The 57671-nt window shown below is 55.2% G+C and carries 50 protein-coding genes and 2 tRNA genes (1 of these 52 running past the window's edge); 36 read left to right on the forward strand and 16 right to left on the reverse strand.

The window, feature by feature from the left end:
* Positions 1–575: 575 nt before the first annotated feature.
* Complete coding sequence (locus tag CGZ80_RS15780; protein ID WP_143543961.1) at positions 576–824, reverse strand: type I restriction-modification system subunit M; 249 nt, start codon at positions 822–824, stop codon at positions 576–578.
* Positions 825–1260: 436 nt separating this feature from the next.
* Between CGZ80_RS15780 and CGZ80_RS15785 the strand changes: the two genes are divergently transcribed.
* Positions 1261–2034, forward strand: a complete 774-nt coding sequence (locus tag CGZ80_RS15785) for a PEP_CTERM-anchored TLD domain-containing protein (RefSeq protein WP_094416148.1) — start codon at positions 1261–1263, stop codon at positions 2032–2034.
* Between the two features lie 752 nt (positions 2035–2786).
* Complete coding sequence (locus CGZ80_RS15795) at positions 2787–5399, forward strand: S9 family peptidase (protein ID WP_158222718.1); 2613 nt, start codon at positions 2787–2789, stop codon at positions 5397–5399.
* 50 nt (positions 5400–5449) lie between these two features.
* Here the strand turns inward: CGZ80_RS15795 and CGZ80_RS15800 are convergent, their stop codons facing one another.
* Positions 5450–6361 (reverse strand): hypothetical protein, encoded by a 912-nt coding sequence (locus CGZ80_RS15800; protein ID WP_094416154.1) that lies wholly within the window; start codon positions 6359–6361, stop codon positions 5450–5452.
* Positions 6354–7346 carry a hypothetical protein gene (locus CGZ80_RS15805; protein WP_143543962.1) on the reverse strand — a complete coding sequence of 331 codons (993 nt, stop codon included), beginning with the start codon at positions 7344–7346 and terminating at the stop codon, positions 6354–6356. Before CGZ80_RS15805 ends, CGZ80_RS15800 begins: the two co-directional genes overlap by 8 nt.
* A 308-nt stretch (positions 7347–7654) precedes the next feature.
* Here CGZ80_RS15805 and CGZ80_RS15810 point away from each other — a divergent pair, with 308 nt between their 5' ends.
* Both CGZ80_RS15810 and CGZ80_RS15815 read left to right on the forward strand, forming a co-directional pair.
* Entirely contained in the window at positions 7655–8797 is a 1143-nt protein-coding gene (locus tag CGZ80_RS15810) for a glycoside hydrolase family 76 protein (protein ID WP_158222719.1), read from the forward strand.
* A gap of 129 nt (positions 8798–8926) precedes the next feature.
* Positions 8927–12241, forward strand: a complete 3315-nt coding sequence (locus CGZ80_RS15815) for a PQQ-dependent sugar dehydrogenase (RefSeq protein ID WP_158222720.1) — start codon at positions 8927–8929, stop codon at positions 12239–12241.
* A 1035-nt stretch (positions 12242–13276) separates the two neighbouring features.
* Here CGZ80_RS15815 and CGZ80_RS15820 read toward each other — a convergent pair.
* On the reverse strand, positions 13277–14347 hold the full coding sequence (locus CGZ80_RS15820) for a WD40/YVTN/BNR-like repeat-containing protein (RefSeq protein WP_094416162.1): 1071 nt from the start codon (positions 14345–14347) through the stop codon (positions 13277–13279).
* A 328-nt stretch (positions 14348–14675) separates the two neighbouring features.
* Between CGZ80_RS15820 and CGZ80_RS15830 the strand changes: the two genes are divergently transcribed.
* On the forward strand, positions 14676–15494 hold the full coding sequence (locus tag CGZ80_RS15830) for a hypothetical protein (protein ID WP_094416166.1): 819 nt from the start codon (positions 14676–14678) through the stop codon (positions 15492–15494).
* A 3-nt stretch (positions 15495–15497) separates the two neighbouring features.
* Here CGZ80_RS15830 and CGZ80_RS15835 read toward each other — a convergent pair whose 3' ends face one another.
* A complete protein-coding gene (locus CGZ80_RS15835) occupies positions 15498–16109 on the reverse strand; it encodes a MarC family protein (RefSeq protein ID WP_094416168.1) in 612 nt (203 codons plus the stop codon).
* Between the two features lie 264 nt (positions 16110–16373).
* Here CGZ80_RS15835 and CGZ80_RS15840 point away from each other — a divergent pair, with 264 nt between their 5' ends.
* Entirely contained in the window at positions 16374–17231 is an 858-nt protein-coding gene (locus CGZ80_RS15840) for an SHOCT domain-containing protein (RefSeq protein WP_094416294.1), read from the forward strand.
* 16 nt (positions 17232–17247) lie between these two features.
* Here the strand turns inward: CGZ80_RS15840 and CGZ80_RS15845 are convergent, their stop codons facing one another.
* Positions 17248–17982, reverse strand: a complete 735-nt coding sequence (locus CGZ80_RS15845) for a transglutaminase-like domain-containing protein (RefSeq protein ID WP_198953709.1) — start codon at positions 17980–17982, stop codon at positions 17248–17250.
* An 848-nt stretch (positions 17983–18830) separates the two neighbouring features.
* On the opposite strand from CGZ80_RS15845, the gene CGZ80_RS28010 reads away from it, so the two are divergent.
* The 11 genes from CGZ80_RS28010 to CGZ80_RS15895 all read left to right on the forward strand — a co-directional run bounded on the left by CGZ80_RS28010 (position 18831) and on the right by CGZ80_RS15895 (position 28709).
* Positions 18831–19043: a helix-turn-helix domain-containing protein gene (locus CGZ80_RS28010; RefSeq protein ID WP_158222721.1), complete on the forward strand. Its 213-nt coding sequence runs from the start codon at positions 18831–18833 to the stop codon at positions 19041–19043.
* 80 nt (positions 19044–19123) lie between these two features.
* The gene (locus tag CGZ80_RS15855; protein WP_094416174.1) at positions 19124–20356 is read left to right on the forward strand and encodes a DnaB-like helicase C-terminal domain-containing protein; all 1233 of its coding nucleotides are present in this window, start codon (positions 19124–19126) and stop codon (positions 20354–20356) included.
* Positions 20357–20872: 516 nt separating this feature from the next.
* Positions 20873–21040, forward strand: coding sequence for a hypothetical protein (locus tag CGZ80_RS28015; protein ID WP_158222722.1), 168 nt, complete (start codon positions 20873–20875; stop codon positions 21038–21040).
* Between the two features lie 81 nt (positions 21041–21121).
* Positions 21122–21559 carry a hypothetical protein gene (locus tag CGZ80_RS28020; protein ID WP_158222723.1) on the forward strand — a complete coding sequence of 146 codons (438 nt, stop codon included), beginning with the start codon at positions 21122–21124 and terminating at the stop codon, positions 21557–21559.
* Entirely contained in the window at positions 21552–21770 is a 219-nt protein-coding gene (locus tag CGZ80_RS28025; protein ID WP_158222724.1) for a helix-turn-helix transcriptional regulator, read from the forward strand. The genes CGZ80_RS28020 and CGZ80_RS28025 overlap by 8 nt, the downstream gene beginning before the upstream one ends.
* 3 nt (positions 21771–21773) lie before the next feature.
* Positions 21774–22232 carry a hypothetical protein gene (locus tag CGZ80_RS15870; protein ID WP_094416180.1) on the forward strand — a complete coding sequence of 153 codons (459 nt, stop codon included), beginning with the start codon at positions 21774–21776 and terminating at the stop codon, positions 22230–22232.
* A 14-nt stretch (positions 22233–22246) separates the two neighbouring features.
* Complete coding sequence (locus CGZ80_RS15875; protein WP_094416182.1) at positions 22247–23551, forward strand: phage major capsid protein; 1305 nt, start codon at positions 22247–22249, stop codon at positions 23549–23551.
* Between the two features lie 66 nt (positions 23552–23617).
* Entirely contained in the window at positions 23618–23905 is a 288-nt protein-coding gene (locus tag CGZ80_RS15880) for a hypothetical protein (RefSeq protein WP_143543963.1), read from the forward strand.
* Between the two features lie 116 nt (positions 23906–24021).
* Positions 24022–26544, forward strand: coding sequence for a tape measure protein (locus CGZ80_RS15885; protein ID WP_094416186.1), 2523 nt, complete (start codon positions 24022–24024; stop codon positions 26542–26544).
* 337 nt (positions 26545–26881) lie between these two features.
* Positions 26882–27400: a hypothetical protein gene (locus CGZ80_RS15890; RefSeq protein ID WP_143543964.1), complete on the forward strand. Its 519-nt coding sequence runs from the start codon at positions 26882–26884 to the stop codon at positions 27398–27400.
* Positions 27401–27539: 139 nt separating this feature from the next.
* Complete coding sequence (locus tag CGZ80_RS15895; protein ID WP_094416190.1) at positions 27540–28709, forward strand: tyrosine-type recombinase/integrase; 1170 nt, start codon at positions 27540–27542, stop codon at positions 28707–28709.
* Between the two features lie 86 nt (positions 28710–28795).
* Here CGZ80_RS15895 and CGZ80_RS15900 read toward each other — a convergent pair.
* Together CGZ80_RS15900 and CGZ80_RS15905 are read right to left on the reverse strand one after the other, a co-directional pair.
* Positions 28796–28867 (reverse strand) — tRNA-Gln (locus CGZ80_RS15900).
* Between the two features lie 187 nt (positions 28868–29054).
* On the reverse strand, positions 29055–30092 hold the full coding sequence (locus CGZ80_RS15905; RefSeq protein WP_094416192.1) for a helix-turn-helix transcriptional regulator: 1038 nt from the start codon (positions 30090–30092) through the stop codon (positions 29055–29057).
* A gap of 482 nt (positions 30093–30574) precedes the next feature.
* Between CGZ80_RS15905 and rsmG the strand changes: the two genes are divergently transcribed.
* Complete coding sequence (gene rsmG, locus CGZ80_RS15910; RefSeq protein WP_094416194.1) at positions 30575–31252, forward strand: 16S rRNA (guanine(527)-N(7))-methyltransferase RsmG; 678 nt, start codon at positions 30575–30577, stop codon at positions 31250–31252.
* A 107-nt stretch (positions 31253–31359) separates the two neighbouring features.
* Here rsmG and CGZ80_RS15915 read toward each other — a convergent pair whose 3' ends face one another.
* The 5 genes from CGZ80_RS15915 to CGZ80_RS28295 all read right to left on the reverse strand — a co-directional run bounded on the left by CGZ80_RS15915 (position 31360) and on the right by CGZ80_RS28295 (position 37078).
* On the reverse strand, positions 31360–32328 hold the full coding sequence (locus CGZ80_RS15915; protein ID WP_094416196.1) for a UDP-glucuronic acid decarboxylase family protein: 969 nt from the start codon (positions 32326–32328) through the stop codon (positions 31360–31362).
* Positions 32329–32375: 47 nt separating this feature from the next.
* Positions 32376–33236, reverse strand: a complete 861-nt coding sequence (gene panC / locus CGZ80_RS15920; RefSeq protein ID WP_094416198.1) for a pantoate--beta-alanine ligase — start codon at positions 33234–33236, stop codon at positions 32376–32378.
* Between the two features lie 105 nt (positions 33237–33341).
* Entirely contained in the window at positions 33342–33761 is a 420-nt protein-coding gene (locus tag CGZ80_RS15925) for a bifunctional nuclease family protein (RefSeq protein ID WP_094416200.1), read from the reverse strand.
* Between the two features lie 285 nt (positions 33762–34046).
* Positions 34047–36302, reverse strand: a complete 2256-nt coding sequence (gene glgB, locus CGZ80_RS15930; RefSeq protein WP_094416202.1) for a 1,4-alpha-glucan branching protein GlgB — start codon at positions 36300–36302, stop codon at positions 34047–34049.
* Between the two features lie 68 nt (positions 36303–36370).
* A complete protein-coding gene (locus tag CGZ80_RS28295) occupies positions 36371–37078 on the reverse strand; it encodes a ribonuclease HI (protein ID WP_198953710.1) in 708 nt (235 codons plus the stop codon).
* A gap of 551 nt (positions 37079–37629) precedes the next feature.
* Between CGZ80_RS28295 and CGZ80_RS15940 the strand changes: the two genes are divergently transcribed.
* From CGZ80_RS15940 to CGZ80_RS16005, 13 genes are all read left to right on the forward strand, one after another.
* Complete coding sequence (locus CGZ80_RS15940) at positions 37630–38103, forward strand: YkgJ family cysteine cluster protein (protein WP_094416204.1); 474 nt, start codon at positions 37630–37632, stop codon at positions 38101–38103.
* A gap of 434 nt (positions 38104–38537) precedes the next feature.
* Entirely contained in the window at positions 38538–40034 is a 1497-nt protein-coding gene (glpK, locus tag CGZ80_RS15945) for a glycerol kinase GlpK (protein WP_094416206.1), read from the forward strand.
* Positions 40031–41623 (forward strand): glycerol-3-phosphate dehydrogenase/oxidase, encoded by a 1593-nt coding sequence (locus tag CGZ80_RS15950; RefSeq protein WP_233148456.1) that lies wholly within the window; start codon positions 40031–40033, stop codon positions 41621–41623. Before glpK ends, CGZ80_RS15950 begins: the two co-directional genes overlap by 4 nt.
* Positions 41624–41659: 36 nt before the next feature.
* Positions 41660–43204, forward strand: coding sequence for a Re/Si-specific NAD(P)(+) transhydrogenase subunit alpha (locus CGZ80_RS15955; protein ID WP_094416208.1), 1545 nt, complete (start codon positions 41660–41662; stop codon positions 43202–43204).
* 63 nt (positions 43205–43267) lie between these two features.
* Positions 43268–44692 carry an NAD(P)(+) transhydrogenase (Re/Si-specific) subunit beta gene (locus CGZ80_RS15960; protein ID WP_233148457.1) on the forward strand — a complete coding sequence of 475 codons (1425 nt, stop codon included), beginning with the start codon at positions 43268–43270 and terminating at the stop codon, positions 44690–44692.
* Between the two features lie 289 nt (positions 44693–44981).
* Positions 44982–45055: transfer RNA gene (locus CGZ80_RS15965), tRNA-Met, on the forward strand.
* A 265-nt stretch (positions 45056–45320) separates the two neighbouring features.
* Complete coding sequence (locus CGZ80_RS15970) at positions 45321–47327, forward strand: DUF5060 domain-containing protein (RefSeq protein WP_094416210.1); 2007 nt, start codon at positions 45321–45323, stop codon at positions 47325–47327.
* 207 nt (positions 47328–47534) lie between these two features.
* Positions 47535–48467: a methyltransferase family protein gene (locus CGZ80_RS15980; RefSeq protein ID WP_094416214.1), complete on the forward strand. Its 933-nt coding sequence runs from the start codon at positions 47535–47537 to the stop codon at positions 48465–48467.
* Positions 48468–48595: 128 nt separating this feature from the next.
* On the forward strand, positions 48596–48997 hold the full coding sequence (locus tag CGZ80_RS15985; RefSeq protein WP_143543965.1) for a hypothetical protein: 402 nt from the start codon (positions 48596–48598) through the stop codon (positions 48995–48997).
* Between the two features lie 75 nt (positions 48998–49072).
* Positions 49073–49633 (forward strand): hypothetical protein, encoded by a 561-nt coding sequence (locus CGZ80_RS15990; RefSeq protein ID WP_094416218.1) that lies wholly within the window; start codon positions 49073–49075, stop codon positions 49631–49633.
* A 32-nt stretch (positions 49634–49665) separates the two neighbouring features.
* On the forward strand, positions 49666–50238 hold the full coding sequence (locus tag CGZ80_RS15995) for an RNA 2'-phosphotransferase (RefSeq protein WP_233148458.1): 573 nt from the start codon (positions 49666–49668) through the stop codon (positions 50236–50238).
* On the forward strand, positions 50229–51353 hold the full coding sequence (locus CGZ80_RS16000; RefSeq protein WP_233148459.1) for an AAA family ATPase: 1125 nt from the start codon (positions 50229–50231) through the stop codon (positions 51351–51353). The genes CGZ80_RS15995 and CGZ80_RS16000 overlap by 10 nt, the downstream gene beginning before the upstream one ends.
* Positions 51354–51410: 57 nt before the next feature.
* Complete coding sequence (locus tag CGZ80_RS16005; protein WP_094416222.1) at positions 51411–52043, forward strand: hypothetical protein; 633 nt, start codon at positions 51411–51413, stop codon at positions 52041–52043.
* Between the two features lie 26 nt (positions 52044–52069).
* Here CGZ80_RS16005 and CGZ80_RS16010 read toward each other — a convergent pair whose 3' ends face one another.
* On the reverse strand, positions 52070–52546 hold the full coding sequence (locus CGZ80_RS16010) for a GNAT family N-acetyltransferase (RefSeq protein ID WP_094416224.1): 477 nt from the start codon (positions 52544–52546) through the stop codon (positions 52070–52072).
* 113 nt (positions 52547–52659) lie between these two features.
* Between CGZ80_RS16010 and CGZ80_RS28030 the strand changes: the two genes are divergently transcribed.
* From CGZ80_RS28030 to CGZ80_RS16030, 5 genes are all read left to right on the forward strand, one after another.
* Positions 52660–52812, forward strand: a complete 153-nt coding sequence (locus CGZ80_RS28030) for a hypothetical protein (protein WP_158249845.1) — start codon at positions 52660–52662, stop codon at positions 52810–52812.
* Between the two features lie 19 nt (positions 52813–52831).
* Positions 52832–53197, forward strand: coding sequence for a hypothetical protein (locus CGZ80_RS16015; RefSeq protein ID WP_094416226.1), 366 nt, complete (start codon positions 52832–52834; stop codon positions 53195–53197).
* Positions 53198–53338: 141 nt separating this feature from the next.
* Entirely contained in the window at positions 53339–53752 is a 414-nt protein-coding gene (locus CGZ80_RS16020) for a hypothetical protein (protein WP_094416228.1), read from the forward strand.
* A gap of 33 nt (positions 53753–53785) precedes the next feature.
* The gene (locus tag CGZ80_RS16025) at positions 53786–54874 is read left to right on the forward strand and encodes an ADP-ribosylglycohydrolase family protein (protein ID WP_233148461.1); all 1089 of its coding nucleotides are present in this window, start codon (positions 53786–53788) and stop codon (positions 54872–54874) included.
* An 18-nt stretch (positions 54875–54892) separates the two neighbouring features.
* The gene (locus CGZ80_RS16030) at positions 54893–55783 is read left to right on the forward strand and encodes a M28 family peptidase (RefSeq protein WP_094416231.1); all 891 of its coding nucleotides are present in this window, start codon (positions 54893–54895) and stop codon (positions 55781–55783) included.
* Between the two features lie 2 nt (positions 55784–55785).
* On the opposite strand, the gene CGZ80_RS16035 is transcribed toward CGZ80_RS16030, so the two are convergent.
* Both CGZ80_RS16035 and CGZ80_RS16040 read right to left on the reverse strand, forming a co-directional pair.
* Positions 55786–56901, reverse strand: coding sequence for a hypothetical protein (locus CGZ80_RS16035; protein WP_143543966.1), 1116 nt, complete (start codon positions 56899–56901; stop codon positions 55786–55788).
* A gap of 134 nt (positions 56902–57035) precedes the next feature.
* Positions 57036–57671: the 3' portion of a hypothetical protein gene (locus tag CGZ80_RS16040; RefSeq protein WP_094416236.1), read on the reverse strand. It continues 384 nt past the right edge of the window; only the last 636 of its 1020 coding nucleotides appear in the window; the start codon falls outside the window, past its right edge — the gene reads right to left on this strand; the stop codon is at positions 57036–57038.

The raw sequence follows: 57671 nt of genomic DNA on the forward strand, positions 1-57671 counted from the left end.
CGATGTTTGGAGACGAAGGGTCGATAGTGGGTGTTGCCGTGTTTTCACCGGTTGGTTGTTTGCCAAATCGTTGGGCTGTTCGGCGCGGTAATGGACCGGACCTTTGGTCCTCAGCGATTGAGGGTTCGGATGGGATTCCCAGCCCGTTGGGCTGGGCTAGGTAATTGGCTGGACCTTCGGCCCAACGTTGCGGGCTGCGGTTCGATTGATGGGGAGTGGCGTGCGATGTTGGCGAGCAGGGCTGAGTTGCGTTTGGGGTTGAACATCGTGGGGTTGTGCTTGAGGGTGAGAGTTTTCTGGATGGCAGGTCTGGTGTGGTCAGGCGGTGTTGGGGAACTCGTGTCGTTGTTGAACGCAGTGGCACTGAGATGCAAAATGCGGTGATCATTTTGAGTCCTGTGCAAACCACTTGGCTCTCAGGCTGACGATTTCGTCGAATGCGTGGTTTGGCGCATGTTGAGCCGAAATGAAGTCGCTTCAGCGACGAGTAATTCCTCGGTCGGAAAACTCATTGCATTCTGAATGCGAAGACTGAGTAGACCGATGCACTTTGGGAGATTGGCAGAATCGGGTCGTTACGCTCCATAACCAAGCGTCTCCAGTTTGTTGAGGATCACTCGGGCAAGCTTCTCGGCCTCGTCCATCTGCTGGTACAGCTTGGTGGTCAAGTCGGCCAACTGGGGCTCAAGCGGAATGCCGTCGTTTTCCAGCAGTGCCGTGCCGTCGTATCGTACCGGTGTGAGCACGTAGTTGATGGCTTTGACGTCTTCCAGCGTCGATCCTTTGCAGAAGCCGCGAACGTCCCGGTAGCCAGTGTCGCTCAACTCTCCGAGTCGATTGCGCTTTCGACTCGGAGAGTCGAGCAACGTAGATGCACCACGCAACTGTGCTCGAATTCCTCAGGCTTGTGGATTGGCCGGACTATACCGACCATGCGAAGCCCCCCGATGATCATGTCCAGCACCTGTCCGTCTAGGTCTCGGGATGTGTGCAGTGGCGACGAGGTCTCGCAGATTGTGCGGTGTCGAGTACTGGGGCCAATGCAGCAGACCACGGGGGAGGTTCTCGTCTCTACATCGAAAGCGACGAAGAGGCGGACCGTTCGATGACAACGATCCTGTTGAAGGACGGGCTTCGCGATTCCGCTCGTTTCGTTTCCAGCTCCGTTCGGGTTTGTCCGTGTCGTCTTTAATTGATTGATCGACCTGTTCACCCTGTGTACACTGGCCAGATGTACCCCACACCTTCATTAGAGACGACATGAGATTTTTAGCATCATTGCTCGTGCTGGCGTTTGCTTCGCAGGCAAACGCGGGCCTTCTAACATCGGCTTTCGAGTCCAGGCTTGAGTCCTGGCTGGGGCAAGGAGACCTGGATTTCACGAACGTCTTCACGAAGGCTCCGGCTTCTAATTCGTACGCTTTTCACGCTGCTGTGGATGGTATCGGGCCGACGATTACCCTGATGCGGATTTCGCGAGTGGAGAACAACGCGAAAGACCGAGCGGTCGGGCAGATTCTCGGCGGCTACAACCCGCAGAGTTGGAATAGGTCTGGCAATTTCAATCTCACGTCGAGCAACGCGGACCGGACGGGGTTTATCTTCAACTTGTCGACGGACACCAAGTTTGACCAGCGGTTGAGTGCTACAGCCTCTGATCCGAACGAACAGGGGCGGGGCCGATATCAGACGTACAACCGTCTAAACTCTGGGCCGAGTTTCGGTGCCGGTAGCGACCTTTTTCTAGACTACTCGCTGAGTGATGGCTACATGAGACAGTACTCGTACGGCGTGGCGGGGCCGGGGGCTTTTTCGAGCGGTTACGCCGGCAAGAATTTGCTTGGCGATAGTCGCTACATCGTGACGCGACCAGGCATACAGAATGGCTTCACCGATTTTCGGGTAAGCGATGTCGAGGTTTACACGTTCGCTCCCGCTGTGGTGTCGCCTCCGGTTGCGTCTGTTCCTGAGCCCGCGAGCGTTGCCCTATTCGGCTTACTCAGCTTGGGGGCGATCGCCCGACGTCGTCGATAAACACTAGTCCAACTGGTCTAATTTCGAATCATCACAAGAGGCTGACGGGAGAAATCCTGGTCAGCCTCTCGTCGTATTGTCACGGTCAGGTTATTGGAGATTCCCAGCTCGTTGGGCTGGGCTAGGTAATTGGCTGGGCCTTCGGCCCAAGTTGTGCGGCGTGGCTGGAGCGTCGGCCCAAGTTGTGCGGTGCGGCTGGACCTTCGGCTCAAGTTGCGTTGTGTGGTTTGGTTGTTTGGAAGTAGCGTCAGCCGACGTTGTTGATCTTGGAGGACGACGGCACAGCTTGGGGCAGTGCGCGTCGTTGATGTTCTTTACGCACCACCCGCTGTCTCTGTGATTTGGTGGTTTGTTGAAAGTCGAAAGTGGTGCTTCATTCTGTGAATGTGGTTGCCCTTCTCGTTGTGATTGTGGAGGTGGTGGCAACAGTCGAGGTCTTTTCGATCCGATTTAGGGTGTTCGTGGCTGAGTGGTTCGCAGCGGTGCTGATTCAAGTGTGGCGTCTGGCTGATAGGGTGCGATTGACTGGCGTTCGGTGCTGCTAGTGTCCACTACTTAGGCCTTGAGCTCTCGCAGTGGCTCTTGGATGTCGGTGTGGTCGTTGCGATTTTGGCTGGATTCGCCGCGTTTTTCGTGGTTTATCGCTGCAGTGGGCAGGGTGGGGTGAGTGTTGCGACGTCAGCGCTGCGGACTACACTGCGCGGTCTGGAATGAACGAAGACACCTTCCCTTTGGACGGACCAAACGACTCCATGAAGAACGATTCTCTGCGTACTGTGTGTCTCTCGATGCTTGTCATCGGTTCGCTCATCAGTCCGGCCGTTGCCGCTGATTCAAAGAAAGACAAAGACAAGGACGAGTTGCGGCTCGAAGACCTCTACCCCGAAAAAGGCTTGTTCGGGCCCTCTGCCAGCAACGCAGAATTCTCGCATGACGGACGCTACGCCGCGTATCTGTATCGCCCCTACAACGAACGTCGGCATGGCAGCGACTTGTGGGTCTACGACTTCAAAAAGTCCGAAGCGCGACGCATCACTTCCATCGACATGCTGTCCGAGTTCCAACGCTCCGCACGCATTGTGATTGATGACCGTCTGGAGAAGCATCGCAAGAAAGCGAAGAGCGAGAAGAAGGATGACGACAAAGACGAAAAAGAAGACGGTGATGACGAGGAGAAGTCGGACGACGAAAACGACTCCGATGACAAAGAAAAAGACGAGCTGACCGAAAAGGAACGCGAGGAGCAACGTGAGATCTACATGACGGTGTCGGAAGATGACGCCGACGCCGAATACAGTCCCGTGTATTCCGGAATCGCTTCGTTCCGCTGGCACCCCAAAGAGAACAAGCTGCTGTTGATTTCCGAAGGCGATATTTATTTGCTTGAAGATCTGAACAAGCCAAAGCTGGCACGTCTGACCAAAACCGATCAGCGTGAATCGCAGGTCGAGTTCCTGCCAGACGGAAGCGGATACACCGTCCGCCGCGACGACACCGTGATTCAAACCAAGTTTGGCGAACACCTCGTCCGTCAGCTAACACCAAGCTTGCCATCGGGAGAAAACCTCAGCCGATACTCGCTTAGCCACGACGGAAAACGCATCACGCTGATCACGCGTACCAACAGCCGTGGTGGATCACGGAAAGTCGACATCATCCGATACCGCGATCGATTCGCACAATCCGACTCGATCTCCCGCACCGTTTCGGATGACAAGGTCGAGCCGGAAACCGTGCGTGTCTACATGTTCGAATTCGATGGCGCCGATACCGAAGAAGCTCCTTTGTTGAAGGTCTTCGAAGAGAAAATCGACGAGCCGCGCGACATCATCTCCGAACCGCGTTGGTCGCTCGACAATCAGCAAGTGACGTTTTGCTTCTTTGACCAAAAGAACTCCGACGTGCAGATTCGATTGGCCACCTGGCCTACCGAAGAAGAGCTCGAGAAAGGGCTGAAAGAAGCGGTCAAGGAACGCGAGAAAGACTTTCAAAAGGAGATGCGTGAAGCTAGGGAGAAAGACGAAGAAGACGTTACTCCGGGCCGACGTGGGCCTCGCGGTGGTCGCACTGAAGATCCGGAGTTGGTCGAGCATCTCGCCAAGATCGCTTACCAATTCAAACACTACGGCGGACCCAATACGCCTTCGATGGTCTCGCCCGACTTTGCCGACGATAGCCGACACATCGTGTTCGTCAGCGAACTGAGCGGGTTCCGTCATATCCATGTATTGGATCCGCTTTATGAAAGCGTTCGTCAGTTGACGGAAGGACGATTCGAAGTCTATCCGATTCGTTTTTCAGAGGACCACAAAAGGCTGTTCGTGACAGCGACCAAAGACTCACCCGCGCGTCAGATGGTGTATGTGCTGGAGATGGAATCGGGTGAGCTGACGCGTCTGAATGATCAAGAAGGCACGTTCTCGGACGTGGCGGTCAGTAACGACGGCAAGCGTATGTTGGCCAACTTCGTTCGCTACGGGGACCTCACCGAATTGGTGGCCCAGAACGAAAAGAACCAGGTCAAGCAAGTCACCGATTCACATCCCGAAGACGCTTCGCGGCTGACGAAGATCGAGCCGGAATTCTTTGAATATGAAAACCGCCACGGTCACACGATCTCGGGAATGATGTTCAAACCCGAGGGCTGGAAGAAATCGAAGAAGCACCCGCTGTTGATCTATGTCTACGGTGGCCCGCTCGGCAACCGCCACTTTGTCAACGATGGCGGCTACAGTGCCGACGCGTACTTCTTTCAGATGTACATGGCACAGAAACACGGCTACATCACGATCGTTGTCGATCCACGTGGACAATCTGGATACGGTGGGTTGTTCGAGAAGTCGAACTACGAGCAGGTCGGCAAGCCACAGGTGGAAGACTTGGTTGACGGTGTCCAGTACATGGCGGACAACTTCAACATCGACCAGAAACGCGTTGCGATCTCCGGCTGGAGCTTCGGCGGTTTCCAGACGCAAATGTGTCTCTACACCGAACCGGAAGTTTTCCAAGTGGGGATCGCCGGTGCCGGGCCGACGCAGTGGGAAAACTACAACTCGTGGTACTCCACCGGAACGATTGGCCCGTCACGCACGGGTGAGCCGGACCAAGAAAAGTACTCGTTGATTCCGCTTGCCAAAAAGCTTGAGGGGCAACTGTTGTTGGTCCATGGGATCGAAGACACCAACGTGCTGTTTCAAGACACGGTTGCGGTCTATCGGGCGTTGCTGAAGGCCGGTAAGGAAACTCATGTTGAGCTGTTCCTTGATCCGACCGGTGGACACGGACTTGGTGGCGATGTCAAACGGATCGGGCGGATGCGAAAGTATGAGCAGTTCTTGCTGCGTACGATCGGCAAAGGTCCCTGATTAAGACTCCGACGTTCCAAGCCACGGAAACAGCGAGTGAGAGTCGCTCGCTATTGCAGCACTTCGTAACGTCCTTTGCCGATGTACTTCATTTCTTTTTTGTTAACGCCATAACGAAAGAGCGATTGGTTTTCGGCGGGGACGATTCGCGGTCCATCGCTTTCAAGTCGCATGGTAAAGGTCAGCGTGAACGCCTCCGCATCAGGCGGTTTAAACGACCAGGACATACGATTGATCAAGACGCCGTCGGTTTCGTCTTCGTGATCGTTCGGCATCTGGTTTGGAAAGAACACCGGGATACGTCCTTCGATCATCGAAGTGCTGGACGTTGTCGGCGGTGGAAGGCGTTCTGGGAATAGGGAGCGCTCGATTGACTGAAACTCGGGGTACGAGGAAGTTACTCGAAGCTTTAACTCGCGTGGATCTCTGTAATCTGCACCGTCTGCTCGTTCGTGGACGAGTGCGATCTCATAAGCGTGGGTACCGTGTAGGTCATAGGTGAGCTGCGTCGTCTGCTTTGGTGCATCGGAATCCTTTACGCTTCGCTCGATTTCGATTTGCAGTTTGTGGACGCCGCTGGGCAGCAACAGGCGAACTAGGTCATTCATGTTGCCTTTCTGTTCCAGGGTGAAGACGCCCAAGGCCGCGTCGTTTTGCCAAAAGTCGTCGACGTCGGATGCGTACTGGAAAACTGTTTTCAGCTGATCACCTTGCTGTTTGGCGTCATTGATGGCCTTGTCGAGTTCACGTTCCTTGTCACGCAGTTGTTCGCGTTTCGACGACACCAATTTCGTTTCATCACGTTGTGCTGCGACCTGGCGATCAAGCAGACCTTTCGCCGATCGGTCGTTGACGAAGACTGTGATCAGACAAACGCAGGTGATCGAAAAGATTACCAACCGCAAGGCGGAGAATGGCGTCCAGCGGCGGATTGGTGTTGGATCGGTGTTTGGTTCAGTCATCGTGAGACTCCGATCCGAAGGCTGATTGATCGACACTGTCTTGATCGGTACTGTATTGATCGACACTGAACGGTGCGAACGTTTCAGGCATCGGAGTGCTCGAAAGCCAAAGCCAAATCGTATAGTCGACTGGAAATACCAGGTCTGTCTCGCCAGACGTTTCTAAGTTGGTGCTCACCAAAGTCGACGACAACCGGCCACGCTTGTTTGCTGGGGCTAGATTGTTCGCTGGGGCTAGACGGAGGTCGTATTGCTGCTTGGGGGCCGTGCTAGACGAAGAGCGGAATCGATAGCTGGAATGAGTTGAGGTCGTTTTAAAACACGTTTGTTGGTCGACTTTGAGTGAGAGGGTAACAAACCCACTCTCCTGCCGAACATTGGACTGGGTCAGGACAATGTCGTGGATCCCCGGCGAGAGTTGAATTTCACCGGGCAACGCGTCAAATGGCGACTGATCGAGCCATTGCTGATGATCTAAGTCCGAGCGTCCTTCCCTGGGAAAGGAATCTTTCACGGAGACCGCCGTACGCAGGAACACCGGGGGTTCTTCGGGAACGGAAATTCGATACGACCAAACGTGAGAATTCGGATCTTCCTTTAGAACCGGAAACAGGCGGAGGCCGATCGAATCTGGTTTTGGCACCACTTCGTGATAGCGGGATTGGATTTTCTCGAAAGCGGTGACCGCGTTCCTGTGGACCTCTGCGACTTCATGGAAGTAGTCCATGCGACCATCCGCATCAGCGAGCAAGCCGGTGGCTTGGTCTAGGTCAAGTTTGGCGAGCTTGAGATGTTGCGCGGCGGAAAGCAATGCCGCACGTGATCGTTGCAATTCCTGTTTGCCGCGGATGACAAGCATCGCCAAGGCAACCAAAAAGGTGATTCCCAGCAGGTCCCGAATACCGAATTTCAATTGCTTCCCCACCCGTTGGCGTTTGCGTCGCGAAATCGTGTTTTGGGAATTGTAGCCCTGATGATTGATCACCGCGAACGGAGGGGATCGCAATGCTAGTGCTGTGATGAAATCCGGACGGGGCTGTTAACGTGCGTTAACGCAACGATGTGTTTGGGGCAAAGTGATTTCATGTTTTTTTAAGCAGCGAGTCAGTTCTTCGTGCGGTCTCCACGTCCGATTTCCGGGGGGAGCCACGTTCGCCAAGAAACCCCACATCATGTCCGAATTTCGCAAAGATGCGGCAATTTATTACAAGACGGATTTGCCCAAACAGCTTACAACCTCCAGCATGTCACGTGCCCGGTGAACGGGCCCTACCTACACTTCTTCAGTTGACGATGACAAAAACAATCACATGCATCGCCCTTGCCTGGCTTTGCAGCTTCACCTTGGTTCCGGCCTTTGCACAGCAACCCGCCGAAAACACTAGCGACGTCTACAAACAAGAGATGGAGTCGCTGAACGCGGCGATCCAAAAGCATCTTTATGACGAAGCGTCTGGCAACTATTTGCTGGTCGTTGATCCCGATAAACGCGAGCGGAAAGACGGGTACCTTCGTGAGTACACGTACATTTGGTCCTTGTGCGCGCTGTTCCAGGCGGCCAACGAGATCGAGAAAGTCGATCCGGAAAGCAAGATGGTCGATCAGTTGATCGAAAGCATGAAACCGTACTGGGATCCTGCTCCGCCAATCGCCGGCTATTCCGATTACTTGATGGACTTGAAGCCTGGCGAGCGATATTACGACGACAACCAATGGATCGGTATCACCGCATTGGACGCGTACGAGCGTACCGGTAAAAAGTCGTACTTGGAACTCGGGAAGTCGATGTATGACTTCATGATGGGCGGATACGATGATGTGCTCGGCGGCGGGATTTACTGGAAAGACACTTCCAAGGACACCAAGAATACCTGTTCGAACGGTCCCGGCGTGTTGGTCGCGTTGCAGATGTACTTGGCCACCAAGGATCAAAAGTACCTCGATTCGGCCCTGAAGATTTACGACTGGACCAACGAGAAGTTGCAGACGCCATCGAAGTTGTACTACGACAACATCAACACCAAAGACGGTGGCATCAACAAAGCGATCTTTTCGTACAACACGGGTACAATGTTGCAAGCGAACGTGTACCTGTACGAAATCACTGGCGAGAAGAAGTACCTCGATGAAGCGAACGCGATCGCGGAAAGCTCGCTGGATCACTTCTATGGCCGTGGACGTTTTCGGGACGACTACTGGTTCAACGCTGTTTTGCTTCGTGCGTACCAGCACCTGCTGAAACACAATCCGGACATGAAGTACATTCGCGGGTTCCAACGTTGCCTCGATAACTCGCTTCGCTACGCCAAGAACGAGCAAGGCTTGGTTCAACGACGCGGTGAAGTCCGCAACCTTGTCGATCAAGGCGGGCTGTTGGAAATCCTGGCCCGTTTCGCTTGGTTGGAAAAACACTACGATCTGACGACCAAGCAATAGTCTGCTCTCGTTGCGTTTCATTGCCAAACTGGACAGGGTGCGAGTTTCAACTCGCACCCTGTTTGCTTGCTGGCCCAACGCTTGTCGCCGCTCTCTCCTATGAACCCTGCCCCACCTCTTGATGCCGCCATGCGACATTTCTCTGCTTCCGACGTTGATTCGCACGTTACGCTTCGCGAGCCATTGGGTTCGCGGATGAACGCGCTGGTGCGCGCTTGGCTACTTGTTGTTTGCGGATTGCTTGGGACTTGCACGATGCTGACTCGGGCATCGGATGCGGCCGAGTTGCCAGCCGGATTTAGCGAGACCAAGGTTGCTGAAGGTTTAAACCCAACAACGATGGCGTTTGCACCTGACGGACGACTGTTTCTTTGCGAGAAACAGGGGCGGATCCTGATCATCGAAGATGGCAAGGTGTTGGAGACACCACTGATCGACTTTTCGGAGCAGGTCGACGGTTGGAACGAACGTGGACTTGGCGGTCTGTGCTTTGATCCCGAGTTTTCCAGCAACGGATACATCTACCTTTACTACACCGCTAAAGCACCGTCGCACAATCGCGTCAGTCGATTCACCGTTGTTGGGAACACCGCTGCAAAAGCCAGCGAGCAGGTGATTTTTGAGATCGACAATTTGTCCAAAATCGGCTGGCATAACGGTGGTGGGATCTGCTTCGGCAAAGACGGCAAGCTCTACATCGCGACGGGTGAAAACGCCAACGGCGACAACGCACAGAACCCAAGCAATCTGCTTGGAAAGTTGCTACGCATCAATCGCGACGGTTCGATCCCCAGCGACAATCCGAATAACGGCAAATTCCGCGATCGCAATCAAGCCATCGTCGCTCTCGGATTTCGTAACCCGTTTGCGATGACGGCGCATCCGGAGAACGGGACGATCTTTATCTGCAATGTGGGTGCGAAGTACGAAGAGATCGAACGCTATGACAGCGACGTCACGCCACAGCATGTGAACTATGGTTGGCCCAATTTGGACGGACCACGCGGCGGGCAGTATGGCCCAGAAGGGTATCGCGACCCGGCGTACGCTTATGACCATGGCAGTGGTCAAGGAACGGCGTTGTGCGGCGGCGACTTTTATGTCGTGGACGGTGACACGCCGCCGGCATTCCCGGCAGAGTACCACGGGGCGTATTTTTTCAGCGACTATGGTGGCTGGATCAAGTACATCGATCCGTTTTTGCCCGAGGTCCGACACGACTTTGCAACCAAGATTGCTCGTCCGATCGATGTCGAAATCGCCCCGGACGGATCTCTGTGGTATCTCGCTCGAGCCGGGAAAGGCGGCGGATCTGATGAAGACAATACCGCGACAACAAACGGTTCGCTTTGGCGAGTGGAATGGACCGGGCGTGGCGCTGCGACGCAGTTGAAGTTCCTTTCCCAGCGAGCTTCGGCGAACGTCGGTGGCTTGATCGGTCCGGCTGTACAAGTCGCCGTGCAAAACGCGAAAGGCGAAACGATCACATCGTCGAAAGCTTGGGTGACGTTAAAGATCAAAGGCCATGAGGCAAAAGAGGCCGCGATCGCAGCGAAGCTTTCGGGCACAATCGTTCGACAAGCGATCGATGGAGTCGCGACGTTTGATGATTTGCGAATTGATCGGTCGATCGGTGAGTTGGCGATTGAGTGCAGTAGCGAAGGTTTGGCGTCAGCTTCTAGCGAAGTGTTTGAGGTCGCAGCGAAAGTCGATTTGCCGTCGATCACGCCGCGAAGCAGCACTTACAGTGGACCGGTGCATGTGCAGATCGAGTGTGCGACAGAAGATGCGGTGATCCATTTCACCACCGACGGGACGATGCCGACGACCGCGTCACCGGTCTATCGTGAACCGTTTCTACTGACCAACAGCAGTATGGTGCACGCGATCGCTACACGTTCTGACCTTGCCGACAGCGATCGCGCGAACGCCCTTTTGACGATCAGCGACGAGAAAGCGTATGGGATGGACTTCCGTCCGGAAGTGACTGGTGTTTCGATGCCGCCGGCTAACGGTCCGGAGATACCAACAACGTTGACGGCAACCGGTCTGTTTAGCGATGTGGCATCATTGAACGTAGCCGCTGGCGTCGTGCCCTATGACGTCAACAGCCCGCTTTGGTCGGACGGCGCAGACAAAACACGTTGGGTTGCGCTGCCGGCTCGTGGACGGATCAAATTCGCTGACCAAGGCGAGTATCAGTGGCCGGGCGGAACGATGTTCATCAAGCACTTTGAATTGGTGGTCAACGAAAGCACTAAGCAGAAGCGACGCTTGGAAACGCGTGTCCTGGTGGTTGATGAAACGGGTTACGGTTACGGGGTGACTTACAAATGGCGTGGCGACAATGCTGACGCCGATTTGCTGACCGAAGGATTGGACGAAGAGATCGAGATTGTTGGCAAGGACGGGCAGACGCGTCAGCAGACGTGGCACTACCCGTCACAGCAAGAGTGTTTGCAGTGTCACACGGTTAAGTCTGGTTTTGTGCTTGGGCCAAGTACTCGGCAGCTGAACCTTGAGCACCGTTATCCGTCGGGGCGAGTCGACAATCAGCTTCGCACGTGGAACTATCTGCAAATGTTTCAAAGCGACATCGATGAGGACCGCGTCGCAGGATTCGAAAAGCTGGTGCGTGTGGATGACCCCAGTGCGAGCTTGGAGCATCGAGTGCGTTCTTATTTCGACGCCAATTGCGCGTTTTGCCATCGGCCTGGTGGGACGGGGGCTCAGTGGGATGCTCGCTACCTGACTGAACTTGCCGATCAACACAACATCAACGGTGCGGTCCGCGAAACGTTTGGGATCCCTGGGGCAAAAATTGTCTCTCCGGGTGACTTGAAACAGTCGATCATGCACCTGCGATTGACCTCGTCACAGTTGACGCAACGAATGCCTCCCGTCGGCCGAAACGTAGTCGATGTGAAAGCGGTAGATGCGATTTCCGAGTGGATCGAAACGCTGGAACCGGCAGCAGCGAACGGGATCGTTTCGGGCAAGGTCTATTACCTGACAGCCAAACACAGCAACAAGCGTTTGGGGATCTCTGGCGATCAACTTGGCGCCGATGGTGCGACGGCACGGCAGTCCAGTCCTGCCGCGTCGAAGGAGAAGCAGGATGCGAATCAACGCTGGCAGTTAGACGAGATGGGGAATGGATGGTGGCGTCTGACGAACGTCGCGAGCGGCAAGGTGCTGGATGTACCAAGCGGCTCGAAATCAAACAGCACCGCGTTGCAGCAGTACCGTGACAACGGAGGCGACAATCAGCGGTGGGCGTTAACTCGGACCAACGACGGATACTTTGTGATCACATCAAAGGTCAGCGGAAAGAACGTTGACGTGGATGGAGTCAGCCGGGCGGACGGCGCGGAGATTCATCAGTACCAGCACACTGGCAACGACAATCAACGGTGGAGCATCACGCCGGTGGATCAGGAATAGTCCTACGCTAGATTCAGCGAGCAACGGACAAATCGACCCATTGTCGCCTTTCGCTCCGCGAAAGTAGCGTTCTTCAAACAGCCGACTGGCAAAATTTTGTAAGCACATGCACCAAAGTTGCGGTGCGTAGGATTCGCGCGACCGCCTGGTATAGATCGCAGTCGATGAACTTGGGGCTGATCGGTTCGTCATCGCGGATTGGTCTGAACAGCAGACTTGTTTGACAGTGCAGCGGTAAATCGCGGAGTCACCGAAACCCCCTCATCCCCAGCCTTTCTCCCCCAACTACGACCAAGAGCAAGGCTCTCATTCGCCCTTGGGGGAGAAGGGAGCCAGAGTTTGGATTGTGGGCGTTTGATCAAGGGGAGCGTGGCATGGGGATACGCACTGAAATTGGTTGCGACCGAAATGCGCCGTCATCAATGATCTGGTGGGGCGATTGCCGGGTTGCAAAGATGTGCCACCGATGCCGTGTCGGAGCTTTCCCGTGGTTTGGGTTAAATGGTAGCAGTAGATTGATCTATCCATAGTCGCCTTTCGCTCCGCGAAAGTAGCGTTCTTCTTGCATGCCGTTAGGCGATGCTTTGCAGGTGCACGCACGAAAGTTGCGGTGCGTAGGATTCGCGCGACCGCCTGGTATAGATCGCAGTCGATGAACTTGGGGCTGATCGGTTAGTCATCGCGGATTGGTCTGAACTGCAGACTTGTTTGACAGCGCAGCGGTAAATCGCGGAGTCTCCGAAACCCCCTCATCCCCAGCCCTTCTCCCCCAAGTACGAACAAGAGCAAGGCTCTCGTTCGGCCCTTGGGGGAGAAGGGGGCCAGAGTTTGGTTTAGGGCGTTTGGGACGCATACCGTTCGGCGATGCTTTATATGTGTACGCACGAAAGGTGCAGTGCGTTGGATGCTCGCGAACGTCTGAATTTAATCGCAGTCGATGAAGTTGGGAGATACGTTGCGGTGTTTGGTTTGGGATGCTGGGCAGATGGCGACTTTGGGAGAGAACTTGATTGAGTATCGACAGACCGCTATCCGTTAATCGTTGAGCAACTCGAAGGTTGCAACTTGGCCGTCTTTGCCGGCTAGGAAGCCGGTTCCCGTTTTCTTGTCGACTCGCAGTGTGTAGTAACTGCCGGTTGATAGGTTGCCCCAGGTTTTGCCGGCGTCTTCGGAGTAGGCGACGCCGGTTCGGCCGCAGGTGATCAGTCGGCCTTCTCCTAGGGATTGAACACAGGCTTTGTGTGGCATGCTGACGCCGGTGGCGTTGTGCCAGGTCTTGCCACCGTCGGTGGAGGTGGCGACGTTGTTTTCGGATTGCTCCGGTTCGAGGTAGTTGCCACCGATCACGACGGCGCGATCGTCGTCGATCAGGTCGATTGAAAAGATGCCGGACGACTCGTTGCCGCTGCGAATTGGCGTTGAGAATGCCTGCCACGTCTTGCCTTCGTCGGTTGACTTCCATACCCGTGCGACCGAACCGCCGGTTGCGATCCAGATGCTCTGGCCCCGCGCGACAATACTGGTGCCGCTCGCTGCGAAAGCGTATTCACCCTCGGCAAGTTTTGGACGCTGAGACAATGGTAAGTGATGCCACGTTTTGCCGGCGTTGTTTGTTCGATAAAGGTCGAGGTGTCCTTCCAATGGGTCGCCGAACAACCATCCCGTTTGGCCGTCTGCGAGGAACGCCATTCCGTCGAAGAAACCTTGCGGATCCGAATTGACCAGGACGGTTTGCCAGGTTTGGCCATTGTCTTCTGAGCGAAAGATCTTTGATGCCGAGCCCGCACCGATGCTCATCAACAGCACCGTGCCATCAGGCAAAATTTCGATGTCGCGAAAGTCTGGCTTTTCTGAATCTGTAGCAGAAGTATCCGGCACTGTGATTTGTTGCCAGGTTTGGCCGGCATCCGTAGTTCGAATCACGGTCCCTCCCGTTCCCCCGAGCCAGGCTTCTCGGGCGCCATGCATCGCCATGCCACGGAACGACGCGTCGACTCCACTCGTTAGTGGTCGAAGAGCAATTGCATTGGGGGAACGCTGTGCCAAGGCAGTCGGTGCGGGCGCGGCCAACAGCGTCAACAAGACCAATGTGATAGGAAACTTCATTTGTCGCTCAACGGTGGACCAAGTCATGTGGAAAATCAATGATCGCATCGTATGCAACAAGCTTTGTTTTGCAAGCAGATGTGAATGTGCTATGGCTGGCGGGTGAAAACTGTTCCGCCACAAATGTTGATGCCTTTGAAAGGTACTTGCTTTGGCCGAGTAATCCAGGTGTTTTCGTGAGATGCCCCATCACGAGTACTACAGGTTTAGTATCTGTGTATTCCGATCAACATCACCTTGACGAGCTGTGTTGATCTAGTTAATTGACCCACACTGGGGCAATTTTTATGGAGCGTTCGAAGCGTCCCACCAAGAAAGGAATCGTGTCGTGGCCAATAGCAATTTCAATTCTGCACTGCGGGATTCCGTCGTCACGCACCTCGTTGCGGCGATCGAAGCGACTCCGTTTCGGCAAAGCCCCTTTCCGCATTTGAGTGTTAGCGGTTTCTTTCCAGCGGATGTGTACGCGACATTGTTGGAATCGTTGCCGCCTCCATCGCACTATCACCCATTTTCGTACAGCAAGCACCACAATACCGAGGGCGATAGCAACCGAAAGCGATTCTGTCTGGATCAGGTTTCGCTTGATTCGTTGTCTGGAGGGCTGCGAGAATTTTGGTGCTCGGTGCGAAGTGCGCTTGGGAGCGTCGAACTGAAGCGAGCTGTGTTTGAAAAATTGAGTTCCGGTTTGGCCTATCGCTATGGATGTAGCCAGAGCGAGGCCGCCGCATTGCCCGGGTTTGCGTTACCAGAGTTGTTTCACGAAACGGGCGGTTATTGCATCAAGCCACACCCTGATACTCGAAAGAAAGTCGTGACGATGCAAATCGCATTGCCAGACTCTGAAGATCGCCGCGATCTTGGGACCGAGTTCTATCGACGCAGCACTAACCCGATGGCATGGCTGCGTGAACCGAAAGGCTTCGAGATCGTCAAACGTATGCCCTTTGTTCCTAACACGGCTTATGCGTTCGTTGTGCTGAACACGATGCGTTTGAAAAGCTGGCATGGCCGCACGACGTTGCCGGTCGAAAGTCCGATCCGCAACTCGCTGCTGAATATCTGGTACGAAAAGGCAGAGAACGGCAATCAAGAGATCGTTCGCGAAAACGAGGCGAACGACACCGACAGTCGGCTTGTGGCATGAGTATTAGAAGCGACCAACCCAGTCGCGAATCCCCAGCATGATCATCTCAATGGAGACTGTGCCGAGGTAGAGCGCGGTGACTCGGCCAGCGATGTCGATGTAGTGTTGGATCAGATCCTCGCGGGATGCTCGTACGTAGTCGTGCAGAATTTTTAGCAGCACCATGACCGCGGTTGACGCCGCGACGGCGACGACGATTGCCAGGCAGGCCAGCCAGGGAGCGCTGGTCTTGCCAATCACAACACTGGCGCTCAAGGTTCCAGGGCCGATCAGTACCGGCATCGCGATCGCACCGGAGAGATTGGTGGATTCGCCACGAAGCATCTCGATTGCTGTCGGACCGCGAAACATGAATTGCATGCCGATCAGAAGAAACACCGCGCCGCCGAAAATTTGGAACGACGCGAATTCCGCTTGGACAAGTGTTGAAAAAATCGCGTCGCCAGCCAATGCAAAACAGATAAAGACGACAGCGGCGATCGCGGCAGCACGGATGAGCACGCGGCTGAATTTGGCTCGATCAACCGTTTGAACCACATCGCTTAGGTAAACGATCATTAGGAACGGATTCAGCAGGGCAAGGAGTAGCGAGATCGCTTGTAGGAATTCCAACATTGTTGAATTTGGTGAGCAAACGGAAGTCAATCGGTACGGAAACCAGCCGGTCTTGCTGGCGGTGCGAAGGTAACGGAGAGTGCCTGATTGGGGCAACTCATGGGAGCTTATTTCCCCTTCGAGTGGTTCACTACACGCCCTAGTCATGTGTTTCTAAAACACGGGCGTTTGGCGGGTGAGCGGAGTTGGCGATCTCTGGTAGGATCGTTGGTCGCGGCTACAGAGAATCCCCCCACAAGCACAGCCAACCCCGCAAGAGACGTGATGCAGCAACTTACCCCCGAAGGACAGCGGATCGTGTCGGATCTTTCCCAGCGTTATGGTTTTAGCCCAGACGCGGTGACTCACATGCTGGTCGCGGTGCTTCACGGCAACGGCACGATGGCCCAGTTTTGTCATCCCGAATTTGCCGGGTCCGGGCAATGGATGCGGGGCGGCATGTTGATGCTCGGCGACATGTTTAACAACGTGCTGAAGTCAAACGTTGACGCACTTTGCAACGAGATCTCTCAGATCCTTGCCAACCAGCCAGGCTTACTTAGCACGGGCAGTTTTCAATCGCAAAGTCAAAGCGGAAGCGGGCAGCAGTCCCAAGCGACGGGCGCATCGCAGGCGACGTCGAGTCTATTTGTGCCAAATCCTGATGATCATTGGTGGCCAACGGAACTTGGGGCACCGACTTCGTTGGGGTCACAGAACAATGTTCGATACGCTTACTTCGCCGGTAATCGACGCCTAGCGGTCAAGACTGGTGATCAGGTTTGGGTCTACGACACGTTGGATCATCAGATCGGAGGTTTTTCGCAGCAGCAAGGTGGCGGAAGTTCGATCGTCTTCAGTAGCCAGTATGGTACGATCAACCTGGCCACTTTGCCGGTGGTTTCCCAAAACGGACAGCCGCAGCAAGCAGCGCCGCCTTCAGTTGAGTCTGTGCAGCCAGCGTTCAATCCAGAGCCGGTTGCTGTGCGCCAATCGAGCGACGTCGAGGGGACGAATGCGATGCCTTCTCAAGGCGAAGACATCATTGACCAGATCGCTCGACTTGGTGAATTGAAAGACCGTGGCATTCTGACCGACGAGGAGTTCATCGCCAAGAAAACGCAGCTCCTCGAACGGCTTTAGCGCTCACCATTCGACTTCACGCGGGCGGATGCAGTAGTGGTTCAACGCTGACTTGCATTCCGATCAGTTCAACGGGCGCGCCAAACTGGGTGTAGACCGCGACATCGGCGGCATCGCGTCCGTAGGCGATCGCAATCCGTGCGCCGTCAAGGTTCGATTGAGTTGGGTCAAAGGTGTACCATCGGCCGCCCACGTAGGCCTCGAACCAAGCGTGTAAGTCCATCGGCGTAAGCGTTTGCAAATAACCTACGACCATGCGTGCTGGGATCGAAATAGCGCGGCACAGCGCGATGCCCAAGTGAGCCATGTCTCTGCAAACGGCCATCGATCGTTGGTTCACTTCGACGGCGCTGATGATTTGCTGCCCGGTGCCGGGGCGATAGTCTAGCGTTTGCCGGATGTAGTTCACGATCGCTTGGCATTGATCCCATCCGGGCGTTTGCTCTTGTGTCAGCGAAGCAGCCATTTCGGTGAATCGGTCGGATTCACAGAATCGACTGGGCAGCAAGAACGGTAGCGTTTCGACCGGCAGTTGCTCTGCTGGGACATAGGGTGCGCCTGGCATCGCGTCTGCTGCGTCGGCAGCCTGGATATCGGCGGCGGTGTGGATGGAAAACGGTCCAGCAGGCGCGACGATTCGCTGGCAAAGGTTTCCGAATGGGTCAGTGTATTCGACCGCCGGTACGGACGGTCGCAACGTGTACTGCTCGCGAGCGACCCACTGTTGCATCCCGCTACGCGGACGCAGCATGAAGAGAAATGGGGTTGGAGCCGCGGCATCAAATTGCAGCGAACAAGACGCATGGACCCACATCATGAACCTTGGGGGCAGGATAATTGAGAGACTCGCCAGCAGAGGAGATCATAGCACCGATGCGGTCGAGCTAATCGGCAGCGTTCCAAAGTACGGACGACGCACCCGATCCAAGAGTGTAAATGCATACGTTATGCAAATGCAGGTCGCTACGGAATCAGGCTTGGCGAACGATCGCGGTCGACGGGACTGGGCATCGAATGGTCGGGCCGGCAGGCATAGCTGAAATGCCACAAAAAAAGCCCGTCGAACGAATCTGTTCGACGGGCTTTTCAGCTACCCCGCTAGGACTTGAAGCGTCTCGTTTGACGCGGCAATTTACGGGGGCAATCTTCTGACATTGGGCAAGCGGTGCAGAAAGCGGTGCAGTTGCAAAGACTGTCGACTCACATCAGCAACAAGAGGCTGCGGCAAATAACCGCAATAAAGGGCGATTGGTAGCAAATGACGGTTGACCGCTCTTTGCCGATTGTTAGATTTGCTAGTGCCTGCAACAAGTTTGCGGGCAGGAAGCTAATGAGTTGCGTGAGATCACAGTATCGGGGCCGAACTGCGTTGGTTCGGTTTGTTGTTCCCGCCACTCAAACGCTTCCACCATGACTACTTGTGACGCTTCGTGCTCGCTCATCAGCGGCATGGGATCACACCATTGGAAGTTTGAGCTTCGCGGCTGTTGCTTGTGCTTGCCTATACGGCAGTACGGGGCGGTTGTGAGGGGAACATTCTTTCGCCGGTGTTCCCATGCCAAGGCTGTGGACTCCGGTTACCCAAGGAGACCACGGACGATGAAGACGGAAGTACAACCGCTTGCACACAAGACTTCTGCCGCTGCACGGATCCTTTCTGTCAGCACAAGAACGCTCTACGACTTAACAGCACCTCGCGGCCCAATTCGAGCGGTCCGCATTAAGAAGGGGTTGCTGTATCCACACTCCGAGCTTGAACGCTTCTTGGCGGAAGGGCTCGCTGCGTGTGTCTCTGAGGAAGGCCAGAAATAAAACGAGCCCGTTCCAGTGGCGTAAACCGGAACGGGCCCAAATCGTTTGCTTTCTGGACGACAAACGGAGGTAGGCACATTATGGCGGGGGCCATCGCGGAATCAAGCCGCATCACTGCGATTGATGCACCTTGGGATTACTACGCGGATGACTTGCTCCTTTCGGTAACTCACCGAATCGAGAACGTTATCAGGCTGGAACAATCCAAGGATGAGCCAAGTTTCTTGGCAAGCCAGACGTTTGACCGAATCGTCAAACTGTACTTTCAAGCGTTCGACATGGCACTGAGCCGCGGGGCGGGCGTTGTCAGCCTTGGCGATAGGCTCCACACAAGCGACGGCGAAATCCAAGGGCGTCTTGAATCGTTCGAGGATCACTTTCAGCTTGGCGGCGGAATCCTTTCGTTGTGGCATGAAGAACGGGGAACGAAGCTTGCCCAGTCTGAGTTCTTATCCAATGGTGCCGACCTTCTCGACGACGTGGTGAACGGCATGTTGGCCGGCAAGGCCGACGCGTTGTTTGATTGCGGCGAAGCGTTGGAAGACATCGAGATTGGCCCAGGGCTACTGACCATCATCGGGGCACCGCCTGGACGCGGAAAGACCGCATTGGCACTGCAAGCCGTCTATGAGGCGGTCAGTCGGCAGGATGGACTTCAAGCCGTTGTTGCGTCTTTGGAAGTGTCCCCCGCGACATTGCTCAAACGGCGGTTGGCGGCGTTGCTCGGCGTGTCGTTTGACTCCATCCGGTTCAACCGCCTGACGGAATCACAGCGGCAAAAGCTTTTGAAGCTGGACGACTTCCGGCGGACCTTGCAGAGCGTTGGTTTTCTGAAACCGGAGCGTTCTGGACTCGGCGACCTGGAAACCATGTTGCAGGAGTTCGACCGGCCTGGATTGTTGCTCATGGATTACATCCAGCTTTTCGGGGCGGAGTCAGCAACGGCGGCGGAACGCGGGGCCGCAACGATGGCGACTGCCCGGCGATTCTGCGAACGCGGCTGGGCCGTGGTAGGCGTCTCGGCGGTTGCGCGGGCCAGCTATGGCAAAGGAGGCGTTGGAAGCTTCCGAGACACGTCAGCAGTGGAGTACAGCGGCACATCGTGCTATCTGCTTGAAGAAGCCACCGAGTACGAGGACGAAGACAACAAGCCCGCCGTGCGTGACATGGTGCTGCGATGCTTGAAGAACCGCAACGGAGCCCTGAAAAGCATCCCTCTGACGTTCGACGGGCCTCAAATGAAATTCAGTCGGCAGCTCAACTTCTCACCGGAATTGGAGAAGTGGAACGGGACGGACAACGAGGGCTTTTGATGGAACGGACACCGCTACCCCGCTCAAACAAAGGCAAGAGCGCAAGACGCTGGACGGATGGGCGTCGACTCCAAGACGAAGTTATCCCCACACTACCGAACGCCGGTTGCGTTGCCGTCTTCTGGGCTTGCTGGTTCAACGCCGAGTACACCGAGCGTGGTCACTTGGTCTTTGACCTGACCAGCACGCAGCTAGCACCCCTCGCCGGACAGAACGCCCGGTCGGTTGAAAGGCATCTCCAGACGCTTACCAACGGGGGTGTTTTTGCGACCAGAAAGGGAGGTTGCAACAAGGGCGGAAGGGCACTCGGAGCGGAACGCCGAATCACTTTTCAGCCATTCAAAAACCTACGCACTACTGCGTAGGTATCGGAAAAAAAACCTACGCAGAATCGACACTAAACCTACGCAGAATCGACAGTAAACCTACGCAGTACTGCGTACCTCTCATAGACAAAGGCATTACGAGGTCGTTTTTGACGCTTCGCTAAACGCCGTCGTAAGTGGATGAAAAATCATGAAGGACCGACCCGGTTTCCGCATCGAATTGCAAGCCGACTCACCGGACGATCGGCGGACCATTCGGGAGCTTCGCCACATCATCAAAGCGTTGCTTCGCGGCTATCACTTTCGATGCCTGGCCATCCGGGCACTCGAAAATACCACTGAGGAAAATAAAACGTAAATATTTTCCGTGGCTGGATTCTTGGTGTCGCTGCTTCTCGCTGCAATCTGCCGAGCAACACCCGACCTCACACCTATCGCAATGTTTGACAGTTCCCGATTGTCGGTAACGATACCGCAATCGACCGCAAGCAAGAGAGCACACATGGACGACCAGGAACTACCAATCGAACGCCCGAAGCTTGGCATCATGTTGCCGAGATTCACTGAGCAAGAATTGGCGATGCTCGGTGAAGCACTTTGCATCGAAATGGCAAACCACCGCGAGTATTGCCAGTGGTTGCTGAACATGGTCTTCAAGGAAGTCCATCGACGCCAAACACCAGGCACCGAAGCAGAGATGGAAGTGACGCCGATCTGGGGTGCAACCGAGATGGGGCCCGTTCTTCTGGGGTCTTACATCTTTCTGCGTATTGCGTTCCCTGATCGTGTTCACGAGTTCTTGGAAGCTGTTGATATGCACATCGTCGCAAGTTCGATTTCACTGCTCAACCAAATCGGAGCCCAGCAAAGTGCCTGATAACGATCGCTTCATCGAAGCCCCTGAAATCCTGGAAACGCTTGGCTTTTCCGATGACACGCTTTACCGCCTCATTGCTACCGGCAAGTTCCCTAAGCCCCTGCGGCTTGGCATTCGCAAGCGAGTTTGGTTGCGTGCAACCTTTGAACAACACATTCAAGACGCGGACCCAAACCGCGACGAAACTTCCGAAGCCAAACAGGAGGCTTGACCAATGGACGGTTTGCAAAATGCAAAGTTTGTGCAGGTGATTGCACCCGGTGCGATTGTTGACAACGCATCGTTCACGACTGCCGAGATTGATACGGCGGGCTATGACTACCTGACGCTGATTTGCAACGTCGGGGCCACCGATATCGCAATGGCAGCGATGAAGCTTCAAGCGAGTCACGAAACAGGAACCGGGTTCGTCGACGTTGACGGGCTCGACATGGACGGCGATACGGACGCATTCGGCGGTACCGCAGCACTCCCAAGTGCAACCGATGACAACTCGCTGGTTGTCTTCCAAGCGGACTTGAAGAAGGGCAACTATCGCTACTGGGATCTGGTTGCCACGGCTGGCGACGGGTCGACCGGAACCTACCTCTCTGTCGTCGCGATTTTGACCGAAGGCGAGCGGGCACCGAACACGGCCGCACAGTACGGCGTTGAAACTTTGTTGCGGAACTAAGGGGAATTGGCGAAATGATTAAGACGCTGAATAGCAAAGAACTACGTGAGGAAATCCGCGAACTCGAAGCACGCGCCCTGGCGATTGGCCAGCTGGCGGAAGCGGAGGACCGAGATTTAACCGCACGGGAGCAAGCGGAGTTTGACTCCATTTGCGGCAAGGGTGACCCCAATTCGGCGAACTATGTTCCCGGCGAAATCGACAACCTACAACAAGATTTGGTCCGGGCAGTGAACCGTGATAAGGTCCAAGCCAAGATTTTGTCGGACCGAGTGGCGTCGGGGCAAGTTCGTTTTGCGAGTGACGAAAACACCCGCAGCGAGAAATGGCAAGTCAACGCCCAGGGCAACCGCTACGCAATCCTGGACAAGCAGGACCGCTTTGCCGATTACGTCAGCACTCCATGCAAAGACGCATTTGGACACGCGGTACTTGCTTACGCTTTTGGGCCTTCACGAGACACGCCCGAAGGCGTGGTCAACCTTATGCGTGAAGGCAGCGGAGCCGCAGGCGGTTACACCGTTCCAGAACAAATGCTGGGCGAAGTGATCGACTTGGCGCGTGCAAAGTCTGTCCTGATGGATGCAGGCGTGCGGACGGTTGCGATGACAAGCGACTCGATGAATATCCCTACGCTTGAATCGGACGTTGACGTTGAGCTACGCGGCGAAGGTGAAGCTATCAGCTTCTCCGAAGTGACGATTGGACAACGCAAGCTGTCGACTCGAACGGCTGGGTCTATCACGAAGTGTTCACGTGAGCTTTGGGAAGACTCGCCGACCCTCCTTGCCGCACAGTTGCAAAACTGGATGGCAACTCAAATGGCCAAGCAAATCGACTCCATCGGCTTGAATGGCTACACGTCGAAGCCGCATGGATTCTTTGGGACCGAGGGCATCAACTCGACGGATTCGATTGGCGATATCGACTGGGTGGACGTGTCCTCAGCGGTGACGCGAATCCGCGTGAACAATCACGAGCCGACCAGCTTCGTCATGCACCCAACCGTGCACGATGCATTGTTCAACATCGAAACCGGTGATGGGGAGAACTCGGCACGCGGTTGGCTGGAAGCACCGCCAACGATTCGGGGCAAGCAGTATCTTCCGACGACCAATTGCCCAGCGGGCAAGATGGCAATCGGAGACTTCTCCAAATACTTCATGGGTGTTCGCACTGGCATCGTTATCGAGGTCAGCCGCGAAGCTGGAAACGCTTTCCAGAACCATGAAGTCTACATCAAGGCGACTGCCCGCTTTGACTTTGTGAGCGTCGATGATACGGCGTTCGAAATCCTGACCGGTATCACCGTCAGCTAGCGAACCTCTCTGTCTAGCAACTCGTTGTTGCTCGGCGTTCTTGGCTGGCTGCACTAGGGAAACCTGATGCAGTCAGCCTTTCAATTCAACGGTGAGGCTATGGCATTACTCGACCAAGCGGTTTTGAGTGCGTTCAACGGGAACGAGGCAATTGGGCTCGACGACATCGTGAGTCATTGTGCAAAGCCCGATGACATCGAACAAATGCGGCCAGCGGTTGAAATCATCATCAACCAGTTGGTTGCACGCAATGTTGTTTACAGCGTAAGCGTTTGCCCTGGATTGTTTGTGCTCGCACCGAAGCACAGGCCAGCAGCAACCAGCAACGTGCAGCGTGGACGCATCAGGGGATGAGAGACACCGGGGGGGCGTTTTTTCTGAGGGGTCGAAAGGCCACGACCTATCGTTGTCCCTTTCCGTCCGTGCGTGCATCAAAATGATTTTTTTCGAACAGGTGTTCAGGTAGTCCGATGGCGAATCTTAACGCTCTAACTCTCCGCATCAATGCTTCCACAGAAGGCGTTTCGAGGGCCGTCCGTACGGTACGCGGCGACGTGGGACGCATCAACGGGATTCTAAGGTCGACGGCAACAGCGAGCGACCGAGCCAAACAAGCCCAAGAATCGCTGGGAAACGTCTGGCAAACGGGTGCGATCACGGCAGAAGAGTATGAACGTGGCTTGGCGGCAATCAACAAGCGATATGGGGAGCAGTCCGAGGCATCCAAGCGGGTTGACCAGTCTTTCAACCGCATCAAAGGGCTGATTGACTCGACGACTCCACAGATTGAAAAGTCGAAGGAGCAATTCCGCGACCTGCACACGGCTTTGCGATCGGGGAAGATCACCCAAGAGGAATACACGCGGGCACTCGCCAAAGTCAAAGAGGAAACGCGTCGGTCCAAGGACGAACAATCGGGAGCAGCCGAGGCGGCACGTCGGCAGGAAGCTTTGCAACAGCGGGTGCAGGCGGTTTTGAATCGAGCAGCACCAGCGGCACACCGGCTTTCGGTTCAGATGCGTGAGTTGCGTTCGGAGCACCAGGCGGGGCGAGTATCGGCAGCGGATTATCATCGCGCGAGTCAGATGCTAACGGCCCAGATGCGGCAAGCTACGCAGGCATCGAAGCAGGCCCAGTTTGAACACCGGCGACAGTCCGAATCGTTGCGAGACCTCGCCGTGAAGGCAGGCGTTGTGACGCTGGCCTATCGCGGCGTGAGTAGTGCTCTCGGCGTGTTCAAGCGAGCGGGGGCGACTGCACTGGGCCTCGAACAGGCCACGATTCAATATGAAGTCTTCACCGGGTCGGCCAACAAAGCGAAACGAATCATTGAAGACCTAAAACGTCTCGATGCCGATTCGCCCATCTACGGATTGCCGGAGTTGCAGCGGGCGGCACAAGCGATGCTCGCCTATGGGGTCCGGAGCGAAGGGGTTACCAAGCGAGTAGGACAGCTTTCAGCAATCTCGGCGGGCAACGCGGATGCCATGCAACGGCTATCACTTTCCTATGCCCAGGTTGCCGCCAAGGGAAAGCTGATGGGTGAGGAAGTCCGTCAATTTGTCAACGCCGGATTCAACCCGTTGCAACAGATCGCGCAAGACACGGGCCGCTCGATGGACGACCTGACGGCGGCAATGGGTAGGGGTGAAATCTCCCTCGCGATGGTTGAACGGGCGATGGACAACGCGACGGGAGCCGGCGGAAGGTTCTACGGCATGAACGACAGGTTGGCGGCATCAACCGGCGGTGCAATCGCTCGATTGCGGAACGTCGTTGAAGTCACGGCGGTGGACGTCCAGACGAAGTTCTTTCCGGCGGCACGGCTAGCTGCGAACTCGCTTTCCAATTCGATTGAACGGACTCGAATGTGGGCGACCTCGCTTTCGCGTGGTCAGCGGAACATGATTCTGTTTACTGCGGCGGTTGGCCCCGGTTTGGCTGTGATGCATCGCCTGACACGCATCATTCCGGTGATTGTTGCAGGCATCCGAAACTGGACGAAGGCGCAAATTGCTCTGAACGCGGTGATGGGCCCCGGCGGATGGGTGAAGGCCATCGGCGGTTTCGCACTGGCAGCCGGGTCCGTGGTGGCGATTGACTACGCCCTGCAGCAAACCACGACGACGGCGGAACAAGTCGCAGCGGCAGCGGGAAAAGCCGAATCGAACTTCAAAGGCATGGCGGCGGCAGCGGAGCGTGCGGCCAAAGCGAGCAACGCATTCGCAACAACACGAAGCGGTGGACCTGACATCGACAAGGGCAGGCTAAACCGATGGCTGCACGAGCAAGAAGCCGCAAAGGCTCGCGTTGCCCAGGTCACTATCAACTCGATGGAAGAAGCTAACGCAAAACTGCGTGAGGAACAACGTCTTCGTGGGGTGACCGAGACGCAGCGAGAACGCGAAGCGTTGATTGCTCGGGGTGCAACAAAAACGCAGTTGCTCAACCTTGCCCATCAGCAAAAAGAGCGTCAGGTTCTGCGCGAAATCGAGGCGGCAGAAAAACGCCGGGTAGAGCTTGCAAACAAGCAACTTGACCTAGCCAAGCAGCGACGTGACTCGATTATCGGCGAACGCAAAAGCCTTGCCGATGACGCGAAGCGGGTGGCCGAATCTGTTCGGAGCCCGATTCAGCGGATGACGGATGAGCTAACGCGATTGGAGCGGATGCGTCAGACCGGACTGATTGACAAAAGGACATTTAACGCGGCTTCGGGCGACGTTGCCAAGGGCTTCTCGCAGCAACAGTCGATCAAAGTCGAACTGCCACCAACGATTGGCAAAGGCAGCCGTGAAGAATACCAGATGATCGCTAAGGCCCAGAACGCTGCGGCCCAGAAGCAGGCGAACGAGCATACGCAAAGGATGGCCCTTGCCACCGCACACAAACAGGCGGCCGTCGAAGCGACAAAGGCGATTCACGAAAGTAATCGGCTACTCAGTCGGCTGGAAGAAGCTATTGAGAGGCAGGACGTGGGAGGAGCCGTTTAACTTTTCGGACTTGACCACGCAACCGACACGGGCAATACTGGCCTCGCTGTCGGTGTCGCCTGGAAACGACACAGACTTGGCTACGGCTTCAAAACGCCGTCGCGACAAACGCATTGCTTACACCTTCTGAAAACATTTGAGAAATGACAAAGCCGCAAGATTTGTGGGGTCCATGCAAAGCCGCCTGCACTGGCAGGTATGTTGGCCAATGGCCAGCAGGCGATGCACCCGACTGGGCGTAAGCACCCGGTTTCCAACAGGTCTTGCGGCTTTGTCGTATGCGTTCGTGATTTGTGCGCCATGGCGCACATTTTCAGCGCAAGGAATCAGTCATTCGATGACTACCACAAAGCCCAAAGTGAAGAAGATTACGCCAGAGCTTCGCCGCACCCACATTGAGATGATGGCCCGGCAGATTTGGCACACGCTCGAAACAGCCCAAGAGCATTGCGACTGGCAGCAGCACCGGATTGCGTGGCTAACCGTGTCGTCTGTTTGGGTGCCATTGCTCAACGTGATTCACTTCCGACAAACGCTAGCGAAGAAGCCAAACGACCCGCGTTCAACTCGCATTGTTGAGAGCATCGCAGCAACTCGAACGCTGTCCCCGGATGCTTTGACGCGGATGCGTGAAGTCGACCAGATGATTGTCATGGACCAGTCATCAATCGAGAACATCGAATTGGCAATCCGATGCTGCAAAGAGGTCTTGGAACTCACCGAGAGCCACTCGCAGAAGAAGAAACGCCGCAAGGAAGTGGAAGCCAATAAAAAAGCCACCGACACGGGACGCATGCAGCGAATGGTGACGGCGGCTACTGGATTGCTGACGTTCGGCTTGTCGTCGAACAGCTAACGCTTTGATCCGCTAGGGGCGGCAACCCCTAGTGTTTGGGTACCGGCGGGGTGAGGACGTATCACGGCGATGGGATGCGTTTTTCTCTGCCGGTGCCTTCAATCTAGTTTGAAGGTGGACGGTTTGCAAATGGTGGACAATGGCTAGCATCACAAAGAAGGCGAACGGGCGGAAGGTCATCCAATTGGTTTGCCCCGATGGGAAACGTCGGTCAATCCGACTGGGCAAAATCGACATGGCCGGTGCGAAAGATTACAAGCACATGATTGAGGCTATCGCCTCGCGGCGTTGGGGCGGGCTTCCGCCGACTTTGCCGCAAGTTGAATGGCTGAACGAACTCACCGACGACGTACACGAACGGCTAGCATCGTGCGGCGTTGTGTCGAGCCGCATTCGAATCAAGCTCGATGAAAACCGAGTACCACCGCTCGGTGAATTTATTGACGGGTACTTGGCGAAGCGTACCGACTTGAAAAGGTCGACGTTGGAGCAGTACAGCTACACCCGGCGGTTGCTGGTTGAGCACTTCAAGGCCGACACCGACATCGGCGACATCACACCCGCCGACGCGGAAGACTGGCAGCGGTGGATGAAGGCTTACGTTTGGAAGCCAGCGAGCGATACCACCGAAGCGGTGACACTGGCCCCCGCGACAATCAGCAAACACACCAAGCGAGCAAAGACGATATTTGGCTACGCGGTCAAAGCTCGGTTGATAGCTGAAAACCCGATGGACGGCATCAAGTGCAGCGGGGAAGTGAATCGGGACCGGGATCACTTCATTGACCGAGACGAGGCCGAAAAGATTCTCGATAGTTGCCCGGACCACATCTACCGATTGGCGTTCGCGCTTGGCCGCTATGGTGGTTTGCGAATGTGCGAAATCCTGACGCTGGAATGGTCGGATTGCAACTGGGCCGACAACGAATTGATTGTCCGCAGTCCAAAGACGGGAACGCGATACGTGCCAATGTTCGCAGAGCTTCGCCCGTACCTGGACCAATCACACGAGCTTGCCGACGATGGGGCAAAGCGTTGTCTTGGCCGGTTGGCGGTGACGACGAATCTCGGCGTTCAAATGATGCGTTACGTTCGGCAGGCCGGAGTCAAGGAATGGAAGAAGCCGTTCCAGAATTTAAGAGCGACGCGCCGCACAGAGCTTGAAGAAGAGTTCCCAAGTCACGTTTGCGATGCGTGGTTGGGGCACTCAACGAAGGTCGCGAAGGGCCACTATTTGCAAGTCACCAAGGCTCACTTAGAGCGTGCGATTGCTGCACCAGAAAAAGCGGTGCAGAAAGCGGTGCAGTAGATAGCGGAAATGAGCAGAAATGCACCGCAATGTGCACCGCCCCAAATAAAAAAGCCCGTAAAACCAATGGTTTACGGGCCTCAGAGCTACCCCGCTAGGACTTGAACCTAGAATGACTGAACCAAAATCAGTAGTGTTGCCAATTACACCACGGGGTAGTGGCTGCTGCTTGAGCAGTCCGCGAAGTGTAGCAAATGCTTCGCGGTTGCCAAATAGGACTCGGTCACTTCTTGGCAGGTTCGGGAGAAATTTTTTGCTGGCGTGTTGGTCACTCTGTGCTTTTGCCCTCCCAATACGAAAAACGCGAAGGGTCGGAACCATCGCGTTTTGATTCATTCCCACCTGTTAGGGATTCGAGTGGCCATAGGTTGTGGCCATCTGCCGGACCGAGTCTGCGATCGTCGCGCGAAACTCGTCCGGTCCGATGATTTCGGCGTCGGCACCGAGCGACAACACTCGCGGCAAGATCTCTCGCGGATGCGAAGCCGGCACTGTCAGCATCGTCGTTTCCTCGTCAATCTCTTCGAGCGTTTGCTCAGGATGCCAGGGGTCTTCGCGAACATACGCTGCGCTGCGTTTGCCGAGCTTGATTTGGACTTTGGTTGGTGAGTCACCGGAGAAGATTCCGATGCTGCTGCCCAGGTATTTCGCCAAGTCGATCTCTGGATCGGCTTTGAAGTATTCGTCAAGCAAACGCGCTTGATGGAAGCGGTCGAGTTTCCAGTTTCGCAGCCGTTCGTTTTTTTCTAAGTTGCGTGTGTCGTCTGCTTTCGGTGTCGCGGCGACGATATAGATGCTGCTTTGGTAAACCGCTAAGCCGTACGGTTCGATCTTGCGTGTCGAAATCGGTTTTCCGATCGATTGGTAATCGATTTCGACTAGCCGGTGTTCCAGGATCGCGCGGTTGATTGTTTTCAACATGCCTTCTTGGCGCTCGTAGGTTTTGTACGGAGAGCCAAAGACATGCAGCGCCGCGCGGTAGCGGGCGTAGTGGTCGAAGACGCCGTTGGGAACGGCTTCTTGGACTTTGTTCCAGAACGTTTCGATCCCGCGCCAATACTGTGTTCCCATCAACGGGTAAAGCAGTTCGCGACCGATGGAAAGTGCGATCAGTTCGGTGGAGCTGATCCCGATTTCGTGGACGTCGGTGGTGTTCTGGCCCAGTTTGAAAACGCGTCCACGCTGGACTGTTTCGGACTGGATGTCGAATCCTGCCGCCTGCAACGCCTCGATATCGCGGCGAACGGTTCGCTCGTGAAGTTTGGTCAGCCCGAGATCGGCGACCAGATCGCCACGCAATTCATCCAACGTGCGGCCAAACCTCGAAAGTTCGAGCAGTTGCAGTAACTTGTGCTGGCGGATGAGCTGTTCGTTTCTTGCCATCAGGAACTCGTTTTCCCGAGTTGAATGCGAGAGGTGGGTGACGTGGTCGCCCAGATTGTATGGTCCATCAAGGCGAGCATTCTAGGATCCCGGGCGTGGAAGGCAAACCTGTCCGGCGAACGAGCGTCTACCGTAGACTAGCGATTCTTCCGCAGGCCAGTGTTGCCGTGCGTTTTTGCCGGGAGAACCGGCTCTGGAACGAGTTCCCCCCTCAGGTTGTTTGAGGAGTGCCGCAATGTGATGTGGTTGGGAGCCAGGGCGAGAGAGAGCAGCGCGTAGAAATCTGAGTTGTAAAACCCGGCCGAGCACGGGAAATGGTCACTCAAATCGTTCGCACCGAGCGTTTTGCGGTGATTCTGGCATTGGAGCCCTGTTTCTAGGGCGAACGGGCTGACGAAGTCTTGCGGAGCCTGTTCCCAAAGTGTCGATTGTCGTTCATGATGACGACTTCAGGCACTTCGTTCCCCTTTTCCGCATAGCTGATGTCCATCGTCCCCGAATTTGCTGCCGCACTCGCGAATCACCACATCGAACTCGAAGAAGAGTTGGCGTTGCGATTGCAAGCGTATGTGACAGACATGTGGGACTGGAACGAGCAATTGAACCTGACTCGTCACACGACCTGGGACCTGTTCGTCGGTCGCGATTTACGTGACTGTTTGCAGGTTTCGAAAGTGATTTTGCCGGGTGAAGAAGTATTAGACCTAGGCAGCGGCAACGGCGTCCCTGGAATACCGCTCGCGATTTTGCGTCCCGACATTGAAGTCTCGCTGGCCGAGTCGGTTGCCAAGCGTGCCAATGTACTTGGCGAAATGGTCGCCGAGTTAGGGTTGCCAGTTCCCGTGTACGCATCACGCGGTGAAGAGCTGCTCGACGATTTTCGTTTCAGCACTTTGATGTGCCGTGCGGTTGGCAGCATCGCGAAGCTATGTCGTTGGGTGGAGCCGTACTGGAGCAACATTGATCGAATGTTGTTGATCAAAGGGCCCAAGTGGATCGAAGAACGCAAGGAGGCACGTCACCTAGGCTTGATGAATGACCTTGAACTTCGTCGCATTGTCGCGTATCCGTTGGGTGACGACGCCGAGCAAAGCGAAGGCGCGATTTTGCAAGTTTGGCCTCGCGGACGGCAACTGCAGAATATCTTTCCCGAGCAATAGACGCGGCCGCGTTCAACGGAAACCTGCGTGTGCGCAACAAAAAAGGCCGACACGTTTTTGTGCCGGCCTTTTATTGGATTGCAGCTTGTCAGCCCAATGTGGCGTGATCAGCTGTAGTTTGGAGTTGGCGGACGGTAGTCGCTGAGGTTGATCGATTTGAACCATTCGATCGTGCGTTCCAGTCCGTCGGCAAGCTTGATCTTGGGTTCCCAGTTCAGCTTTTCTTTGGCCAGCGAAATGTCTGGGCGTCGGCGGGTCGGGTCGTCTGAAGGCAGCGGACGCTGGACCAGTTTGCTGGACGAACCGGAGATTTTGATCACGAGTTCGGCGAGTTCTTTGATCGTGAATTCGTCGGGGTTGCCGATATTGACCGGACCGATGAAGTCGGGGGTGTTCATCATGGTGATGATTGCGTCGACCAGGTCATCACGGAAACAGAACGAGCGGGTTTGCGAACCGTCCCCGAAGATCGTGATGTCTTCACCGGCGAGAGCTTGGCGAATGAAGTTCGAAACCACGCGACCGTCAAAGGGGTGCATGCGTGGTCCATACGTGTTGAAGATTCGCACGACGCGGACATCAACTTTGTTGCTGCGGTGGTAATCCATGAACAGCGTTTCGGCTGCCCGTTTGCCTTCGTCGTAGCAAGCGCGAATTCCGATCGGATTGACGCTGCCGCGATAGTCTTCGGTCTGGGGATGGATTTCCGGGTCACCGTACACTTCGCTGGTGCTGGCTTGCAAAATGCGAGCGCCGCAGCGTTTGGCGATTCCCAGCATATTGATCGCCCCCATGACGCTGGTTTTCATCGTCTTGATGGGATTGAACTGGTAGTGCCCGGGTGCGGCCGGGCAGGCCATGTTGTAGATCCGATCGACTTCGAGAAAGATCGGCAAGGTGACGTCGTGGCGGACCAATTCGAAGTTGGGGCGGTCGAGCAGGTGCGAAACGTTTGACTTTTGACTGGTGAAGAAATTGTCCAGACAGATGACATCGTGCCCTTCGTCCGTCAATCGTTCGCAGAGATAGGATCCCAAAAATCCAGCGCCGCCGGTGACTAGAATTCGTTCAATCATGTGGTAGTGGTGTGTTTGAAATCCTCTGAAATGATCGCGCCCGATGACTATTCGCAGCGGAGAACGCAATTATCGATCAAGCGTGTGGTGCCGACATGGGTCGCTAATAACGCGACGGCGGACGCGCTGATCGTATCGATCGGTTGCAAGTTTTCGCAATCCACAATCACCGCATAGTCTACTCGATCGACCCCCTGTGAATCGGGCGTGTCAGCGAGTGGAGCGTGAAGTATTTCAGTAAGTTTGGCAACATCCCGCTGACCATTTTGGAACGCGGTTTGAACGCCCGCTAAGGCACGCGACAGACAGAGGGCTCGTTGCCGTTCGCTGTCACTGAGGTATCGGTTTCGGCTGCTCATCGCCAGTCCGTCAGATTCCCGAACGATGGGGCAGGGCATGATTTCAATTGGGACGTTCAAATCACGAACCATCGTTTCGATGACGCGCAGTTGCTGGTAGTCCTTTTGCCCGAAAAATGCGTGGCTGGTGGGCAGGATTTGGAACAGCTTCAGCACCACCGTCGCGACGCCGTCGAAATGCGTCGGCCGGAATTCGCCTTCGAGTGGCTTGCCGACATCGGGAGCTTTGACAAACGTGCTGGACCCGTCGGGGTACATTTCGCTGACGTCGGGAATGAACACGGCGTCACATCCCGCCGCGCTCAGCAATTCGATGTCGCGTTCGATCGTGCGAGGGTATTTGTCGAGGTCTTCGTTTGCCGCGAACTGTGTCGGGTTGACGAAGATCGTTGTGACGACGGCATCGCAAGACTTTCGTCCTTGTTCGACAAGCGAAAGGTGCCCGGCGTGGAGGGCGCCCATGGTCGGGACCAGTCCTACGGATTGGCCGCCACTGCGCAGATTCCATACAAAACGCCGCGCGTCCTGGATGGTATGGAGGATCTTCATCGGAAACTATCCGCGTGTTCGAGAATCACGATTGGCGGCCGAAACGATACCGAACGTGATCAGCAATGACTATCCGCGGAGTGGAAAGTAGATTGTTGTCGGCAGCTAGGGCAAGCTGGACGTTGCTTCGTCGAGGACGTGTTCCGCCACGTAGATCGGCAGCGGCGGCGAGAACGTGACAGCGACGGCGATAGCGTCGCTAGGGCGCGAATCGATTTCGACGATGTCGCCGTCTTCGGTTTCGACGCGGAGTTGAGCAAAGTAGGTTTGGTTGCTCAGGTTACTGATTACGACGCTGTGAATACGCCCACCGAGCGCTTCGGCGGTTTGCACCACCAAATCGTGTGTCAATGGACGCGGCGGGGTGTAACCGTCTTCTTTCACACGGCGGTCGATGTTCGTCGCCTCGAAGATCCCGATCAAGATCGGGAACTCACGCTCCCCATCGACTTCACGCAGATAGATCACTTGGCTTTCGGTGAGCTCGGAAATAATGATCCGAGCGAGTTGCATTTCGACGGGCATGATCAGGCAAGCCTTGTCAGGGGGCACCGGTTGGACGAACAGGATGCGGAATTTCGTCTACAAGAATCCGCAATCAGCGAAACGGTAGCGTGTTCCATCATAGCACTGTTGTCGAGCGCCGTTGACGGGTATTTCACGCGTGGATTTGATCGGCCGTTTTTGCGGGCGCGAAAAAGAAGTCACTGCCAATAAACGAGCCGCATCGCCTGGGGGTGACGCGGCTCGTCGTTGATTGAATGTGCAGAGTTGACTTAGGTTACAAGGACTGTGCCCTGCTAGCGGTGGCTACGCTTTAACTTCGCGGCGGAAGATCGTGACACCCAGCGGCGGTAGCGTGACGCTGATACTGTCTTTGCGACCATGGTGGCCAACGCCGGTGGTCTTGGCACCAGGGTAGTTGCCGACGTTGGAACCGCCGTAACGGTCACTGTCACTGTTGAAGATCTCTTTCCAGAAACCTTCTTTGTCGACGCCGACTTGGTAGTCATGGCGGACGACGGGGGTGAAGTTGCAGCAGACCAACAGTGGCTCGGTACCTTCGAGGCCTTTGCGAAGGAAGATGAGCGTGCTGTCCTGCCAGTTCATGCAGTCGACCCATTCGAAGCCGTCGGACGTGAAGTCCAACTCGTGCAACGCGGGGTTCTCTAGCACGACACGGTTTAGGTCAGAGATCAGCTCTTGGATGCCGCGATGCGATTCGAAATCCAACAGCAACCAGTCGGGACCGTCATCATGGTTCCACTCGTTCCATTGGCCGAGTTCGCCACCCATAAACAGCAACTTCTTGCCGGGGTGCGTCCACATGTAACTGTAGAGCAAACGCAGGTTGGCAAACTTTTGCCACATGTCGCCCGTCATCTGGCTCAGCAACGCGCCTTTGCCGTGAACCACTTCATCATGCGACAAAGGCAGCATGAAGTTCTCGGTGAAAGCGTAGATCATACTGAAGGTCAAATCGTTTTGGTGATGACCTCGGTAAACGGGCTCGCGGTGCATGTACGTCAGCGTGTCGTTCATCCAGCCCATGTTCCACTTGTAGGTGAAACCGAGTCCGCCATCATAAACCGGGCGAGAAACACCTGGCCACGCCGTCGACTCTTCGGCGATCGTGACAACGCCGGGGTGGTGTTCGTGAACGGCGACGTTGAATTCACGCAGGAACTCGATCGCCTCAAGATTTTCGCGACCGCCGTATTGGTTCGGAATCCACTCGCCGGCTTCGCGGCTATAGTCGAGGTACAGCATCGACGCGACGGCGTCCACACGCAAACCATCGATGTGGTATTTCTCTAGCCAGAACAATGCGTTGGCAACCAAGAAGTTGCGAACTTCGTTGCGACCGAAATTAAAGATCATCGTGCCCCAGTCAGGGTGCTCGCCTTGACGTGGGTCGGCGTGCTCGTAGAGCGCTGAACCGTCGAAGCGTCGCAGTCCGTGGCCGTCTTTGGGGAAGTGGGCCGGAACCCAGTCAACGATCACGCCGATGTCGTGTTGGTGCAAGTAGTCGACGAAGTACATGAAGTCTTCAGGGCTGCCATGTCGCGACGTTGGCGCGAAATAGCCGACCGTCTGATAGCCCCACGAACCCGTGAAGGGGTGTTCGGTAATTGGCAGCAATTCGACATGAGTGAAATTCATGCGATGGCAGTAATCGGTCAAGCGGTGAGCGAGATCGCGATAGTCCAGCCAGCCGTGCGTGCGTCCTGGGCCTTTTTGCCAGCTGCCGAGGTGGCATTCGTAAACATTCATCGGAACGTGCATCGGATTCATTTCCGCGCGTTGTTCCATCCAAGTGTTGTCGCCCCATTGGAAACTGTTCAGGTCACTGACGATCGATGCAGTCAGTGGCGGAAGTTCGGCGGCGAATCCGACCGGGTCAGTTTTGTCGACCCATTGGCCGTGTTGGTCAAGAATTCGGAATTTGTATTTTTGGCCGACGGTGACACCGGGGATAAACAATTCCCAGATGCCGACCGACTGGTCCATTTTCGCAACGTGGGCGCGACCGTCCCAGCCATTGAAGTCGCCGACGATTTGGACGACGCGAGCGTTCGGTGCCCAGACGGCGAAGTTCACGCCGTCATCATCGCCGACGGTGCGCAGCTGCGCCCCAAGCGTGTCGAACAGGCGGTAGTTTTTGCCTTCGCCCAGGAGGTAGCGGTCGTAGTCGCTCATGATCGAAGGCACCGCGTAAGGGTCTGCGACTTCGGTCACTTTTCCGTTTTTATCAGCCATTTGAATTCGGTAGGTAGCGTGGTCAATGGAGGTGGCTGCATCATTATGTTCGATTCGGCCGGCGTCGATGACACCCTCGCAAATGGCTTCGTAAAAGCCCGCAGGGTGCAATTTACGCATCGGACGGCGCACTCCGCTGATTCGGTCGATGACCCAAGCGGCTTGTGCATCGGGTAGAAAGCTGCGTACAGCGATCGCCTTTCCACCACGATAGTCAACCGTGTGCGGTCCCAGAATAGAGGAAGGGTTTTCCAGGTGACCGTCAATCAGTCGTCCTAACTCTGAAAGGTTGACCTGTGTTTGCATGTCCCAGAATCCAAAAGTCTGTCAGTCGGTGGATAGAAAACGTTCTGCTTGGTCGCTCTGCAACCGTTTTATTCGGCATTCAGATCTTCGGCGGTGAATCGACCTCGGCGTTTCGCTGTGGCATAGCGTCGCTCTGTCGGTCCGTCGAAGGTCGGTATTCCGTGTTCGTCTCGGAGCTCGGATGATGCCGCATCGGTCGCAAGCAGGCGTCTCAGTCGTGAACTGGGAGCTGGGACAATGCTGGGCCGGCGCCCCGGTGCTGCGGGCGTGTCGATCCGCAAGCTTGGTTCGATGAACGCTTGCCGTGGTGCCGGACGTTCGGGAAGGGCTGCATTTTTTGTACCAGCCTCGTCCGACCCGCGGCCGACCACGCAAGAACTGACCAGGCAAGCCTGGACGGTATGGATGTCGAGGGCACGGTCGACACGACGCCACAAGTCCGCATGTTGGACAGCGACGCGACGGCCGAAGTGTTCCCAGACAAAGTTGTTTTGTCGCCAGCGCGGAAGAGACTGCGAAAGCGACCGGATCAAGTATCGGTTAGTGCTCAAGAGCGTCACCGAAGTTGGCCCGTCGATCGCTTCGAGCCCGCGGACCGCCGCAAGCAACGTGAGTCGGTTGAGGTCACCGAAATCACGGTCCTCAGCATCGAGCACCAGTTGGCCCTTGCTGTCTTCGAGTGCGAAACGCCATTGACCGTCGGTCAATGTCGTGGATTGGGCTTCGCAAACCAGCAGGAACTGGGTCTGAATCGTACGTCCAATAGAAGAGGGCATTCCAAAACTTGGCACGGCAAGGGGAGGATTGTGTAAGGCTCGGTTGCTCTCGATCACTCTCGGATCGGTGGCTTCAGTCGGATCTGATAGCTTCACGATTCGTGACTCCAGTGGATTGGGGCGGCCAAACTGGTGTCGGTACTGACACGCGGTCGGTCCATGGCATCGAACTGAGAGACGACAAACGGACAGTGCCCGGCGGCCTGACCTTTGCGGGAGGGGGGCAAGGTCGCGACCGCAGACACAGACGCCGAGGCTTGCCCGCGAATTGGGAGGGGCAGGCAGTCTCGGCGTCGCACTAATGGACTCGTCAAACTCTGCCACGCCGCCAAAGTTTGTCTAGAAGAATTCGTTTGCCCCAACTCAACCCTGATGGCAAGACACGAGCATTCGATACAATCGGTGCCGTTTCAAAACGACGCCTTCGTCGTTGCTTCATTCGCGACCTTTGCAATCGCATTTGGTGGCGTGATTGCAATCGCGTTGTTGGATTTTAAATCACGTTGTTGCGAATCGCCGTTCAACTCTTCTTACCTGTTAAATGTCCCCCGATGTCGGACTCCAAAAAGCCTTCTAAAAAATCAAGTTCGAAACCCAAGCAACGCGCTGATAAAAAATCGCCGTGGTATCGCGACGGCCTGAGTTTCGAATGCACGCAGTGTGGTCAATGTTGCAGCGGCGAACCCGGCTACGTGTGGGTTGACGAAGAAGAGATCGAATCGATGGCCGTGCAGATGAAGCTGTCCGTCGATGACTTCGAAGCAAAGTTCATACGCAAGGTTGGCGTGGATAAAAGTCTGCGTGAGTACCCTGATGGTGATTGCATCCTGTTGGATCCCGAAAAACGGAATTGCCTCGTCTACGAAGGACGTCCGATTCAATGCCGCACCTGGCCGTTCTGGGATTCGACACTGAAAACGAAACGCGATTGGAAAGAGACCTGTGACGTTTGTCCGGGCGCCGGTACAGGCAAGCTTTACTCGTTCGACGAAATCGAAGTGCAACGCAAAAAGAAAAGCGTTTGAACGGCAACGCGTAGACACCTAACCGCACGCCATCGCGTTTCGGCTGATGGGTGTATTCAATCAGCCGCATTGGCGATAGCCAGCGGTTTCGTGGTTTTGCTTGAGCGTCGGCTTTGGCGATGTGTTTTTGTTTTGGTAGGTGAGATGGCAGGCGGAGCCTGCGAGACAGATGCGTGCGAGGCGGAGCCTGCGCACGAGCAGTGGGATGAAGACACCTAATCGCACGCTATCGCGTTTCGGCTGATGGGGTTTATTCAATCATCCGCATCACGCTCTTGGTTGCGTGCTTTCTTTCGCGATCGCGAACCATTTTGCAACCTCGCTGCCGTCCGCAGCCCACCTTGGAAGTTTGTTATCATGCAAGTGGCGTGATCGCGGAATGCACCGCGGCATGTCGCTCTCTTTGCACGACACTCTTGGTTTGGCGGACTTCAATGGGTTTCATCGTTGCTTTGGATCAAGGCACCACTAGTTCACGCGCGATCGCGGTGGACGAGAACGGACATATCTGTGGGATCGAACAACAAGAGTTCAAGCAGCACTTCCCAAAATCGGGTTGGGTCGAACACGACGCCAATGAGATCTGGCAATCACAACTTGATGTCACACGCAAACTTCTTGACCGATTGAAAATTGATGCGTCCCAGATCGCCGGCATCGGACTGACCAATCAACGCGAAACGACGTTGCTGTGGGATCGCAAAACGGGGCAACCGATTCACAACGCAATCGTATGGCAGGACCGCCGGACGTCGCCGGAGTGTCAGCGATTGATCGCCGACGGTGCAAACGAGATCGTTCAAGACAAGACAGGGCTGCTGATCGATCCGTATTTCTGTGGAACCAAGATCGGCTGGCTCTTGGACAATGTATCTGGCGCCAGGGCACGCGCCGAACGCGGTGAACTTGCGTTTGGCACCATCGACAGCTGGCTAATCTGGAATCTGACCGGTGGTCGATTGCACATGACCGACATCACCAACGCGTCGCGGACGATGTTGATGAATCTGCACACTGGAAGTTGGGACGACGAGCTATTGGAACTCTTCAAAATTCCGCGTGAATTGTTGCCCCAGATTCGCCCGGCGTGCAGTGTTTACGACGAAACAGATAGCGAGTTGTTTGGCGGCGTGATCAAGATTGCCGGTGCTGCGGGAGACCAACAGTCCGCGTTGTTCGGACAGAATTGCTCTCGACCCGGCATGGCCAAAAACACCTATGGCACCGGTTGCTTCATGTTGATGAACTTGGGCGATCAGCCCCAAGCATCCCGGCACAAATTACTGACGACTGTCGCCGCCAGTCCTAACGCGTCACTCAGCTATGCATTCGAAGGCAGCGTGTTCATCGCCGGTGCGGCGGTTCAGTGGCTGCGTGACGGACTGGGCATCATCGAATCGTCCAGCGACATCGAGGACTTGGCAGCGACTGTCGAAGACACCGATGGAGTCTACTTGGTGCCGGCGTTCAGCGGATTGGGGGCACCGCAGTGGGATTCAGAAGCCCGTGGGACGATCGTCGGGCTGACACGTGGTACGACGAAAGCGCACCTCGCACGAGCGACACTCGAGGGCATTGCGTTTCAAGTCGCCGACGTGCTGGACGCGATGCAAAACGACGCCGGCGAATCGATCCATGAATTGCGTGTTGACGGGGGCGCAGCACAGAACAACTTATTGATGCAGTTTCAAGCGGACATCATGCAAACGCCGGTTGTCCGGCCCAAAATCACAGAGACGACCGCGATGGGGGCGGCGTATCTCGCGGGCTTAGCAACAGGATTTTTTCCGTCGATCGATTCAATCGAATCGGTCTGGGAAGTTGAACGCCGATTCGAGCCGTCAATGAAGCAGAGCGAAGTCGAATATCGTCGGGAACGCTGGGCGGAAGCGTTGCGTCGATCGCAGCACTGGGAGAGAACGAACGCATGACGATTCAATTGGATCGGCAAGCGTCGATCACCAAGATCGCGACCCGTTGTAAACCTTGGGACCTTGCCGTCATCGGCGGCGGGGCAACTGGAGTCGGGATCGCAATGGATGCGGCCAGCCGGGGATTGGACGTGGTATTGCTCGAACGTTTTGATTTCGGCAGCGGTACGTCCAGCAGAAGTACAAAGCTGGTCCACGGCGGTGTGCGTTATTTGAAGCAAGGCAATCTGACCTTGGTGCATGACGCGTTGCATGAACGAACCTTGCTCAAGAACAACGCTCCGCATTTGGTACACGATCGCGCGTTTGTGATCCCGTGCAAGAGCCTGCGTGAATGGTTGTTTTATGGCGCGGGGCTAAAAGCGTATGACTTGCTGGCGGTACGCAATAGTTTTGGCAGGTCACACTTGATCTCGAAAAGTGCGACGCTGAAGCAATCACCTGGTATCCGCGAGGAACGTGTTTACGGAGGCGTCGTGTACCATGACGGCCAGTTCGATGACACACGTTTGCTGATCAACATGCTGCAAACGGCTGCCGAATATGGTGCCTGCGCGGCGAACTATGTGACCGTGGAAAGTCTGTTGAAAGACGATGACGGTCGGGTTCAAGGCGTTGTCGCTCGCGACATGGAATCGCAACAATCCCACGACGTGTTTGCCAAAGCGGTGATCAATGCCGCGGGACCGTTTTGTGACGAGGTGCGTCGCTTGGACCGGTCAGATGCTGAACCGATGGTCGCGGCGAGCCAAGGGATCCACTTGGTTCTTCCGATCGAGTTCTTTCCCGGCGATCACGCGATGATCGTTCCGAAAACATCTGACGGACGCGTCATTTTTATCGTCCCGTGGCATGGACACGCAGTCGTCGGAACGACAGACACGGCGATTCCTCAGGCGGTACCAGAGCCAACCGCTCAGCGAGCAGAGATTCAGTTCCTGCTGGACACCGCGTCGGATTACTTGACAAAAACACCGACCCTGAACGACGTGCAGAGCGTGTTCACCGGGATTCGGCCGCTTGTCAAAGCCGACACCAGTGGAGGATCGGGAAAGAAGACGTCGGCGCTTTCGCGCGATCATGTCATCCGCGATTCGCCGTCAGGGTTGATCACGATCACCGGCGGAAAGTGGACCACGGTGCGGAAGATGGCAGAGGACTGTGTGGATCACGCAATCGACCAAGCAAAGCTTGCCGCGTCTCCGTGTCAGACAAAAACACTTGCCGTTCATGGCGCGACATCGGTCTCGGCGAATCCTAGGTCACATTACGGTACCGATTTGATTGAAATCGAGGCGATCGAACATCAGCGACCTGAATTGTCCGCACCGATCGACGAGTCGTTGCACATCACCGGAGCTGAAATCGTATGGGCGGCAAAAAACGAGATGGCGCGCCATGTGGAAGATGCGCTTGCACGACGAACGCGGGCGTTGTTTCTGAACACCGCCGCGGCAATACGGGCAGCACCAACGGTCGCTAAACTGATGGCGGCTGAGCTCGGGATGGACGAAGCCTGGGTTGAAGAGCAAATCAGCGCGTTCAATAAGTTGGCGGCCGTCTATGACCCGCGTCATTTGATGTCGTGACAGAACCTGTTCGGACTCGCGAGGAGATGTCAGGGAATGAAAGTTGGGATCCCCAAAGAAGTCATTGATGGCGAAAGACGTGTTGCCGCGACTCCGGACACCACTCGGCGCTTGATCGAGAAACTTGGTTTCGAAGTGCTTGTCGAACGAAATGCCGGTGCCGCGGCAAGTTTCCCGGATGCTGCCTATGAAAACGCCGGGGCGATTCTCTGTTCCGACGCCACAGAGATTTGGGGGAACGCAGAAATCGTTTTAAAAGTTCGCGGACCAAGCGAGCATGAACTGGGTCAACTTCGCAACGGGCAGACTGTTGTCGGTTTTCTGGCTCCCGCACAGAACGAAGATTTGCTTCACCGCATTGCCGAGCGCGGTGCAAATGCGTTGGCGATTGAAGCGGTACCGCGAATCAGTCGGGCGCAGAAGATGGACGCGCTCAGTTCGATGGCGAATATCGCAGGTTACCGGGCGGTTGTCGAAGCTGCTGGACTGTTCGGCAGATTCTTTACCGGGCAAATCACTGCGGCAGGGAAAGTTCCTCCCGCACGTGTGCTGGTGATTGGTGCTGGGGTCGCGGGGCTTGCCGCGATCGGAACCGCGCGGGGGTTGGGGGCGATCGTTCGGGCGTTTGATGTCCGTCCCGAAGTCGCCGATCAGGTCAAAAGTATGGGAGCAGAGTTTCTGTACCTGCAATTCCCAAGTGACGAGAACGGTGGGACCAGCGGCGGCTATGCAAAAACGATGAGCAAGGAGTTCATTGATGCGGAAATGGCTTTGTTTGCTGACCAAGCACGAGACGTCGACATCATCATCACGACGGCGCTGATCCCAGGAAAGCCGGCGCCGACGTTGATCACGACTTCGATGGTCGAGTCGATGCGGCATGGCAGTGTCGTGGTTGATTTGGCGGCAGAGCAGGGTGGCAATTGCGAAGTCACCGTACCAGGGAAGGTCATCCAGCATGAAGGCGTCCATGTGGTCGGATACTACGATCTACCGAGTCGCTTGGCACACACGTCCAGCCAGCTCTACGGAACCAACTTGTTTCACTTGTTGGACGAGATGGGCGGTGCTGAAAAATTCCGAATCGACATGGACGACGTCGTGATACGCAGTGCGACGGTGGTTCATCAAGGTCAAGTGACTTGGCCGCCACCTCCAGTTGCCGTTTCAGCGGCTGCGCCAGCGAAACCAGAAGAAGGCCAACAGAAAACGCCGGCAATTGCAAAACAGCGTGGCGTGATCGACGTGGTGTTGACAATCGCCGGGATTGCGCTATTGGCAATGCTGGTGATGACGCAAGATCGAGGCGTCTTGACGGATTTCACTGTCTTCGTTTTGGCATGCATTGTCGGTTGGCAGGTAATTTGGAACGTGACGCCGGCGCTGCACACCCCATTGATGAGCGTGACCAATGCAATCAGCGGCATCATCATTGTCGGCGGGATGGTCCAAGCCGGCACCGATCATCCGGTGGCTTCGGTGTTGGGAGCGATCGCGATCTTTGTCGCCACGATTAACATCGCTGGCGGATTTCTGGTGACTCAGCGGATGCTGAAGATGTTTCGCAAACTAGACGGTTAACAGCACACCGCAGTGACGTATTCGATGACCGATTCCCTCGTCTCACTCAAGTCTTGAAGATTCATGGTCAACAGCATGGTCGCGTCCCAAGAGATCGGTTTAAACGAATCCGCCGCGCTGGTGATGTACTTGGTGGCTGGTGTCTTGTTTATCTTCAGTCTGTCGGGGCTGTCGAATCAATCCACTGCGCGCCGCGGCAACCACTTGGGCATTGCCGGGATGTTGTTGGCACTGGTCGCGACGGTTTTCGGTTTGATGCAGGGCGGGTATGGGGTAACCGCAATTGCGATTACGCCTGCCGTTTTGATCGGTGCCGTGTTGGCAAGAAGTGTGCCGATGAAAGGGATGCCTGAGCTTGTCGCACTACTGCACAGTTTCGTTGGACTAGCCGCTGTTCTGGTTGGGATCTCCAGCCATTTGGATCCGGCGATCAATGTCCCGCCGGGCGAGCAGACGATCCACGAGATAGAGATTTTCGTGGGCGTGTTTATTGGCGCGATTACTTTCACCGGGTCGATCGTCGCGTTTTTGAAATTGAAGGCCACGATCAGCGGCAACGCGTGGCTGATCCCCGGTCGTCACCTGGTCAATTTGGCCGCCCTGGCGATTTGTGTCTGTCTTGGGGTTTGGTTTTGCCAAGTGGAAACGTCTGCGGCGATGGTGCCGCTGTTGTTGATGACGGCGATCGCTTCGCTGATTGGCATCCACATGGTGATGGCGATTGGTGGTGCGGATATGCCGGTCGTGGTTTCGATGTTGAATTCCTACTCCGGATGGGCGGCATCGGCAGCCGGTTTCATGTTGAAGAACCATTTGCTGATTGTGACCGGGGCACTGGTTGGCAGCAGCGGTGCGATCTTGTCGTACATCATGTGTGCTGCGATGAACCGAAGCTTCGTCAGCGTCATCATGGGTGGCTTTGGTACGGGAACCTCGTCCAGTCAGACGGAGATCGAAGGAACCGTTCGCGAAATCAGTTTGGACGAGACGGTTTCGACGTTGGAAGACGCCCAAAGCGTGGTGATTGTGCCCGGTTATGGGATGGCCGTCGCACAAGCACAGCATTCGCTTGCCGAGGTTGTCAAAACGCTTCGAGGCCAGAACAAAGAAGTTCGATTCGCGATTCACCCGGTTGCGGGGCGTTTGCCAGGGCACATGAACGTGTTGTTGGCAGAAGCCAATGTGCCGTACGACATTGTCTTGGAGATGGACGAGATCAACGAAGACATGTCCGACACCGATGCGATTTTGGTGATCGGTGCGAACGACATCGTGAATCCGGCGGCCCTTGATGATCCGAATAGTCCAATTGCCGGGATGCCGGTCATCGAAGTTTGGACGGCCAAGACTTGCATCGTGATGAAGCGGGGGATGGCGACCGGCTATGCCGGGGTGGTCAATCCGCTGTTTTACAAAGAGAACACCTGGATGTTGTTCGGCGATGCCAAAGAAAATGTCGACGCGCTGCTGCAAAAATTAAAACGCTGATCACTTCCGAAAGAGTTTCTTCTCTTCGATCAACGCGTTTGAGAATCGACATCCAACGACAAGACGCTTCGCACCTCAACGAATGAGGGGGACCGGCGGTTCGACTCGGGTGGATTGGACGTTACAAGTGGCCCTTATCTGACCGGAAAGTTGATCAAGATTCGCAATTGGACTTGCGTTTGACGAGACAAGTTCGCGCCGAAGTCGGGCAAAAAAATAGCTCACAAGAATTTCACAGAATCGCGCAAGAACCCCTGGGCGCCGAAGGGACGATCGACGATATTCCTTGTGCGGGATGGAGCAGCCCGGTAGCTCGCGAGGCTCATAACCTCGAGGTCGTCGGTTCGAATCCGGCTCCCGCAACTTCGTCGCTTTAGTAGCTGCAAAAGTGACAACAACTTAAAAAGGCCAGCGTGTTCTCACGCTGGCCTTTTTTCGTATGCGCACGCAGCGGCATACGGGGCCTGCTGAATTCCCGTGAGTGCTTTCGGGTAGTGGGAGTGCAGGAAAGCAAGTTGGCTGAGTGTGGGGGCGTTAAAATCAACGTGCCGTGTGACTTGGTTTTGCAAGTTTGCTTGTGGCGCCAGGCAAATTCCCCGGAACGCCCGATTCTTTCGAGAGCTTTTCTATGAACGGTGTGCTCGTTCGCAACGCGTTGGTCGGCCTGTGTTGTTTTGCGTTCGCAACCATTGGCTTGTTTGGCAGTGGGCAGCAGCTTTGTGCGGAGGAAACTGCAAGAGCTTCGGTTGATCACAACACCAGTCCAACGACGCCCGTCAGTGATTTGCCGCTGCAACTGCCTCGCGGGAAAGACGGCGATGGCAGCGTCCTTGTCGCCGGTGAGCTCAAGCGTTGGCACAAGATCACGCTGACTCAATCGGGGCCGTTTGCCCACGAACAAGACAACGTCCCGAATCCGTTCACCGATCACTGTTTGTCCGTCACGTTTACCCATCGCGATGGTGCGACGTACACGGTTCCAGGCTACTTCGCCGCGGACGGAGACGCTGCGAACAGTTCAGCCGAATCGGGAAACGTGTGGCGAGCCCATTTTGCACCGGATCGCGTTGGGGAGTGGGATTGGCAAATCTCATTTCGTAGCGGTCATCACTGTGCATTGGATGAGAATCACGCCTCCCAAAAACTTGCGCCGTACGACGGAGTCAGCGGGACGTTCACGGTGGGCGAGTCCGATAAATCAGGGCGTGATTTTCGCTCCGCCGGTCGCCTGGCCTATGTAGGTAAGCACTACCTTCGTCATCTCGGGTCCGGCCAGTACTTCATCAAAGCGGGGGCCGACGCGCCGGAGACGTTGCTCGCTTACACGGATTTCGACAACACGGTTGCCGGCAATCCCCGAAAGGCACCTTTAAAGCAATGGGCACCACATGTTCGCGATTGGCAGACTGGTGACCCGACGTGGAAAGACGGCAAGGGCAAAGGATTGATTGGCGCGATCAACTATTTGTCTGGTAAGGGATGCAACGTGTTCTCGTTTTTGACCTACAACGCGGGCGGCGACGGTGACAACGTTTGGCCGTTCATCGATCGCGACGACAAGCTCCATTACGACTGCAGCAAACTTGACCAGTGGGGCATCGTCTTTGATCACGGCACAAATCGCGGGATGTACCTGCACTTCAAAATGCAGGAAACAGAAAACGATGACCATGTGCAAGGGCCACGCAAGGCCGCGTTCATCGCTGAGTCACTCGACGGCGGCAATTTGGGGCCGCAGCGACGCTTGTACTGCCGTGAACTGATCGCCAGGTTCGCACACCAGATGGCGCTCAATTGGAATCTCGGCGAAGAAAACACACAAACCACGGCTCAGCAAATCGCAATGATCGACTACATCGCCGGACTGGACGCATACGACCATCACATCGTTGTGCACACCTATCCGGAAGCACAGGATCAGGTGTATCAGCCATTGCTTGGTCAGCAATCGAAGCTGACCGGGGTTTCACTACAGAATTCCGAACTTGAAACGACGCATGCACAGACGGTGAAGTGGGTTGAGGCATCGGCTGCTTCGGGGCGGCCATGGATTGTTGCGTTTGACGAATCAGGGAGTGCCGCTCATGCCCAATGTCCGGATCTTGGCTACAACGGATTTGATGGTCGCGACCGGCAGGGGACCACTGTCTACGACGAGCACACCGTTCGCAAGCAAACGTTGTGGGGGCATTTGATGGGTGGCGGTGCCGGGAACGAATACTATTTCGGCTACCAATTCGATCAGAATGACATCGTGTGCGAGGATTGGCGAAGCCGGGACCGCAGTTGGGATTATTGCCGTCACGCGCTTTCGTTCTTTCAAGGTCACGACATTCCGTTCTGGGAAATGACCAATGCGGATGCGTTGGTCGACAACTTGCGCCATGACAATTCGAGATATTGCTTGGCAAAATCTGGCGAGCTCTATCTGGTGTATCTTCCAGAGGGCGGTGCGCATCAATTGGATCTAAGCGAAGCGCCCGGCAATTTTGCCGTGCAGTGGTACAACCCACGAAGCGGCGGAAAGTTAACGTCAGGCGAGACCGCTGAAGTCGTTGGCGGTTCTGTTGTTCGCATAGGATTGCCGCCGAATGACATCGATCTGGATTGGCTGGCTGTCGTTCGGAAACGCTAACAGCGAGTACTACCGCCGGATTGATGAGGACGTTGACTCGAGTTATTTCAACTCGCCGCTCGTCACGGAACTAATTGGACCAATCGTTGCCTGGTCAACTGGTTTTGCGGTTGGTTCTGGAGGGCGCATCTTAGCGGTCGCTTGTCGAGCCAGAGCTGAAAAGATGCCTGAAAACGCAGTCTCCGTCGTCTTCTCACGGTACCGTTGATGAACTCGCGAAAAGTTGTTGCCTCGTATTTTGCCATTCAAGCGTTGGGAGTGATCGCTTGGTGGCTGGTACTGTTGATGGCACCTTGGAGTGTGTTCTGGTTTTGGCCGAGCCAGTGGCCGGCAATCAGTTTGTACGTCTTTTCGGTTGCCGATCTCTTGTTGATTGTCATCGGTTCGGCGGTCGCAGCGATAGGCGTTTGGCGGCGGAGCGGATGGGCGAGGCAAGCGGTTTGGATTGTCACCGCAGTTTGTTGGTACCCGACGCTCGTCTGTCTCACAGCGAGCGTGGCGACAGGAGAAGCGTGGAAAGCTGCAGCCATGATGGTATGCATGTCAGGATTGTCGTTGGCAATGGCAACCGCGATCGGCAATCGCGATACCGGTCCGGCAGCGTTTCGGGTCGCGACGATGTCACACCGACAGGCTTTGATCGCAACCTGTTTTCAGATCCTGATTTTTTGGGGAACGTTCCTTTGGGTCTTGCCGATGGCAATTGTCGAATTGCAGGCAGAACTCGAATGGCCTCGATTTAGTCATTCGTATCAGACGAGTCTTTCGGCGGTCCTCTTCGTTCTGGCTTCTTGCCTTGGAATTTGGTGCGGTTGGTCGATGGTATCACGCGGAGGTGGAACACCGTTGCCTACGGCGTCGGCACCGGAGCTGGTGGTCAGCGGGCCCTATCGCTACGTGCGGAACCCGATGGCGGTCGCGGGAATCTTGCAGGGATGTGCGATGGGATGGTTACTAGGCAGTTTGCCGGTGATTGCGTACAGCTTGATTGGTGTATTTGTCTGGCATGTGTTTGTCCGTCCTGCCGAAGAAGACGATCTCGCTGAGCGATTTGGTGATCAATACACGCGGTATCGCGATCAGGTCGGTGTATGGGTGCCAAGACGATTGCCTTCTGGGAGCACGTCCCCCAAGCTGTGAGCGTCTCAACGGTTGCCAACCCTCAACGATTTGTGAATTCGATCAATTGCTTTTTGTGGTCAACGTTCGATAATGCAATTGTGGGACACAACGATTTATCTCAGGCCACTCTATCGAGTGGGCGTTCAATGCGGCCTTCTTCCCTTCACCGAGTCGTCTTTCAGCTGATCCTTCTGGGACTCGGTGTTTTCGTCGCCGGATTGAACGTTGTCGCTGCTTCTTGCGATATTCAAGCGCCAGCCGTAGGCACAAAGGCAGGGAACTTTGAGCACTCGCCGGAGAATTTTGCGGCGGTTAAGAATGGCGTTTGGCAGCCAGTAGGTGCCGAGAGCGAAACTCATGCGTTGCGTACGTCTGAGCCCGTCAACTCATCGGCGGACAATGAAACGGAATCTGAGCGTCTGCATGAAGGAAGCGTCGTCGCGATTGAAAGGCGACTGCCGTTCGGGCGTTTCGCGATTGTCAAAACGTCGGCAGTCTGCTTTGGGCTGCCAACGCTCTGCGAAATGGGAATTCGATTGCAAATCTAGGGACGGCAACGACCACGTTGCGCTTTCCTCATTTGATTTCAATCGATCTTCACCTTACTTGAAGGATGATTTCCCATGTTTTTTATCAACCGTGTTCCCAAGCAACCGTCCAGTCAGTTGCCTTCGCGAGTGATCCAAGCGATCGCGGCGGGGGATTATGCCACCGCATGTGATGCTTTGCAGGCGATGTCATGTACGCCCAAGCAGCGAGACGTCTTAGGCGTTTGCTTTATCCGAGCTGGACGATTTCAATCCGCTGTCGAACTCTACAAGTCAATGTGTTTGCTTCATAACACAACGATGCTGCGTCCCGGAATCGAAGACTCCGTCAAGATCAACTATGCGACGGCGGTGCTGCTGGCTGGCAGACCAAGCGGTGCGTTGGAAATTCTCGCTGACGTGGTTAATCATTCCAACGACGAAGAACTTGTGCTGCGTACGGCGATCAAGGAATGGGAACGAAGTCTCTCGTTTTGGCAGCGTTTGGATTGGCGTCTCAATCGGATTCAGCCTCCGAACACCTGTGTCACGATCAACGGGACATTGGGAATGCTTCCCAGTGGGCTGTTGGAGTCGGCTTCGTCTTCGCGGCCAGAATCGGATGCGGAACAAACTCCGCCACCCATCGCTGCCTGACAGCCTGCCAAGCGAGTCAACTCGATAGACTCATGAGTATGAATCACAAAAACAACTTGGTAGCGGTGAGTAAATTTTTGAGCCTGGTTCTTCGGCACCGGCCAGACGTGATTGGTGTCGAGTTGGACTCGGAGGGGTGGGTTGAAATTGAGGCATTGATTTCACAAGCCAACACGCACGGAAAGTCGTTGACGTTGGAGCAAGTCCACGAGGCGATTGTGAACAACGACAAAAAGCGGTTTGCGTTGAGTGACGATGGGCTTCGTATTCGCGCGAATCAAGGGCATTCGGTGGCGGGAGTCGATCTCTTGTTTGATGCGGCGGAGCCTCCCAAGGTTCTCTATCACGGCACTGTTTCGGCATTTCTGGAACGTATTCGTCGACAAGGATTACAGAAACGGTCTCGGCACCACGTTCATCTATCAAGTGATAGAGTTACTGCAGAGAAAGTCGGCTCGCGACGCGGCAAACCGGTGGTATTGACGGTTGATGCAGCAACGATGTTTGCCGACGGGCACGTGTTCTTTCTCTCTGCCAATGGCGTTTGGTTGGTTGACGCGGTGCCGGAACCCTATCTGGCGTTTCCTGTAGGAGCATGCGAGTGATCGATCGAATTGCGGTTTCTGGTTATCGGTCGATTCGATCTATCATTTTGCAGCTCGGACAGTTGACGGTGATCACCGGTGCGAACGGGACCGGGAAATCAAATCTTTATCGCGCGTTGAAGTTGATCGCCGATGCTGCGGCGGGACGGCTTGGCGAATCGATCGCAAGAGAAGGCGGTTTCGAGTCGATTCTTTGGGCGGGGGTGAAGAAGAACAAGAAAGATCCTGTCGCTGTACGATTGGGGTTTACGGCTGATCCTTATAGCTACTGTTTCGATCTTGGTCTGCCGGTTCCAATGCATTCGGCCTTCGACGGCGACCCTGAAATGAAACGCGAGTGTTTGTGGCGGGGTGTTGGGATGGACCCCAAGGCACTTTGCGTTGATCGCAAAGTGAGGACGCTTCGGTGTCGCGGTGGTTCAGGAAAATGGGAGGATGTCGATTTGCCGTTGTCGCGGCATGGAAGCATGCTTTCGGAATACTCGGATCCCTTCAACGCACCCGAGTTGGTTGTGATGCGGGAACTGATTTGTTCGTGGCGATTCTATGATACGTTCCGCGTTGATGCAGACTCACCAGCACGCCGGACGTCCATTGCCACATTCACTCCGGTGATGGCGAGTGATGGGCGCGACTTGGTTGCGGCGTTACAAACGATCTTCGAGATTGGTGATGCGGATGGGCTATTGGATGCAATTGATGACGCTTTTCCTGGCTCGATTCTGAAGATCGATTGTCTCGATTCTGGGTTGCAGGCGAGTCTGCAGCAGCCGGGGATCAAGCGTGATTTGACTGCGTCGGAATTATCGGATGGGACGTTGAGGTACCTGTTGCTTGTTGCGGCACTTTTGACACCACGGCCTCCAGCACTGTTCGTCCTCAATGAGCCGGAAAACAGCTTGCACCCTGAGTTGATGCCGTCGTTGGCAAAGTTGATCAAGAAGGCTGCTGAGAATAGCCAAATTGTGGTTGTCAGCCATAGTGCCAGACTGGTCGAACTATTGGAGGAAGACGACGTTTGCGTTCCTATTCAATTGGAGAAAGTCGGCGGCGAAACAGTCATTGCTGGTGGCGATCTGTTGAGCCAATACGGATGGAAGTGGCCAAGCCGATGAGCAGAAAAAAAGAAGCGGCATTGCGATCCCGGAAAGTTATCTTCGATTCCCGCTAGAATGGGGGAACTTCTTTCGTCCGCCGCTGTCGAATTAGAACGCCAAACTACCGTTTCGAAGGATGTTGCTGTGAAGAAACTTGTCTGTGTGATCGCGTGTGCCATGGTCGGAATTGCGTCGACATTTGCACAGGAGCCGAACGCTGGTCCGGGTTCAACTCGTTTTGACGACTCCGCCATGTTTGCCGGTCCGACGCAGGACGTGACTTATCAAGTCATTTGGTTGATCGAATCCGACGACGCCAATCGCGAGGCTTACTCAGGGCCAGCGAGCGGCGGATTGACGGAGGCGGGTTATGGGCGACTGGTGCGGGCCGGGAGTGCGACGGCAGCGGTGACAATTGGCCAGCCATCGACGGTGACCGGAAAATCTCGATATGGCCAGATGAGTGTTCTAACGTCGCTTTTGAATACGACCGAGCAGGACAAGCTACAGATCAAAGTGCAATTGCGCATACAGAATCAAACACCGCTTTCGATCGAAAGCACCATGCGTGTTCCTATGGACCGTTGGTTTTTGATCGGTTCCGCGGATTCGCGAGTCGGCTTACCCAAGCACGACGCGGACGGAAAGCGTGGCTTGGCAATCATGAAAATCACCGATGGCGTGCTGCTACTTGATTCAGAGAAGTAGATCCACTAGCGATTGAAGTCTAGTGCTCACCCTCGTCGCATTTGAAAGTTGGTGAGCCGGACGCCGCGACAATTGACCGATTGCTCGGTGACGACAGCGAAGCCCATTTTTTCGAAGAAGGATTTGGCGGTGATGCTGGCGTCAGTGCTAATGCTTTCGATGCCTTCCGTTTCGGCGTCATGAATGAGCTGTTCGACCAGGCGTCGCGCGATCCCTTGACCTTGGTGGTCTGCCGACACGAACAGTCGATCGAGATGTCCTGCTTTGGTCATGTCGGTGAAGCCAACCACCGAGTTATTTTCGATCGCTACATAGGCGAATCGGCTATTAAACCGTTCTCGCCATGCGTCTTGATCGATTTCTGCGGGGGCCCAAGCATCGACTTGCTCCTTCGTGTAGTCGCGAATGTTGACACGATGGACACACTTGCGAAACAGCATCAAACAATCGGCCGCGTCGCTTGGTTCGAACGCTCGAATGCAGAATCGTGACTCGTTGCACATGTTCTTTTTTGCGAAGGGAACAGGGAACTTTCTCGACGGATGCGAACCTGGAACAGCAACTTTGCGACTAATACTACGAGCCAGCAAATTTGGTGGCTGTACCGATTCTAGAAATGATCGGCCCGATTTCCAGCAGCTTCGGTGAGTTCAGCGATGCGTCAGTCGATTTTTCAATACTTCATTGCGCCGCGCGTTTCCAAGTAGCGTGGACGCCTTTTATCGAGACCGCCATGACGTTGGTCAATGGTGAGGAAACAATTCAATGACACACAGCATAGAACATCGATGGACACGACCACCGAAAACCACTTTTCGACGCAGGTTGTGACGCGAGTCGCAGGAGAAGACATTCGTCCCGGTGACTTCGTCACGGTTCTGAATGAGATGATCGAGCTTCCTTCGTTTTTGTGGGGTTGTTCAGCAGGCATTGTTTCAGCTGAAGAACCAATTCGTTCTGTTTACAAACCTCAAGACGCTGGCAACCCAAGCAAAGTCGTCGCAGTTTGCTTGCCGTTCGTTTACGTCAAACGGGCGTTTGGTGGAATCAGGGTCTTCGATACCCGGCGACACCAATTGGTTCGGCTTGATCGACAAACCGGACGAATGGTTTGGAAACGACTGAGGGTAAAGCGAAAGAAAAAACGCAAGTAAGCGAAATTCACAAGACGCCCGTTGCAACGATCGGTTTGCAGCGGGCGTTTTTCGCGTAACGGTTCGACTTCGAATCCGCTTGGTTAGGAGCGTCTGGATCTCGTACGCTGACCTGATCTCTTTTGAAGTGAGTACCGTACCATGTGGCAGTTGAAAATGTTGCAGATCAAAACGCCTGGTTTTCTGGCAAGAACCTTCGCCCCGCTGTGCTTGATCGCGGCATCGTTCTTGGTGGCACCGCAAGCTCAAGCACAAACTTCGATTCCGCTTTACACGACCAGCTATAGCGTTCAGGTGGAGTGGTATTTTTGGCGAAGTGGAGGGACGTATTGGGCCACGGAGTTTGAGTCTGACAACTATGTAGAGGCCGAATTGATTTACGAATTGTTCGATGCGGCGTTGGAGTCTGGAACGCTTGTCGAGATCTTGGGGGGGAACATCAGTTCCTGGATTCCAATCGATGTTCGCCTGAGAACGATCCGTCACTGGAACATCGACCTGTTGGAGCCGGTCACGGTGAACACAACGCCTGGTTACAATTGGACAAGGCAGTGAGTTCTTTGATCGGTAGGGTGATTCAGGATGGTAGTGCGGGACAAGACTGATGCGATCGTTGGATGTATCCTTGGGACCGCGGTTGGCGATGCGTTGGGGTTGCCGTACGAAGGGCTGACTCCGTCTCGCGCACGAAGAATGCTCGGCGCTCCAAGTCGCTATCGGTTTTTGTTTGCCAAAGGCATGATCTCGGATGATACCGAGCACACCTGCATGGTTGCGCAGTCGCTGATCGAATCTGGGATGGATGTTGAACTGTTCGGAAAATGTCTTGCGCGACGTTTGCGATGGTGGCTGTTCGCTTTGCCAGCAGGAGTCGGCAAAGCAACCGCTCAGGCGGGAATTAGATTGTGGCTGGGGAGAGGCCCAAGCAAAGCAGGCGTGTTTTCAGCGGGGAATGGTCCCGCGATGCGAGCGGCAATTTTCGGGGCAGCTGTTGATGATGTTTCTCTGCTTTTGCAGCTGGTGCAACGCTCTTCGTATTTGACGCACACCGACCCCAAGGCCGAGTATGGTGCGATTGCAGTTGCCTTGGCAGCGAAGCACGCACGAGAATCTGAAGTGATTGATCCAAGGTGTTGGTTAGATGGAGTGATCGACGCAACGAAGGGCGACTGCGACGAATGGATCGAATTGCTTCAGTCTGCAATCGCGAGCGTCGAGCGTAATGAATCGACTGTTGATTTTGCGAGGCAGGTTGGCCTCGAGCGTGGTGTAACAGGGTATGTCTATCACACCGTGCCGATCGCGATTCATGCTTGGCTTTCAAGTCCTGACGACTACCGAAAAGCCGTCGTTGCGGCGATCGAATGCGGCGGAGATGCTGATACGGTCGCCGCAATCGTAGGAGGGATCGTGGGGTCGCGGACAGGCGAAAAAGAAATCCCTGGGAACTGGTTGAATGACCTTTGGGAATGGCCGCGAAGCGTGAAATGGATGCGGCATGTTGGCCAGACTGTTGCGGTTGGGGGTGAAGGTCAACACCGCATCCAAGCACCGAAGGTCAACCCAGTAAGTGTTGTCTTTCGAAACGTTCTGTTCTTGCTCGTCGTCTTGTTCCACGGTTTTCGTCGCTTGGCCCCTCCGTATGATCGTACGCTGTCTCATCAGTCATCGAACTAGCCGCCGAAGAAACTTGCAATGCAAATCGATCGAGACTCTATCGAGCAGAACCTCCGCCTACACGTTGACCGTTTAGCGGGTCTGATTGGACCGCGAACGTTGGATCATCCGAAGACGATCCAAGCGACCATTGGATATTTGGACGCCCAATGGGCCGAGATGGGCTATGGCGTATCACATGAATGTTATGACGCAGAAGGAAAGGAAGCGACGAATCTGATCGTCGAACAGAAAGGAAGCAGGCGTTCGGAGCAAATCGTGTTGTTAGGCGCCCACTACGACACGGTGTTTTGTACGCCTGGTGCCGACGACAATGCTTCCGCAGTCGCGGTATTGCTGGAAGTCAGCCGATTGCTGCGCGAGCATTCTGGCAAACGAACCGCGCGGTACGTTGCCTTTGCGTGCGAAGAGCCTCCGTATTTCAATTTCGATTCGATGGGTAGCCAATACCATGCCCGCGAGTCGAAACGACGTGGCGACCAGATCATTGGGATGCTGTGCCTGGAAATGGTTGGTTACTATCGTCTCGAGGAAGGATCGCAGTCCATCCCGCCCGGGATTCCAAAATGGATGCATCGGTTCTTTCCGAAACGTGGCAACTTCTTGGCGGCGGTTGGCAATCTGCCATCGTGGAAGCTGTGTTGGCAGTTTCGGCGTGGGTTTAAGCGAGGAACACGCCGGATGCCGTTTTTCTCGATCTGTCTGCCAGAAAAAATTAATGAGATCCGTTTGAGCGACAATAGCTCGTTTTGGGACCAGGGCTACCCGGCGTTGATGCTGACGGATACCAGTTATCTACGGAACCCGAACTACCACAAGGCAACCGATACGCCGGACACGCTCGACTATCCGCGGATGACCGAAGTGACCTTGGGCGTTGCTGGAGCGATGCGAAAACTGCTCGGATAGATCTATGGAACTAGGTCGAATGGCAGTTCTTGTTGCTGGAGAATCTCGGTTGCATTGGGAAACAATTGCTGAAGCGTTTCGCGATGGACACGATACTCGTCGGCGTGCATTTCGCGGTCGGAGAAGTACTCGCTTTCAAGGAAAGTGGTTTGTGTTCCGCGAAGGCAATCGATAAGCAGTTTCGACGACGCATCGTGATTTCCTCGGCCGTGCCAAATGGTTGCGAGCTGGCTCATTTCATCGCATCGGAAATAGGTGTCGAGTCCCTCTTTCAATTTCAAAAAGTAGGACTCGGCCAAGTCCCAGTCTTGGGCGACAAACGCAGCTCTGCCGAGCATTCCGAAGCCCAAGTTGTGTTGCCAATGCGGATCGAAAAGCTGAATGAGCCTCACGACCTTTTCGAACTCGCCAAGTTCAGCCAGTCTGGTCGTGTACGCTTCAAATTGGTTGCCAAACAAAGTAAACGAGTCATAAACCTCTGGATGTTTGGCGTCTGGCAACTTCTCGGCGGCTGCGAGACAACGTTCGAAAGCGAGCTGTTGTGCGGTATGTCGGTCTCCCGAAGGCGTCGATTCGATCGCGTCCAAATAATCTTCGAGGTGTTTTTGAATTAGGCCGTTGCGTGCTAGCAGCGAAGCGGTGCGTTCGATGGATGCGGTTGCGAGTTCTTCCAAAAGTGTTTCATAACCCGCAATCAATTTATCGGCAGGGAAGGGGGCTGGTTTGTTGCGCAAGGCAGCCTTTCGATCGACCGGGGCGGTCAGTCCTAGTAGCGATCGACCGAGATGGATTCGCAAGATCGATTCGTCGTTCTCGTCCTCGGGAAAGTCATCTGGCGAATACCAAGTGCATTTGTTCCCGTCGAGAACGATCCAGCCGTTGTTCCCGTCATGCGATGCGGTGGCGATGGCGACCAGCCGATGGTCGCGGTTTAGTTTTGGCGACAGTTCGGCGACACGGACAATTCGTGCGTTGTCATATTCGTCAGGTGGAAGGTGGCGTAGCAGGGGCGCGTATTCGTCTGCATCGGTGATTTCGGTGACTTCGATCAATTCATTGACGCACATTTCCCAGGTGCAGTGAATCGCGTAGCAGTCCTCGGGCGGGCGCATCGGCATGTTGTTGGAAAAGAAGCACCAAGTCATGCTGCCGACCAGACCGTAGTTGGTGTTGTCGTTGCTGAGCCCTGACTTGTCGATCGCCCGATATTTGAGGAGCCAGAACTGTGTCGGTCCATCATGAGTCGGCCACTTCAGTTGTCGCGAATCGACACTTCGACTTCATCGGGGGGACTGCCAAGTTCGTTTGGATGGGCCAGCCAATTCGCAAAGGTTGCTCGAGCCCGAAACGTTTCGTCCTGTGTTTCAGCGGGAATATTCTCAGCGAGATCCAGCTCTTGAAGGTAGTGGCTTGCGCGTTCGCTATGGGAAACATCGTGACAATAGCGAACGAGTGCGTCGATGCCTTCAGACCGTCCAAGCTTTGCCGCCGCCCAAGCGGCTTCGATTTGGACACCGACATCAGCGTGTTGCATTGACAAATTCAACAGCTCGTCGCGATCGCCGGAACTTAGGAAGGGGAGCGCTGCGGTTGCGCTATGCGCATAGCTGAACTCGTCAGGATCGGACGAACAGATCCAAGATCGAAGTTGCGAGATACCGTCTTTTGTATCGAAAGGATGTGGTTCGATTTGATGCTCGAGCGAGTTGACGTTGCCAACGTCAAGGAGGCTCACGGCGATAAATCCTGGAGGGATTGGGGTTGCAATGCGTTGCAAGATTGAACGAACAGAAGGGTGATCGCTGGAGAACATCTGCAGCACCGGACCCCACATATAGTTTTCGGGGGCGAGGGGACGTTTCACGGCTTTGATGATCCGTTCGCTACC

Source organism: Rhodopirellula sp. MGV (genome assembly GCF_002251265.1).
GTDB classification, from domain to species: domain Bacteria; phylum Planctomycetota; class Planctomycetia; order Pirellulales; family Pirellulaceae; genus Stieleria; species Stieleria baltica_A.

Coding starts and splice junctions, on each gene's coding strand:
- CGZ80_RS15785 (WP_094416148.1), top strand. CDS start 1,261: ATGAGATTTTTAGCATCATTGCTCGTGCTGGCGTTTGCTTCGCAGGCA.
- CGZ80_RS15795 (WP_158222718.1), top strand. CDS start 2,787: ATGAAGAACGATTCTCTGCGTACTGTGTGTCTCTCGATGCTTGTCATC.
- CGZ80_RS15800 (WP_094416154.1), bottom strand. CDS start 6,361: ATGACTGAACCAAACACCGATCCAACACCAATCCGCCGCTGGACGCCA.
- CGZ80_RS15810 (WP_158222719.1), top strand. CDS start 7,655: ATGACAAAAACAATCACATGCATCGCCCTTGCCTGGCTTTGCAGCTTC.
- CGZ80_RS15815 (WP_158222720.1), top strand. CDS start 8,927: ATGCGACATTTCTCTGCTTCCGACGTTGATTCGCACGTTACGCTTCGC.
- CGZ80_RS15820 (WP_094416162.1), bottom strand. CDS start 14,347: ATGAAGTTTCCTATCACATTGGTCTTGTTGACGCTGTTGGCCGCGCCC.
- CGZ80_RS15835 (WP_094416168.1), bottom strand. CDS start 16,109: ATGTTGGAATTCCTACAAGCGATCTCGCTACTCCTTGCCCTGCTGAAT.
- CGZ80_RS15840 (WP_094416294.1), top strand. CDS start 16,374: ATGCAGCAACTTACCCCCGAAGGACAGCGGATCGTGTCGGATCTTTCC.
- CGZ80_RS15845 (WP_198953709.1), bottom strand. CDS start 17,982: ATGCTGCGTCCGCGTAGCGGGATGCAACAGTGGGTCGCTCGCGAGCAG.
- CGZ80_RS28010 (WP_158222721.1), top strand. CDS start 18,831: ATGAAGACGGAAGTACAACCGCTTGCACACAAGACTTCTGCCGCTGCA.
- CGZ80_RS15855 (WP_094416174.1), top strand. CDS start 19,124: ATGGCGGGGGCCATCGCGGAATCAAGCCGCATCACTGCGATTGATGCA.
- CGZ80_RS28015 (WP_158222722.1), top strand. CDS start 20,873: ATGAAGGACCGACCCGGTTTCCGCATCGAATTGCAAGCCGACTCACCG.
- CGZ80_RS28020 (WP_158222723.1), top strand. CDS start 21,122: ATGTTTGACAGTTCCCGATTGTCGGTAACGATACCGCAATCGACCGCA.
- CGZ80_RS15870 (WP_094416180.1), top strand. CDS start 21,774: ATGGACGGTTTGCAAAATGCAAAGTTTGTGCAGGTGATTGCACCCGGT.
- CGZ80_RS15875 (WP_094416182.1), top strand. CDS start 22,247: ATGATTAAGACGCTGAATAGCAAAGAACTACGTGAGGAAATCCGCGAA.
- CGZ80_RS15880 (WP_143543963.1), top strand. CDS start 23,618: ATGCAGTCAGCCTTTCAATTCAACGGTGAGGCTATGGCATTACTCGAC.
- CGZ80_RS15885 (WP_094416186.1), top strand. CDS start 24,022: ATGGCGAATCTTAACGCTCTAACTCTCCGCATCAATGCTTCCACAGAA.
- CGZ80_RS15890 (WP_143543964.1), top strand. CDS start 26,882: ATGACTACCACAAAGCCCAAAGTGAAGAAGATTACGCCAGAGCTTCGC.
- CGZ80_RS15895 (WP_094416190.1), top strand. CDS start 27,540: ATGGCTAGCATCACAAAGAAGGCGAACGGGCGGAAGGTCATCCAATTG.
- CGZ80_RS15905 (WP_094416192.1), bottom strand. CDS start 30,092: ATGGCAAGAAACGAACAGCTCATCCGCCAGCACAAGTTACTGCAACTG.
- rsmG (WP_094416194.1), top strand. CDS start 30,575: ATGTCCATCGTCCCCGAATTTGCTGCCGCACTCGCGAATCACCACATC.
- CGZ80_RS15915 (WP_094416196.1), bottom strand. CDS start 32,328: ATGATTGAACGAATTCTAGTCACCGGCGGCGCTGGATTTTTGGGATCC.
- panC (WP_094416198.1), bottom strand. CDS start 33,236: ATGAAGATCCTCCATACCATCCAGGACGCGCGGCGTTTTGTATGGAAT.
- CGZ80_RS15925 (WP_094416200.1), bottom strand. CDS start 33,761: ATGCCCGTCGAAATGCAACTCGCTCGGATCATTATTTCCGAGCTCACC.
- glgB (WP_094416202.1), bottom strand. CDS start 36,302: ATGCAAACACAGGTCAACCTTTCAGAGTTAGGACGACTGATTGACGGT.
- CGZ80_RS28295 (WP_198953710.1), bottom strand. CDS start 37,078: ATGCCCTCTTCTATTGGACGTACGATTCAGACCCAGTTCCTGCTGGTT.
- CGZ80_RS15940 (WP_094416204.1), top strand. CDS start 37,630: ATGTCGGACTCCAAAAAGCCTTCTAAAAAATCAAGTTCGAAACCCAAG.
- glpK (WP_094416206.1), top strand. CDS start 38,538: ATGGGTTTCATCGTTGCTTTGGATCAAGGCACCACTAGTTCACGCGCG.
- CGZ80_RS15950 (WP_233148456.1), top strand. CDS start 40,031: ATGACGATTCAATTGGATCGGCAAGCGTCGATCACCAAGATCGCGACC.
- CGZ80_RS15955 (WP_094416208.1), top strand. CDS start 41,660: ATGAAAGTTGGGATCCCCAAAGAAGTCATTGATGGCGAAAGACGTGTT.
- CGZ80_RS15960 (WP_233148457.1), top strand. CDS start 43,268: ATGGTCAACAGCATGGTCGCGTCCCAAGAGATCGGTTTAAACGAATCC.
- CGZ80_RS15970 (WP_094416210.1), top strand. CDS start 45,321: ATGAACGGTGTGCTCGTTCGCAACGCGTTGGTCGGCCTGTGTTGTTTT.
- CGZ80_RS15980 (WP_094416214.1), top strand. CDS start 47,535: ATGAACTCGCGAAAAGTTGTTGCCTCGTATTTTGCCATTCAAGCGTTG.
- CGZ80_RS15985 (WP_143543965.1), top strand. CDS start 48,596: ATGCGGCCTTCTTCCCTTCACCGAGTCGTCTTTCAGCTGATCCTTCTG.
- CGZ80_RS15990 (WP_094416218.1), top strand. CDS start 49,073: ATGTTTTTTATCAACCGTGTTCCCAAGCAACCGTCCAGTCAGTTGCCT.
- CGZ80_RS15995 (WP_233148458.1), top strand. CDS start 49,666: ATGAGTATGAATCACAAAAACAACTTGGTAGCGGTGAGTAAATTTTTG.
- CGZ80_RS16000 (WP_233148459.1), top strand. CDS start 50,229: ATGCGAGTGATCGATCGAATTGCGGTTTCTGGTTATCGGTCGATTCGA.
- CGZ80_RS16005 (WP_094416222.1), top strand. CDS start 51,411: ATGGGGGAACTTCTTTCGTCCGCCGCTGTCGAATTAGAACGCCAAACT.
- CGZ80_RS16010 (WP_094416224.1), bottom strand. CDS start 52,546: ATGTGCAACGAGTCACGATTCTGCATTCGAGCGTTCGAACCAAGCGAC.
- CGZ80_RS28030 (WP_158249845.1), top strand. CDS start 52,660: ATGATCGGCCCGATTTCCAGCAGCTTCGGTGAGTTCAGCGATGCGTCA.
- CGZ80_RS16015 (WP_094416226.1), top strand. CDS start 52,832: ATGGACACGACCACCGAAAACCACTTTTCGACGCAGGTTGTGACGCGA.
- CGZ80_RS16020 (WP_094416228.1), top strand. CDS start 53,339: ATGTGGCAGTTGAAAATGTTGCAGATCAAAACGCCTGGTTTTCTGGCA.
- CGZ80_RS16030 (WP_094416231.1), top strand. CDS start 54,893: ATGCAAATCGATCGAGACTCTATCGAGCAGAACCTCCGCCTACACGTT.
- CGZ80_RS16035 (WP_143543966.1), bottom strand. CDS start 56,901: ATGCCGATGCGCCCGCCCGAGGACTGCTACGCGATTCACTGCACCTGG.